This is a genomic window from Enterobacter sp. WPR_3_1 (genome assembly GCF_003635055.1).
In the GTDB taxonomy this organism is placed as follows: Bacteria; Pseudomonadota; Gammaproteobacteria; order Enterobacterales; family Enterobacteriaceae; genus Enterobacter; species Enterobacter ludwigii.
The window spans coordinates 171864-229534 of sequence record NZ_RBXU01000013.1 but is presented as its reverse complement, the minus strand read 5'-3'; the positions used below and the strand labels follow the sequence as shown (position 1 = coordinate 229534).

Annotated in this window: 55 protein-coding genes (1 of these 55 only partly in view); 34 read left to right on the top strand and 21 right to left on the bottom strand. The window is 54.6% G+C overall.

Annotation, left to right across the window (positions count from 1 at the left end; all coding sequences use genetic code 11):
• The 5 genes from BJ887_RS19200 to ppnP all read left to right on the top strand — a co-directional run.
• Positions 1-180: the final stretch of a YaiI/YqxD family protein gene (locus tag BJ887_RS19200; RefSeq protein ID WP_014168823.1), read on the top strand. The gene continues 279 nt to the left of window position 1, outside the view; the window shows 180 of its 459 coding nt (coding positions 280-459); its start codon lies off the left edge, out of view; its stop codon occupies positions 178-180.
• A gap of 144 nt (positions 181-324) precedes the next feature.
• Complete coding sequence (gene aroL / locus BJ887_RS19195; protein WP_020885238.1) at positions 325-849, top strand: shikimate kinase AroL; 525 nt, start codon at positions 325-327, stop codon at positions 847-849.
• Positions 850-893: 44 nt separating this feature from the next.
• Entirely contained in the window at positions 894-1085 is a 192-nt protein-coding gene (gene yaiA, locus BJ887_RS19190) for a protein YaiA (protein ID WP_013095817.1), read from the top strand.
• A 237-nt stretch (positions 1086-1322) separates the two neighbouring features.
• Positions 1323-2000 carry an AroM family protein gene (locus BJ887_RS19185; RefSeq protein WP_025204994.1) on the top strand — a complete coding sequence of 226 codons (678 nt, stop codon included), beginning with the start codon at positions 1323-1325 and terminating at the stop codon, positions 1998-2000.
• Positions 2001-2071: 71 nt separating this feature from the next.
• Positions 2072-2359 carry a pyrimidine/purine nucleoside phosphorylase gene (ppnP, locus tag BJ887_RS19180; protein WP_014168827.1) on the top strand — a complete coding sequence of 96 codons (288 nt, stop codon included), beginning with the start codon at positions 2072-2074 and terminating at the stop codon, positions 2357-2359.
• A gap of 45 nt (positions 2360-2404) precedes the next feature.
• Here ppnP and rdgC read toward each other — a convergent pair whose 3' ends face one another.
• Entirely contained in the window at positions 2405-3319 is a 915-nt protein-coding gene (rdgC, locus tag BJ887_RS19175; RefSeq protein WP_014882739.1) for a recombination-associated protein RdgC, read from the bottom strand.
• A gap of 123 nt (positions 3320-3442) precedes the next feature.
• On the opposite strand from rdgC, the gene mak reads away from it, so the two are divergent.
• Positions 3443-4348, top strand: coding sequence for a fructokinase (gene mak / locus BJ887_RS19170; protein WP_106503757.1), 906 nt, complete (start codon positions 3443-3445; stop codon positions 4346-4348).
• Between the two features lie 60 nt (positions 4349-4408).
• Here mak and sbcC read toward each other — a convergent pair whose 3' ends face one another.
• Together sbcC and sbcD are read right to left on the bottom strand one after the other, a co-directional pair.
• Entirely contained in the window at positions 4409-7540 is a 3132-nt protein-coding gene (sbcC, locus tag BJ887_RS19165) for an exonuclease subunit SbcC (protein ID WP_121340290.1), read from the bottom strand.
• Positions 7537-8742 (bottom strand): exonuclease subunit SbcD, encoded by a 1206-nt coding sequence (gene sbcD / locus BJ887_RS19160; protein WP_032681573.1) that lies wholly within the window; start codon positions 8740-8742, stop codon positions 7537-7539. The genes sbcC and sbcD overlap by 4 nt, the downstream gene beginning before the upstream one ends.
• A gap of 187 nt (positions 8743-8929) precedes the next feature.
• On the opposite strand from sbcD, the gene phoB reads away from it, so the two are divergent.
• From phoB to BJ887_RS19120, 8 genes are all read left to right on the top strand, one after another.
• Positions 8930-9619: a phosphate response regulator transcription factor PhoB gene (gene phoB / locus BJ887_RS19155; protein ID WP_008503265.1), complete on the top strand. Its 690-nt coding sequence runs from the start codon at positions 8930-8932 to the stop codon at positions 9617-9619.
• Positions 9620-9640: 21 nt separating this feature from the next.
• Complete coding sequence (phoR, locus tag BJ887_RS19150; RefSeq protein ID WP_014168833.1) at positions 9641-10936, top strand: phosphate regulon sensor histidine kinase PhoR; 1296 nt, start codon at positions 9641-9643, stop codon at positions 10934-10936.
• Between the two features lie 409 nt (positions 10937-11345).
• Entirely contained in the window at positions 11346-12665 is a 1320-nt protein-coding gene (gene brnQ, locus BJ887_RS19145; RefSeq protein WP_121340289.1) for a branched-chain amino acid transporter carrier protein BrnQ, read from the top strand.
• An 81-nt stretch (positions 12666-12746) separates the two neighbouring features.
• Positions 12747-14120 carry a proline-specific permease ProY gene (gene proY / locus BJ887_RS19140; protein ID WP_014168835.1) on the top strand — a complete coding sequence of 458 codons (1374 nt, stop codon included), beginning with the start codon at positions 12747-12749 and terminating at the stop codon, positions 14118-14120.
• 153 nt (positions 14121-14273) lie between these two features.
• A complete protein-coding gene (gene malZ, locus BJ887_RS19135; RefSeq protein ID WP_121340288.1) occupies positions 14274-16091 on the top strand; it encodes a maltodextrin glucosidase in 1818 nt (605 codons plus the stop codon).
• A gap of 200 nt (positions 16092-16291) precedes the next feature.
• On the top strand, positions 16292-16933 hold the full coding sequence (locus tag BJ887_RS19130) for a hydrolase (RefSeq protein WP_020885231.1): 642 nt from the start codon (positions 16292-16294) through the stop codon (positions 16931-16933).
• Between the two features lie 48 nt (positions 16934-16981).
• On the top strand, positions 16982-17527 hold the full coding sequence (locus BJ887_RS19125; RefSeq protein WP_044865371.1) for an antibiotic biosynthesis monooxygenase: 546 nt from the start codon (positions 16982-16984) through the stop codon (positions 17525-17527).
• A 21-nt stretch (positions 17528-17548) separates the two neighbouring features.
• Positions 17549-19417 carry an amidohydrolase gene (locus tag BJ887_RS19120; protein WP_104440496.1) on the top strand — a complete coding sequence of 623 codons (1869 nt, stop codon included), beginning with the start codon at positions 17549-17551 and terminating at the stop codon, positions 19415-19417.
• Positions 19418-19487: 70 nt separating this feature from the next.
• Here BJ887_RS19120 and BJ887_RS19115 read toward each other — a convergent pair whose 3' ends face one another.
• A complete protein-coding gene (locus BJ887_RS19115; protein ID WP_014168840.1) occupies positions 19488-20090 on the bottom strand; it encodes a peroxiredoxin in 603 nt (200 codons plus the stop codon).
• Positions 20091-20217: 127 nt separating this feature from the next.
• Entirely contained in the window at positions 20218-20799 is a 582-nt protein-coding gene (acpH, locus tag BJ887_RS19110) for an ACP phosphodiesterase (protein ID WP_025204983.1), read from the bottom strand.
• Between the two features lie 92 nt (positions 20800-20891).
• Between acpH and queA the strand changes: the two genes are divergently transcribed.
• From queA to BJ887_RS19075, 7 genes are all read left to right on the top strand, one after another.
• Positions 20892-21962 (top strand): tRNA preQ1(34) S-adenosylmethionine ribosyltransferase-isomerase QueA, encoded by a 1071-nt coding sequence (queA, locus tag BJ887_RS19105; protein WP_032677507.1) that lies wholly within the window; start codon positions 20892-20894, stop codon positions 21960-21962.
• A 53-nt stretch (positions 21963-22015) separates the two neighbouring features.
• The gene (gene tgt, locus BJ887_RS19100) at positions 22016-23143 is read left to right on the top strand and encodes a tRNA guanosine(34) transglycosylase Tgt (RefSeq protein WP_121340287.1); all 1128 of its coding nucleotides are present in this window, start codon (positions 22016-22018) and stop codon (positions 23141-23143) included.
• A gap of 22 nt (positions 23144-23165) precedes the next feature.
• On the top strand, positions 23166-23498 hold the full coding sequence (yajC, locus tag BJ887_RS19095; protein WP_000007630.1) for a preprotein translocase subunit YajC: 333 nt from the start codon (positions 23166-23168) through the stop codon (positions 23496-23498).
• A 27-nt stretch (positions 23499-23525) separates the two neighbouring features.
• Entirely contained in the window at positions 23526-25373 is a 1848-nt protein-coding gene (gene secD, locus BJ887_RS19090; RefSeq protein WP_014168844.1) for a protein translocase subunit SecD, read from the top strand.
• A gap of 10 nt (positions 25374-25383) precedes the next feature.
• Complete coding sequence (gene secF, locus BJ887_RS19085) at positions 25384-26355, top strand: protein translocase subunit SecF (RefSeq protein ID WP_020885225.1); 972 nt, start codon at positions 25384-25386, stop codon at positions 26353-26355.
• 141 nt (positions 26356-26496) lie between these two features.
• Positions 26497-26862, top strand: a complete 366-nt coding sequence (locus tag BJ887_RS19080; RefSeq protein WP_121340286.1) for a VOC family protein — start codon at positions 26497-26499, stop codon at positions 26860-26862.
• Between the two features lie 14 nt (positions 26863-26876).
• Positions 26877-27557, top strand: coding sequence for a YafY family protein (locus BJ887_RS19075; RefSeq protein ID WP_014168847.1), 681 nt, complete (start codon positions 26877-26879; stop codon positions 27555-27557).
• A gap of 48 nt (positions 27558-27605) precedes the next feature.
• Here BJ887_RS19075 and BJ887_RS19070 read toward each other — a convergent pair whose 3' ends face one another.
• On the bottom strand, positions 27606-28490 hold the full coding sequence (locus tag BJ887_RS19070) for a nucleoside-specific channel-forming protein Tsx (protein WP_025204975.1): 885 nt from the start codon (positions 28488-28490) through the stop codon (positions 27606-27608).
• Between the two features lie 266 nt (positions 28491-28756).
• The gene (locus tag BJ887_RS19065) at positions 28757-29296 is read right to left on the bottom strand and encodes a DUF3251 domain-containing protein (protein WP_025204974.1); all 540 of its coding nucleotides are present in this window, start codon (positions 29294-29296) and stop codon (positions 28757-28759) included.
• A 152-nt stretch (positions 29297-29448) separates the two neighbouring features.
• Here BJ887_RS19065 and nrdR point away from each other — a divergent pair, with 152 nt between their 5' ends.
• The 5 genes from nrdR to thiL all read left to right on the top strand — a co-directional run bounded on the left by nrdR (position 29449) and on the right by thiL (position 33055).
• Positions 29449-29898 carry a transcriptional regulator NrdR gene (gene nrdR / locus BJ887_RS19060; protein ID WP_008503337.1) on the top strand — a complete coding sequence of 150 codons (450 nt, stop codon included), beginning with the start codon at positions 29449-29451 and terminating at the stop codon, positions 29896-29898.
• Between the two features lie 4 nt (positions 29899-29902).
• Entirely contained in the window at positions 29903-31006 is a 1104-nt protein-coding gene (gene ribD, locus BJ887_RS19055) for a bifunctional diaminohydroxyphosphoribosylaminopyrimidine deaminase/5-amino-6-(5-phosphoribosylamino)uracil reductase RibD (RefSeq protein ID WP_063435362.1), read from the top strand.
• A gap of 87 nt (positions 31007-31093) precedes the next feature.
• Positions 31094-31564, top strand: a complete 471-nt coding sequence (ribE, locus tag BJ887_RS19050) for a 6,7-dimethyl-8-ribityllumazine synthase (protein WP_006176874.1) — start codon at positions 31094-31096, stop codon at positions 31562-31564.
• A gap of 21 nt (positions 31565-31585) precedes the next feature.
• A complete protein-coding gene (gene nusB, locus BJ887_RS19045; RefSeq protein WP_006809908.1) occupies positions 31586-32005 on the top strand; it encodes a transcription antitermination factor NusB in 420 nt (139 codons plus the stop codon).
• Positions 32006-32083: 78 nt separating this feature from the next.
• Positions 32084-33055: a thiamine-phosphate kinase gene (thiL, locus tag BJ887_RS19040; RefSeq protein ID WP_121340285.1), complete on the top strand. Its 972-nt coding sequence runs from the start codon at positions 32084-32086 to the stop codon at positions 33053-33055.
• 81 nt (positions 33056-33136) lie between these two features.
• Here thiL and BJ887_RS19035 read toward each other — a convergent pair whose 3' ends face one another.
• From BJ887_RS19035 to xseB, 4 genes are all read right to left on the bottom strand, one after another.
• Entirely contained in the window at positions 33137-34111 is a 975-nt protein-coding gene (locus tag BJ887_RS19035; protein WP_032677512.1) for an aldo/keto reductase, read from the bottom strand.
• 63 nt (positions 34112-34174) lie between these two features.
• Positions 34175-36037, bottom strand: a complete 1863-nt coding sequence (gene dxs / locus BJ887_RS19030; RefSeq protein WP_020885219.1) for a 1-deoxy-D-xylulose-5-phosphate synthase — start codon at positions 36035-36037, stop codon at positions 34175-34177.
• Between the two features lie 24 nt (positions 36038-36061).
• Positions 36062-36961, bottom strand: a complete 900-nt coding sequence (gene ispA / locus BJ887_RS19025) for a (2E,6E)-farnesyl diphosphate synthase (protein ID WP_014168855.1) — start codon at positions 36959-36961, stop codon at positions 36062-36064.
• The gene (gene xseB / locus BJ887_RS19020; protein ID WP_008503331.1) at positions 36962-37204 is read right to left on the bottom strand and encodes an exodeoxyribonuclease VII small subunit; all 243 of its coding nucleotides are present in this window, start codon (positions 37202-37204) and stop codon (positions 36962-36964) included.
• Positions 37205-37516: 312 nt separating this feature from the next.
• Between xseB and thiI the strand changes: the two genes are divergently transcribed.
• Positions 37517-38965, top strand: coding sequence for a tRNA uracil 4-sulfurtransferase ThiI (thiI, locus tag BJ887_RS19015; RefSeq protein ID WP_121340284.1), 1449 nt, complete (start codon positions 37517-37519; stop codon positions 38963-38965).
• A gap of 45 nt (positions 38966-39010) precedes the next feature.
• Here thiI and yajL read toward each other — a convergent pair whose 3' ends face one another.
• Together yajL and panE are read right to left on the bottom strand one after the other, a co-directional pair.
• Complete coding sequence (gene yajL / locus BJ887_RS19010; protein ID WP_020885217.1) at positions 39011-39604, bottom strand: protein deglycase YajL; 594 nt, start codon at positions 39602-39604, stop codon at positions 39011-39013.
• A complete protein-coding gene (gene panE / locus BJ887_RS19005; protein ID WP_014168859.1) occupies positions 39567-40478 on the bottom strand; it encodes a 2-dehydropantoate 2-reductase in 912 nt (303 codons plus the stop codon). Before panE ends, yajL begins: the two co-directional genes overlap by 38 nt.
• Before the next feature lie 203 nt (positions 40479-40681).
• On the opposite strand from panE, the gene BJ887_RS19000 reads away from it, so the two are divergent.
• On the top strand, positions 40682-41173 hold the full coding sequence (locus tag BJ887_RS19000; RefSeq protein ID WP_040016786.1) for a YajQ family cyclic di-GMP-binding protein: 492 nt from the start codon (positions 40682-40684) through the stop codon (positions 41171-41173).
• A gap of 32 nt (positions 41174-41205) precedes the next feature.
• Here BJ887_RS19000 and BJ887_RS18995 read toward each other — a convergent pair whose 3' ends face one another.
• The 8 genes from BJ887_RS18995 to BJ887_RS18960 form a co-directional block, all read right to left on the bottom strand.
• Positions 41206-42567, bottom strand: coding sequence for an MFS transporter (locus BJ887_RS18995; RefSeq protein WP_020885214.1), 1362 nt, complete (start codon positions 42565-42567; stop codon positions 41206-41208).
• Between the two features lie 149 nt (positions 42568-42716).
• Positions 42717-43604 (bottom strand): heme o synthase, encoded by an 888-nt coding sequence (gene cyoE / locus BJ887_RS18990; RefSeq protein WP_014168862.1) that lies wholly within the window; start codon positions 43602-43604, stop codon positions 42717-42719.
• Between the two features lie 11 nt (positions 43605-43615).
• A complete protein-coding gene (locus BJ887_RS18985) occupies positions 43616-43942 on the bottom strand; it encodes a cytochrome o ubiquinol oxidase subunit IV (RefSeq protein ID WP_006176899.1) in 327 nt (108 codons plus the stop codon).
• On the bottom strand, positions 43942-44556 hold the full coding sequence (locus BJ887_RS18980) for a cytochrome o ubiquinol oxidase subunit III (protein WP_014168863.1): 615 nt from the start codon (positions 44554-44556) through the stop codon (positions 43942-43944). The genes BJ887_RS18985 and BJ887_RS18980 overlap by 1 nt, the downstream gene beginning before the upstream one ends.
• Positions 44546-46537 carry a cytochrome o ubiquinol oxidase subunit I gene (cyoB, locus tag BJ887_RS18975; protein ID WP_014168864.1) on the bottom strand — a complete coding sequence of 664 codons (1992 nt, stop codon included), beginning with the start codon at positions 46535-46537 and terminating at the stop codon, positions 44546-44548. Before cyoB ends, BJ887_RS18980 begins: the two co-directional genes overlap by 11 nt.
• A gap of 16 nt (positions 46538-46553) precedes the next feature.
• Positions 46554-47501 carry a cytochrome o ubiquinol oxidase subunit II gene (cyoA, locus tag BJ887_RS18970; RefSeq protein ID WP_008503322.1) on the bottom strand — a complete coding sequence of 316 codons (948 nt, stop codon included), beginning with the start codon at positions 47499-47501 and terminating at the stop codon, positions 46554-46556.
• 479 nt (positions 47502-47980) lie between these two features.
• Entirely contained in the window at positions 47981-49456 is a 1476-nt protein-coding gene (gene ampG, locus BJ887_RS18965) for a muropeptide MFS transporter AmpG (RefSeq protein WP_025204965.1), read from the bottom strand.
• 46 nt (positions 49457-49502) lie between these two features.
• Positions 49503-50081, bottom strand: coding sequence for a lipoprotein (locus BJ887_RS18960; protein WP_014168866.1), 579 nt, complete (start codon positions 50079-50081; stop codon positions 49503-49505).
• A gap of 304 nt (positions 50082-50385) precedes the next feature.
• On the opposite strand from BJ887_RS18960, the gene bolA reads away from it, so the two are divergent.
• The 6 genes from bolA (at position 50386) to hupB (ending at position 57638) form a co-directional block, all read left to right on the top strand.
• Positions 50386-50703, top strand: coding sequence for a transcriptional regulator BolA (bolA, locus tag BJ887_RS18955; RefSeq protein WP_013095855.1), 318 nt, complete (start codon positions 50386-50388; stop codon positions 50701-50703).
• 330 nt (positions 50704-51033) lie between these two features.
• Entirely contained in the window at positions 51034-52332 is a 1299-nt protein-coding gene (gene tig / locus BJ887_RS18950) for a trigger factor (protein WP_014168868.1), read from the top strand.
• A gap of 260 nt (positions 52333-52592) precedes the next feature.
• Positions 52593-53216: an ATP-dependent Clp endopeptidase proteolytic subunit ClpP gene (gene clpP, locus BJ887_RS18945; protein WP_020885210.1), complete on the top strand. Its 624-nt coding sequence runs from the start codon at positions 52593-52595 to the stop codon at positions 53214-53216.
• 126 nt (positions 53217-53342) lie between these two features.
• Positions 53343-54617: an ATP-dependent protease ATP-binding subunit ClpX gene (gene clpX / locus BJ887_RS18940; protein ID WP_020885209.1), complete on the top strand. Its 1275-nt coding sequence runs from the start codon at positions 53343-53345 to the stop codon at positions 54615-54617.
• Between the two features lie 183 nt (positions 54618-54800).
• Positions 54801-57155 (top strand): endopeptidase La, encoded by a 2355-nt coding sequence (gene lon / locus BJ887_RS18935; protein ID WP_014168872.1) that lies wholly within the window; start codon positions 54801-54803, stop codon positions 57153-57155.
• 210 nt (positions 57156-57365) lie between these two features.
• The gene (gene hupB, locus BJ887_RS18930) at positions 57366-57638 is read left to right on the top strand and encodes a nucleoid-associated protein HU-beta (protein ID WP_002444653.1); all 273 of its coding nucleotides are present in this window, start codon (positions 57366-57368) and stop codon (positions 57636-57638) included.
• Positions 57639-57671: the final 33 nt, after the last annotated feature.

Below are 57671 nucleotides of genomic sequence, written 5' to 3'. Positions count from 1 at the left end.
GGGGAGCGTTATTCGCCGGCGACCATTCGTGAAAGACTCACCATGCGTGATTTTATGGATACGCTTCGCGCCAGCGGCGTGCAGACCGGCGGGCCAGACAGCCTGTCCCAACGCGATCGCCAGCAGTTCGCCGCAGAGCTTGATAAGTGGCTGCTCGAAGTCAAGCGTCGCACTGCGTAATGATAACCATTGTCACTTTGTGGTACAGTATGGCCTCCGCAGGGTTGTCATCCCGTACCGCTTTGCAGTAAAGTAAACGCAACATCTTCTGCAATTATTTCTTTACGCTCTTCGGCCATCCGGCATCAAGGGGAACACCTGGTTATGACCCAACCCATCTTTTTAGTTGGCCCCCGCGGCTGTGGGAAAACCACCGTTGGCCTGGAACTGGCACGCGCGTGCGATCGTCAGTTTGTTGATACCGACCACTGGCTGCAAACCGAAGCCGGGAAAAGCATCGCGGAAATCGTTGAGCAAGAGGGGTGGGAGAGCTTTCGCGCTCGTGAAACGGCCGCGCTGAAGGCGGTCACCACGCCGTCTGCTGTTATCGCAACCGGTGGCGGCATTGTTCTCGCCGAGTGTAACCGCCGTTTTATGCGCGAAAAAGGGATTGTCATCTACCTCAGCGCACCCGTTTCGGCCCTGGTAGGGCGGCTGGAAGCATTTCCGGAAGAGGGACAACGTCCTGCGCTGACCTCCCGGCCGCTCAGCGAAGAGGTGAGCGAAGTGCTGGCCGAACGCGATGCGTTATACCGCGAAGCGGCACACCACGTTGTGGATGCTTCCGCTTCACCCGAGGATGTGGTAATTCAGATTATTACCGCCCTGCGTTTGGCTTGTGCCAGCTAAGCGGCGTCTATACTTATAGCTCAGACATAAAAAAAGGATGAGCTATGCCAACCAGACCTCCCTATCCACGTGAAGCACGCATCGTTACCGTTGAAAAAGGTAATGGCGATCAAACCGTCACCTGGTATCAGCTGCGTGCCGATCACCCCAAACCAGACTCTCTGATCAGTGAACATGAAACTGAACAGGAAGCGCTGGATGCCAAACGGCGCTACGAAGATCCTGATAAGTCGTGAATGAATTCCTAAAGGGCTAAATACCGTGCCTGAATCACACTTTTTACTCATCGCAAATGTTAAGCAGGAGTTAATATTTAGTTATTACAGGTAACTCCGTAATGGGCAGGCGATCTTTACATTTCGCGATGGGGATCACCTGCTACGCTTGGTGCTGTTTTGTTGAAAAAACGAACTGTGCAGCGTAGTGAGCCTGTACCTGTGTGAAAGATTTAGCGGTAATGGAAGGCGATGAAGATGAAGGCGACGTTGGCGATCCTCACTATTGGTGTGGTCCCTGTAAGCGAAGTGTTACCGCTCTTAACCGAGCATGTATCTGAACAACAGATAACGCATCTAAGCCTGCTGGGGAAGATGAGTCGGGAAGAGGTCATGGAAGACTACGCTGTAGAGGCGGGGGAGGATCCCCTGGCGACGTTATTAAGTGACGGTAAACTGGCGCATGTTTCGCGTCAGAAAATCGAGCGCTCGCTGCAGAGCGTAATAGAAGTGCTCGATAATCAAGGCTATGACGTTATTTTACTGATGAGTACTGCACCTGTTAAGGGACTCATCGCCCGTAATGCGATTTTGCTGGAGCCGATGCGGATCATTCCGCCGCTGGTGGCCTCCATTGTTGACGGGCATCAGGTGGGGGTCATTGTTCCCATTGAAGAGCTCATGGACAACCAGACGGCAAAATGGCACGTACTCGAAAAAATGCCTTTGTATGCGCTGGCCAATCCCTTCTGGGACAGCGAGGCCGCGCTGATTGAGGCAGGACGGGAACTGCTGGAGAGAGGGGCCGATGTGTTGATTCTGGACTGCCTTGGATTCCACCAGCACCACCGTGATTTACTGCAAAAGGCGCTGGATGTTCCGGTGCTGTTGTCCAATGTTCTGATGGCCCGGCTGGCCGCAGAGCTGTTGATCTAATGATTTTGCGTGACAGGTGATGATCATGGCCCCTATAGTGAATTTTTATCTAAAAATATAAGGGCCAGTTCATGCTTCAAAGTAACGAATACTTTTCCGGTAAAGTGAAATCCATTGGTTTTACCAGCAGCAGCACTGGCCGCGCCAGTGTCGGCGTTATGGCTGAAGGGGAATACACCTTTGGTACAGCCGAAGCTGAAGAGATGACGGTGATCAGCGGTGCGCTCAACGTCTTACTGCCGGGGGAAACAGAATGGAAAGTTTACTCTGCCGGACAAGCGTTCAACGTCCCTGGCCACAGCGAATTCCATCTGCAGGTTGCTGAACCGACCTCTTATCTGTGCCGCTACCTGAAATAAAACGTTTTATTCCCTCTCCCTGCCGGGAGAGGGTCACTGCAGGCATTACCGCTGCGCTTCGCCGCCGAGGCCTTCCACCAGATTCTGAATTAACGCTGCCAGCTCTCCGGTCATCAGGATAAAGTCTGCGTCAAAGCGCTGGGCGTAATCTTCACGATCGATATCTTCGTTCTGATCGCGCAGTTCATCGCAGAATTTCAGTCGCTTCACCGAGCCGTCATCGCACATCACAAACTGAATACGCTGCTGCCAGTCGAGTGCCAGTTTGGTTACCACTTTGCCCGCTTCAATGTGTACGGCGATCTCGTCGCTCACCAGATCCTGCTTTTTCGCGCGGATCACGCCGCCATCTTCGAGCAGGGCTTTGAGCTCGGCTTCATCAAGGATCTGGAAGCCCTGGGCTGCTGTACCGCTGCGCACCCATTCGGTCAGGGTCAGTTCAATCGGCGTTTCCAGCGCCAGCGGAACGACCGGTAACGATCCGATGCTTTTGCGCAGCAGGGCCAGCGTATCTTCCGCTTTTTTGGCGCTGGCGCAGTCCACCATGATCAGCCCGTTAACGGTATCGATCCACATCATTGTCTGGCTGAAACGGCTAAAGGCGCGCGGCAGCAGAGAGTGAAGAACTTCGTCTTTCAGCGAATCTTTTTCGGTTTTTTTCAGCTTGCGGCCCTGTTCGGCTTCAAGCTTGAAAATTTTCGCTTCGAGCGCCTGCTTGACCACCGGCGTGGGCAGAATTTTTTCTTCTTTGCGGGCGCAGACGATGATTTGACCCGTGCTGCTGGCGTGGGTCAATGCATCGCTTTGTGAACCCATTGGAGGAACCCAACCGGTTTTTGCCATATCCTGGCTACCGCAAGGGGAAAAGCTATAAGCGGCTAACTGTTTTTCCATCTCTTCTGCACGCAGCGAAACGTCGCGGCTGAGACGGTAAACCATCAAATTTTTGAACCACAGCATGATAATTTCCACGGCCTTGTCGTTAAATCAGCGGGCATGATAACGAATTGTCGCATCGCTTGCATTGCTAATCGGGAAGCGGGCTTCTACTCTGTTGATAATCAAAATAATGAGGAGTGTCTTGTGCGTATTGGGATTGATTTGGGCGGCACCAAAACAGAAGTCATCGCACTGAGCGAGCTGGGGGAGCAACTGTTCCGCCACCGTCTGCCTACGCCGCGCGATGATTATCACCAGACTATCGAGACGATTGCCCGGCTGGTCGACATGGCTGAGCAGGCGACAGGGCAGACCGGCACCGTTGGGATGGGGATCCCGGGCTCAATCTCGCCCTATACCGGGGTGGTTAAAAACGCCAACTCCACCTGGCTCAACGGTCAGCCTTTTGATAAAGATTTAAGTCAGCGCCTGAACCGGGAAGTGCGTCTGGCAAATGACGCCAACTGTCTGGCCGTCTCCGAAGCCATTGACGGTGCCGCCGCAGGGGCCCAGACCGTTTTTGCGGTCATTATCGGGACCGGCTGTGGCGCAGGCGTGGCCCTGGGCGGGCGTGCCCATATTGGCGGCAACGGTACAGCGGGCGAGTGGGGACATAACCCCCTGCCGTGGATGGATGAAGATGAACTTAAATACCGCGCCGAGGTGCCGTGCTATTGCGGCAAGCAGGGCTGTATTGAGACGTTTATCTCCGGCACCGGTTTTGCCACCGATTACCACCGCCTGAGTGGCCAGCCACTCAAGGGGAACGAGATTATGCGCCGGGTCGGGGAACACGATCCGGTGGCTGAGCTGGCTCTCAGCCGCTATGAAATGCGGCTGGCGAAATCCCTGGCGCACGTGGTGAATATCCTTGACCCTGACGTGATTGTGCTCGGCGGTGGGATGAGCAACGTCGACCGTTTATATGCCACGGTGCCGAATCTGGTGAAGCAGTGGGTCTTCGGCGGCGAGTGTGAAACCCCGATCCGCAAAGCGGTGCATGGGGACTCCAGCGGCGTGCGCGGCGCCGCGTGGCTCTGGCCGCTATAGCCATTCTCCCTCTCCCTACGTGAGAGGGGCAGGATGAGGATGCCCTTATGCAGGGCACCCTCACTCCACCGCAAACACCTTATCCAGCTTGCTATACCCCAGCCCGTTAATCTTCTTCACTTTGATCTGCACCGGGATCCGCTCTTTCATCGCCTCGACGTGGCTAATCACGCCAATGGTTTTCCCGGTGGCGTTCAGCGCGTCGAGCGCATCCAGGGCGGTATCCAGCGTTTCGCTGTCGAGCGTGCCGAAGCCTTCATCCAGGAACAGCGAATCGATGCGTGTTTTGTGGCTCACCAGATCGGAAAGCGCCAGCGCCAGTGCCAGGCTAACAAGGAAGCTTTCGCCGCCGGAGAGGGTACGGGTATCGCGCACCGCGTCCGCCTGCCAGGTATCCACCACTTCGAGTTCCAGCGCATCGCTGACCTTACGCTGCAGCAAATAGCGCCCGTGCAGGCGATTTAGCTGCTGGTTGGCAAGCCAGACCAGATTATCCAGCGTGAGCCCCTGGGCAAACTTACGGAACTTGTCGCCGGTGCTGGAACCTATCAGCGAATTCAGATAGCTCCAGTCATCGGCCAGCCGCGCGGCCTCTTCAATATGCTGCATGAGCGCCAGCTGGTGCTGACGGTTATCGCTGTCCTGTTTAAGCTGCTGGCGGATCTCACCCTGATGAGTGGTGTTATCCCGAAGCTGTTGCCCGAGTTGCTGTAGCTGCAACTGCAGGGTTGGCGCGTCGAGTTCCAGCCCTTCCGGTCGCTGCGTCTGATGAGCCTGCAGCTGCTGGTTTGCCTGTGCGAACAGGGCGGTTGCCTGCTGAAGCTGGTTTTCCAGGGTCTGCTTACGGTGTTCAAGACGGCGGATAGTCTCTTCATCAAGCAGTGCAGCCAGAAAGGCCTCCCGATCGGCGAAGCAGCTTGCGGTCAGTGCGGCGGTGAAGTGCGTCGTGGCGTGCTGCAGCCGCTCGCTTTCGAGGCTTTCCTGCTGTTGCAATGTGGCAAGCTGGCTCTGAAGAGAAACGCATTCGTCGTGCGTTTCGCGCCAGTTATCAGGAATGGCCGGTTCGGTTTCTGTGTCGTTTGTGGCGGGCAGGGTGTCGAGCAGCGGCATCAGAGCCGTCATGCGCTCCTGCATGACACCATGCTGAGTCTGTTTTTCCTGCCACTGTGCGAACTCGGTTTCTCGTTCGTTCAGCCAGGCAGCCTCTGTGCCTTCTTCCGGGACGTTGAGTGACAGCGTCAGCAGGGTCGTTTCCAGCGCCTGGCGCGTGGCCGTCAGCTGCTGTTGATACTGACGCGCCTGCGCGTCCTGTTCATTCAGCTGTTGCTGGAGCGTCAGACGCTGGCTCAGCTGGTAAAGCTGACGCTCATACTGCTCTTGTTCGTTCATCCACGGGGCAATATCTTCCTGAATATTCAGAGTGATATTCAGGGACGCGCAAACGGATTGCCACTCTTTAGTGAGCGCTTGCTCCTCCTGAGAGAGCGTCTGAGCGTCGTCTGTCTCACGCTGGATCTGCCGGGTCAGGGCATTCACCTGACCGAGAACTAACAATCCTTCCTCTTTAAGCGCAGCGACCTCTTTGGCTAACTGGTCGCGACGCTGCTGGTTGGCACTCAGCTCCAGCGCCTGATAGGCAGTGACCGCCGGGTGCGAGGTTGAGCCGCACAGCGGGCAGGGCTGTCCCGCCTGCAGCTGCGCACGCTCTGCCTCCAGACTTTTAATCTTCTCTTCCTGTCTGCAGAGCGTTTCAAGATCCAGATAATGTTGGTTTTTCTCTTTGTACTGCTGGCGACGCAGCGTCAGCGTTTCATTGAGTTTTACCTGCTCTGCCTGGGCTTTCTGCAGGCTTTCACCGTTCTGGCGCAGACGTTGTTGCAGCGGCAGATAACGGGCCTGAAGCGACATCAGCCGCTGGCGGAAAGTCCGTGACTGAGCCTGTTGCTCCATCGCCACGCTGACCTCGTCAGCCGTGAGCGTCAGGGCGTTTTCCGGCATCTCTGCCAGCTTCTGGCGTAATTCAGCAATGCGCGTGGAAAGCGTGGCGATCTGATGTTTATCGCGATTCAGCTGTGCAAAATGGGCGCGCCAGCCTGCTATCTCCTGGCCCCACTGACGATAACGCTCGTGCTCTGCCAGCCACTGTGCCAGCGCCGTAAGGTCGGTCTGCAGTTGTGCATGGCTACGCTGGGCCGTATTACGGATACGCGAGCGCAGCGCGGTTTTTGCTTGTAAGCGAGCATTTACTTCAACAATGCGTTGCTTCGTTTGCCCCAGCCGGGTGGTTTGCTCTTGCTGGCTGTCCCACAGTGGTCGCAGCTGGGCGGCGGGGTGAGCAAGCTGGAGCGTTGCCAGCTCGGGCGCAGCCTCGGTCAGTGCCTGTTGCGCCTGTTGCTGCAAGGTGGCAACGCGCTGCTGCTCACGTATAAGCTCGTCATTGCGCGTAAGCCACTGAAAATCTTTCTGTTGATTCTGCTGTTGCGCCAGCAGCGTTTTTTCTTCGTCAGTAAGTGCCTGCAAACTTTGCTGTAACTGCTGCTGTTGCTCTTCACTCAACAACACGACGCCTGCAGCCTGTGCTTCATGCACCTCAAGGGCGTTACGTGCGGCTTTGTGTTTCTCAAACACCATGGCGGAAATCTGACCGTAGATCTCGGTTCCGGTCAGTTCTTCCAGCAGTTCGGCGCGGTCGGAAGGTCTGGCATTGAGGAAGGCGGCAAATTGCCCCTGAGAGAGCAGCATTGAGCGGGTAAAACGGCCATAATCCAGCCCGGTGAGGGCGGCCGTTTGTTCCAGTTTATCCGACACTTTGTCGGCCAGAATTTTACCGTCCTCACAGCGTGCCAGCTCGACGCGTGGGGCCTGAAGATTACCGTCGGGCTGATTTCGCGCGCGGTTCTGACTCCAGAAAGCGCGATAGGCAATACCTTTGACTTCAAACTCAACTTCGGCAAGGCATTCGGCCGTGTCGCGCGTCATCAAATCGTTTTGTGCCTGGGAGACTTTCTGCAGGCGTGGCGTTTCGTGATACAGCGCCAGACAAATGGCGTCGAGCAGGGTCGTTTTCCCTGCGCCGGTAGCCCCGGTAATCGCAAACAGTCCGTTGCTGGCAAACGGCTCCGCGGTAAAATCGATTTTCCACTCACCCTTCAGTGAGTTGAGGTTTTTCAGACGCAGGCTGAGGATTTTCATGCGTTTTCTTCCTCATCGTTCAGGGCATGCAGGGTGTGCGTAAACAGCTCGTTCAGCCGTGCGCGTTTCGCGTCGTCAATCTCCTCGTGGGAGAGCCGGCGTTCAAAAACCTCTTCCACCCTGAGTTCGCTGAGCGTTTCGCGCTGAGCGCCGAGCAGAATTTTCTCGCGCTGCTCGCGGCTGCGGCGCACCAGTAGCACCTCTACCGGCAGGTCTTCCGTGAGTACCTGAATTTTACGCTGTACATCATGCAGGTAGTCGCCGCTGGCGATCTCAATATCCAGCCAGACCGGCGGGTTTTGTTCCACGCCGCGCCACTGTTCAAGCTGGGCGGTGATGGCGTCCAGATCGCCTTTCAGCACCGCCAGCGGTTGGGTGACGGGCACTTCCAGCGTGTCGACGGCGCTGAGCTTGCCGTCGCTAAAGCTCACCAGATGGACACTTTTGGCTTTGCCGGTCTCATCAAAACTCAGCGAGATGGGCGAACCGCAGTAGCGAATGTGCTCGCAGCCGCCGATAACCTGCGCCCGGTGGATATGCCCGAGGGCAATATAATCCGCGGGCGGGAAGTTTTGTGCCGGGAAAGCATCCAGCGTGCCAATATAAATGTCACGCACCGCGTCGCTTTTGCTGGCCCCAACGGTGGTGAGGTGCCCGGTGGCAATCACCGGAATCGCCTGGTCGCCGCGAAGGGCACAGGCCTGGGCATGCTGCTGGTGGTAATAGTCGGTGATGGCCTGCAGCAAATGCTGCTGTTTTTCAGCGCCGGAAAGCCCCGCCTGGCTTTGGACAATATCGCGCGGGCGTAAAAATGGGATCGGACACAGTACCGCACCCGGCGTCCCGTCGCGCTTTTTCAGGATCTGCGGCGCATGTCCTGCGCTGGCCACCACGGTAGTATTGAGAAACGCCAGAATATCGCGGGATTCATTTAACGTTGCGACGGAATCATGGTTGCCGGCAACAATCACCAGATGACAGCCCGTTTGCTGCAGATTGACGACAAAACGGTTATATAACTCGCGCGCATAGCTGGGGGGCGAGCCGGTATCGAAGATGTCACCCGCCACAATAATGGCGTCCACCTCATGAGAGCGGGCCGTATCCAGCAGCCAGTTCAGGAACGCTTCGTGTTCAGCCGCCCGGCTTTTGCTGTAAAAATTTTGACCCAGATGCCAGTCAGAGGTGTGTAGTATGCGCATTGCTGATCCGTGGCGAAAAAAAGAAAGCAGGATTATAAACTGTCAGGGAACAGAAAATAACCGCTGTAATAAAACAACAGTTTGCCCTTTATAGTGGTACTGTTTTTCATAAATCTGTCATAAATCTGACGCATAATGACGCCGCATTACAAACTTGTAACTTAAATAAGATAAAACAGGGCAAAGTATGGCGAGACGTATTCTGGTCGTAGAAGATGAAGCTCCGATTCGTGAAATGGTGTGCTTCGTGCTCGAGCAAAATGGCTTCCAGCCGGTTGAGGCGGAAGATTATGACAGCGCGGTGAACCAGCTGAATGAACCCTGGCCCGATCTGATTCTGCTCGACTGGATGTTGCCTGGCGGCTCCGGGCTGCAGTTTATCAAACACCTGAAACGTGAAGCGCTAACCCGCGACATACCGGTTGTGATGCTCACGGCGCGCGGTGAAGAAGAGGATCGCGTACGCGGTCTGGAAACGGGGGCGGACGATTACATTACCAAACCGTTCTCACCGAAAGAGCTGGTTGCCCGCATTAAAGCCGTGATGCGCCGCATTTCACCGATGGCGGTGGAAGAGGTGATTGAGATGCAGGGACTGAGCCTTGACCCTACCTCACACCGCGTCATGACCGGTGAAAATCCCCTCGATATGGGGCCTACCGAATTTAAACTTCTGCATTTCTTTATGACTCACCCGGAGCGCGTATACAGCCGCGAACAGTTGCTGAATAACGTGTGGGGAACTAACGTGTATGTCGAAGACCGGACGGTTGACGTACATATCCGCCGCCTGCGAAAAGCGCTGGAACTGAGCGGCCACGATCGCATGGTGCAGACGGTCCGCGGCACGGGTTATCGTTTTTCAACCCGTTTCTGAACAATGACAGGAGTGTGACGCGTGCTGGAACGTCTGTCATGGAAAAGGCTCGTCTTTGAACTGATCTTATGCTGTATTCCGGCCTTCATTCTGGGGGCCTTTCTTGGATATTTGCCGTGGTTTCTGCTGGCGTCGGTTACCGGGCTTCTGATCTGGCATTTCTGGAACCTGCTGCGCCTCTCATGGTGGCTATGGGTTGACCGAAGTATGACGCCTCCGCCGGGAAGCGGAAGCTGGGAGCCGCTGCTGTACGGTCTGCACCAGATGCAGATGCGTAACAAAAAGCGTCGTCGGGAGCTGGGAAGCCTGATCAAACGCTTCCGTAGCGGCGCTGAGTCGCTGCCGGATGCTGTCATTCTGACGACCGAAGAAGGGACGATCTTCTGGTGTAACGGCCTCGCGCAACAGCTGCTGGGCCTGCGCTGGCCGGACGATAATGGCCAGAACATCCTCAACCTTCTGCGTTATCCCGAGTTCACGCTGTACCTGAAAAAGCGTGATTTTACCCGCCCCCACAACCTGAAGCTCAATAATGGGCGCCATCTGGAAATCCGTGTGATGCCTTACAGCGACCAGCAGTGGCTGATGGTTGCCCGTGATGTCACCCAGATGCACCAGCTGGAAGGGGCGCGACGCAACTTCTTTGCCAACGTCAGCCACGAATTACGCACTCCGCTGACGGTGCTTCAGGGGTACCTGGAGATGATGCAGGAGCAAACGCTGGAAGGCGCGCCGCGCGAGAAAGCGTTGCATACGATGCGTGAACAAACGCACCGTATGGAAGGGCTGGTGAAACAGCTGCTGACGCTCTCGAAAATTGAGGCCGCCCCCTCGCTGGCATTGAATGACACCATTGATGTGCCGATGATGCTGCGGGTGGTGGAGCGCGAAGCGCAGACGTTAAGCCATAAAATGCATCAGCTGACCTTCGAGGTCGACAACACGCTCAAGGTGCTTGGCAGCGAAGATGAGCTGCGCAGCGCCATTTCTAATCTGGTGTATAACGCGGTGAATCATACGCCAGCGGGGACGGATATCGTGGTGCGCTGGCAGCACACGCCAACGGGCGCTGAGTTCAGCGTAGAGGATAACGGGCCGGGGATCGCACCTGAACACATCCCGCGTCTGACCGAGCGCTTCTACCGGGTGGATAAAGCGCGCTCACGGCAGACCGGCGGCAGCGGTCTGGGGCTGGCTATTGTGAAACACGCGGTGAATCATCATGAAAGCCGTCTCGATATTCAAAGCACGCTGGGTAAGGGAACCCGCTTCAGTTTCGTTATCCCGGAACGATTAATTGCCAAAAAGATCGCCTGACGACAGGCGTGTCAGTTTACCTTTCCACGGGCCAGCGTTTGCTGGCCCGTTTGCTTTGCAGTCAAGCGAAACGCGGCTGAATATTATACGGCTGGCTGTTTTTTGTTCGCATGATTAGCCATGGGTTTTTCTTATAATTAGCGTATTGTGCTGGTCTGATTTTTGATGCTGGCATATTGTTCTGGTTTCACGATCCCATCTTGCCTTTAAACGTTATAAGCGTTTAAATTGCGCCCCAGATACTGTCATACCGACTGTATTTGCGTGGTAAATCGAAAAACTATTCTTCTCCACGCCAGGACGGGAGCATATCCCGCTGAAATTGAGCAAATTTTCCGCTGTATCGTCCCGTCAGAGATAGCGAAAATCTCAATGTTTTCAACACCACATCCACAGGCAGTAAGGTTTTATGACCCATCACTTAAAATCGCGTGACATCATCGCGCTGGGCTTTATGACATTTGCGCTGTTCGTTGGCGCAGGCAACATCATTTTCCCTCCAATGGTTGGCTTACAGGCGGGTGAACACGTCTGGACCGCTGCGTTTGGTTTCCTGATTACTGCTGTGGGTCTGCCGGTACTGACCGTCGTCGCGCTGGCGAAAGTCGGTGGTGGCGTTGATAGCCTCAGTACCCCGATTGGCAAAGTGGCCGGCATTCTGCTGGCGACCGTCTGCTATCTGGCCGTTGGCCCGCTGTTTGCGACCCCGCGTACCGCGACCGTATCCTTCGAAGTGGGGATTGCCCCGCTGACCGGCGATGGCGCGATGCCGCTGTTTATCTACAGCCTGATCTACTTCGCTATTGTGATTCTTGTTTCCCTTTATCCAGGCAAGCTGCTGGATACCGTGGGTAACTTCCTGGCTCCGCTGAAAATCGTGGCGCTGATTGTGCTGGCGGTTGCGGCCATCGTCTGGCCCGCAGGCCCGATTAGCGATGCGATGGACGCCTATAAAAACGCTGCGTTCTCCAATGGCTTTGTAAACGGCTACCTGACGATGGATACGCTGGGCGCAATGGTGTTTGGTATTGTTATCGTGAATGCCGCACGTTCCCGCGGCGTAACCGAAGCGCGTCTGCTGACTCGCTACACCATCTGGGCTGGCCTGATGGCCGGTGTAGGGCTGACGCTGCTGTACCTGGCGCTGTTCCGCCTGGGCTCAGATAGCGCCATACTGGTCAATCAAAATGCCAACGGCGCGGCGATCCTCCATGCTTACGTACAGCACACCTTTGGTGGTGCGGGTAGCCTGCTGCTGGCGGTACTGATTTTCCTGGCGTGCCTTGTCACCGCCGTGGGGCTGACCTGCGCCTGCGCTGAGTTCTTTGCTCAGTATCTGCCGCTCTCTTACCGTACGCTGGTCTTTATCCTGGGCATCTTCTCCATGGCGGTGTCAAACCTCGGTCTGAGCCACCTGATTCAGGTCTCTATCCCGGTGCTGACGGCCATCTATCCGCCGTGTATCGTGCTGGTGGTGCTGAGCTTCACCCGCCCGTGGTGGAACAACTCGTCGCGAATTATTGCGCCAGCCATGTTTATCAGCCTGATTTTTGGTATCCTTGACGGGATTAAAGCATCCGCCTTTGCGCAAATACTGCCAGCCTGGACACAGCGTCTGCCGCTGTCCGAGCAAGGCCTGGCCTGGTTGATGCCTACCGTTGTTGCACTGGTTCTGGCTATTATCTGGGATCGTGCTGCAGGGCGTCAGGTCGCATCGAACGCCCATTAATCAACGGCAACAAACTGTTTAACCACGGGGCTTAAGGCCCCGTGGTTTTTTGTTTTTTTCGAGTTGAATGGCAAGATTTAAATGGAAAGCACTAACAAACTCAAACGTGGACTCAGCACCCGCCACATTCGCTTTATGGCGCTGGGATCCGCTATCGGTACCGGTCTTTTTTATGGCTCGGCAGATGCCATTAAAATGGCCGGTCCCAGCGTTCTGCTGGCTTACATCATCGGTGGCGTGGCCGCGTATATCATCATGCGCGCCCTCGGGGAGATGTCGGTTCACAATCCGTCTGCCAGTTCGTTCTCGCGCTATGCGCAGGAAAACTTAGGCCCGCTGGCGGGCTTCATCACCGGCTGGACCTACTGCTTCGAAATTCTGATTGTGGCTATTGCCGACGTTACCGCCTTTGGCATCTACATGGGCGTCTGGTTCCCCGCGGTTCCGCACTGGATCTGGGTGCTGAGCGTGGTGCTGATCATCTGTGCCGTCAACCTGATGAGCGTGAAGGTGTTCGGTGAACTGGAGTTCTGGTTCTCCTTCTTCAAAGTTGCCACCATTATCATCATGATTATCGCGGGCTTCGGGATCATCATCTGGGGTATCGGCAACGGCGGTCAGCCAACGGGGATCCATAACCTCTGGAGCAACGGCGGCTTCTTCAGCAATGGCTGGCTCGGTATGGTGATGTCGCTGCAGATGGTCATGTTTGCCTACGGCGGGATCGAGATTATCGGCATTACCGCCGGGGAAGCGAAAGACCCGGAGAAATCCATTCCGCGCGCCATCAACTCAGTGCCAATGCGTATTCTGGTGTTCTATGTGGGGACGCTGTTCGTCATTATGTCCATCTACCCGTGGAACCAGGTGGGCACAAACGGCAGCCCGTTTGTGCTGACCTTCCAGCATATGGGCATCGCGTTTGCCGCCAGCATCCTGAACTTTGTGGTGCTGACCGCCTCGCTTTCGGCAATCAACAGTGACGTCTTTGGCGTGGGCCGCATGCTGCACGGAATGGCGGAGCAGGGCAGTGCGCCTAAGGTGTTTGCCAAAACCTCTCGTCGCGGCACGCCGTGGGTGACGGTAATGGTAATGACCGTAGCCCTGCTGCTGTCGGTCTACCTGAACTACATCATGCCGGAGAATGTGTTCCTGGTGATTGCGTCGCTGGCGACCTTCGCGACCGTGTGGGTGTGGATCATGATCCTGTTGTCGCAGATTGCGTTCCGTCGCCGTCTGTCACCGGAAGAGGCGAAAGCGCTGAAGTTCAAAGTGCCGGGTGGGGTGGTGACAACCGCTGTCGGTCTGGTCTTCCTGGTCTTTATCATCGCCCTGATTGGCTATCATCCGGATACCCGTATCTCCCTTTACGTGGGCTGCGCGTGGATCGTCCTGCTGCTGCTGGGCTGGATGTTCAAATGCCGCCGCGACCGTCAGCTGGCGCAGGCACAGTAAACTTCCCTCTCCCCGCAGAGGGACTGGAAGGAGGTATCCGCTCACGCTGATGCCTCCTCCCCCGTCCTCCTCCCTCAATAAACCTCGTCATGATGAGCTAACCTTAACCACCCTGTGGCAAGGTGACGTCAATTTCATCAAAGGGGATTCGTGATGTTAAACGCCTGGCACCTTCCGGTTGCCCCATTTGTTAAGCAAAACAAAGACAACCTTGTGATTACGCTCTGGCTGGCGGGGGAAAATCAGCCTGAACGCGTGACGCTACGCGCCGAAATTGATAACGAAGAGACCGCGCTGAAAATGCATAAGCAGCGCAGCCAGCCGCAGCCCGGGATTACGGCGTGGCGGGCAAACATCGATTTAACCCGTGGACAGCCGCGTCGTCGCTACAGTTTTAAACTGCTGTGGAATAACCGCCAGCTGTGGTTTACCCCGCAGGGGTTTAGCCGTTTTCCGCCGGCCCGGCTGGAGCAATTTGCCGTCGATTACCCGGACAATGGCCCGCAATGGGTTAACGATCAGGTGTTTTACCAGATTTTCCCGGACCGCTTTGCCCGCAGCGAAAAGCGCACTGCAGACCAGGATAAGGTTTACTACCACCACGCAGCAGGTCACGACATTATCCTCAAAGCATGGGATGAACCGCTGACCGCGCAGGCGGGTGGCTCGACGTTTTACGGCGGCGATCTCGACGGGATCAGCGAAAAACTCCCGTACCTGAAAAAACTGGGCGTGACGGCGCTGTACCTTAACCCGGTGTTTAAAGCGCCGAGCGTGCATAAATACGACACCGAAGATTATCGTCATGTTGATGAGCAGTTTGGCGGCGATGCCGCGCTGCTGCGCCTGCGACAGAACACTAAAAACGAAGGGATGCGCCTGATTCTGGACGGCGTGTTCAACCACAGCGGGGATTCGCACGCGTGGTTTGACCGTCATAACCAGTCGATGAGCGGGGCATGCCATAACCCGGATTCGCCGCAGCGTGACTGGTACAGCTTTAATGAAGAGGGCTACGCGCTGGACTGGCTGGGCTACCCAAGCCTGCCGAAGCTGGATTTCCAGTCGCCTTCTCTGGTCAACGAAATCTACGGCGGTGAAGACAGCGTTGTCCGCCACTGGCTTAAGGCGCCATGGAACATGGACGGCTGGCGTCTTGACGTGGTGCATATGCTGGGTGAAGCGGGCGGAGCGCGTAATAACCTTCAGCACGTTGCAGGTATCACCCGCTCAGCGAAAGCCGCGCAGCCGGAGGCCTTTGTCTTTGGCGAGCATTTTGGCGATGCACGCCAGTGGCTGCAAGCCGATGCAGAAGATTCGGCCATGAACTACCGCGGTTTTACCTTCCCGCTATGGGGATTTCTGGCGAACACCGATATCTCTTACGATCCGCAGCATATCGACGCCGAAACCTGTATGGCATGGATGGATAACTACCGCGCCAGCCTGTCGCATCAGCAGCAGTTGCGGATGTTTAACCAGCTGGACAGCCACGATACCGCACGTTTTAAATCCCTGCTTGGCAAGGATGTGGCGCGCCTGCCGCTGGCCGTTACCTGGCTCTTCACCTGGCCAGGCGTGCCGTGCATTTACTACGGTGATGAGGTGGGGCTGGAGGGGAACAACGATCCCTTCTGCCGCAAAACCTTCCCCTGGGATCCGGCGAAGCAGGACAAGGCGCTGCTCAGCCTGTACCAGCGTCTGGCTAAGCTTCGTAAACAGAACCAGGCGCTGCGTTACGGTGGCTGTCAGGTGGTGTATGCCCACGATAACGTGGTGGTGTTTGCCCGCGTCTACAACCAGCAACGCGTGCTGGTCGCCATCAACCGCGGAGAAGCCTGTGAAGTGGTGCTGGATGACTCTCCGTTTCTGCACGTGAAGGCGTGGCATCGCAAAGAGGGTAAAGGCACGATTCAGGAAGGCATTCTCTCCTTACCGGCCATTTCCGCCTCCGTCTGGTTCGGAAATTAATCGTCATCAGCAACCGGTTTATTTCCCGGTTGCTGAAAATTCCCCTAAGTTGTTCGGTTAATTTCAACAGAGGGGACAAATATCTTTACTATCCGCTCAATCAATTCTCGCTATACTCAAATTGCTTTATCAGTCAGGGCCCTTTCTCATATAGCACACCAAAACGTTGGCTTTTAACATATTGATTAAAAGGTACTTTTATGTCTATTCGTGAACTGATTGACCCGTCCAATTCCGTACTGATTTTTATCGATCACCAACCGCAAATGTCTTTTGGCGTGGCAAATATTGACCGTCAGTTATTAAAGAATAATACGGTGGCTCTGGCAAAAGCAGGCAAAATTTTTGATGTTCCGGTTATCTACACCTCTGTCGAAACAAAAAGCTTTAGCGGATACATCTGGCCAGAATTGCTGGCGGTTCACCCGGAGGTTAAACCGATTGAACGTACCTCTATGAACTCCTGGGAAGACGATGCGTTTGTTGCGGCAGTGAAAGCAACGGGCCGCAAGAAACTTATTATCTCAGCCCTGTGGACCGAAGTTTGCCTGACCTTCCCGGCGCTGATGGCTCTGGATGAAGGGTTTGAAGTTTATGTAGTGACCGATACTTCCGGCGGTACCTCCGTAGATGCCCATGAACGTGCGATTGACCGTATGGTTCAAGCGGGCGCGGTTCCTGTGACCTGGCAGCAGGTGCTGCTTGAGTATCAGCGCGACTGGTCTCGCAAAGGCACTTACGACGCGGTCATGGACCTGGTCCGTGAGCACAGCGGTGCTTATGGCATGGGCGTTGACTATGCCTACACCCTCGTTCACGGCGCGCCAGAACGCAAAGCGTAAACCTTTCAGGGCGGGGTTCTCCCGCCCATTAATGACCAGGAAACTATTATGGCGCACACATCGCATGTCACGCTGGTGATCACCCACACCTTGCTGCCGGGTCAGGCTGAGCGATACGAACAGTGGCTGGGTAAGATCATGCCCATCGCGGCGGAATTTCCGGGGCATCTTGGCGCGAACGTCATCCGCCCGACCGACGGACAACATCTGTGGACGGTGATAATCCGTTTCGACACCCTCGAACACCTCTCTGCGTGGACCCAGTCCGATACCCGTAATGTGCTGGTAAAAGAGATTGAACCGCTGCTGGCGGAAGGCGATAAAACCGAAGTGCGTACCGAGGCGGCGTTCTGGTTTACCCCACCTGAGCCTCACGTGCGTAAGCCTAAACAGTGGAAACAGTTTCTCATTACCCTGCTGGTTATCTTTCCCAGTACCAACCTGGTACCGCTGGTCACCGGTGCGTTGCTTCCTGGCCTGAAAGGTACGTTGTTGCTGCATCTGATTAACGATGCCTGTGTGGTCGCGCTGGTGGTCTGGCTGTGGATGCCCATCGTGACCCGTCTGTTTGCCGGATGGCTCAAAAAAGCCTGATTCGGCTGAAAGGAGTACGTTATGTCTCAAACTGCCACACTGATCTTAACCAAAGGTAAGATCCATACCCTCGATCGCGAAAACCCGCTCACGGAAGCGGTGGCTATTGCTAACGGCAAGATCCTGGCGACGGGCAACCACGATCGCATTATGAGCTATGCGACGCAGGGAACGCAGATTGTCGATCTGAAGGGGAGTACGGTGATCCCCGGGCTTAACGATTCGCACCTGCACCTGATCCGCGGCGGGCTGAACTACAACCTCGAGCTGCGCTGGGAAGGCGTACCGTCGCTGGCGGATGCGCTAAGGATGTTGAAAGATCAGGCCGATCGTACACCTTCACCTCAGTGGGTTCGGGTGGTGGGCGGCTGGAGCGAGTTTCAGTTCGCCGAACGCCGGATGCCGACCATCGAAGAGCTTAACGAGGCGGCACCGGATACGCCGGTGTTTGTCCTGCACCTCTACGATCGCGCCCTGCTTAACCGCGCCGCGTTGAAAGCTGTCGGCTACACCAAAGAGACGCCAAACCCGCCGGGCGGGGAGATTGTGCGTGATAACCACGGCAACCCGACCGGGCTGCTGATCGCTAAACCTAACGCGATGATCCTCTACGCCACGCTGGCAAAAGGACCGAAACTCCCCATTGAGCAGCAGGTTAACTCCACGCGCCAGTTTATGCGTGAGCTTAACCGTCTGGGGCTGACCAGCGCCATTGATGCCGGCGGCGGCTTCCAGAATTACCCGGAAGATTACGAGGTGATTGCCGAATTGCACGCCAAAGAGCAGATGACGGTGCGTATTGCCTACAACCTCTTCACCCAGCGCCCTAAACAGGAGCTGGAGGATTTTGAGCGCTGGACCGATATGCTCAAACCGGGGCAGGGCACAGACTTTTATCGTGCGAACGGGGCAGGAGAGATGCTGGTCTTCTCGGCGGCGGATTTTGAAGATTTCCTCCAGCCGCGCCCGGATCTGCCGCAAGGGATGGAAGACGAGCTGGAACGCGTGGTGCGCCACCTGGTGGAAAACCGCTGGCCGTTCCGGCTGCATGCCACCTATGACGAATCCATCAGCCGGATGCTGGATGTCTTTGAGAAGGTGAACCGTGAGATTCCGTTTAACGGCCTGCAGTGGTTCTTTGACCATGCGGAGACCATTACCGAGCGTAATATCGAGCGCGTCAAAGCGTTGGGGGGCGGTATTGCGGTGCAGCACCGTATGGCGTTCCAGGGCGAATATTTCGTCGACCGCTACGGCAAAGAGGCGGTGAAACACACGCCACCGGTGGCGAAAATGCTGGAACTGGACGTGCCGGTTGGGTTAGGAACTGACGCAACCCGTGTGGCGAGCTATAACCCGTGGACGGCGCTCTACTGGCTGGTCTCCGGGCGAACCGTCGGCGGCCTGGCGATGTATGACGACAATAACCGCCTGCCGCGTGAGGTAGCGCTGGAGCTGTGGACCGCAGGCAGCGCGTGGTTTTCCAGCGAACAGGGTAAAAAAGGCCGTCTGGTTGAAGGGCAGCTTGCGGACCTGGTGGTGCTGTCGAAAGATTACTTCAGCGTGACGGAAGAGGAGATCAAGGGCATTGAATCGGTGCTGACCGTTGTGGATGGCAAGGTCGTGTATGCCGCCGGTCATTTCAGTCCGCTGTCACCGCCGCCGATCCCGGTTGTGCCGTCGTGGTCACCGGTCGTGAAAGTCCCGGGGCATTACCGCTCTGCGCCGCCTGCAGCCAGTAAAGTGGGGGCGGTGGTACAGATGCACCAGTGCATTGGTAGCTGCGGAGTGCATGGCCATGCGCACGGTATTGCGCGGCAATCGGATATCCCGGTATCTGATGACCAGGCATTCTGGGGCGTTCTGGGGTGTTCGTGCTTCGCGTTTTAACGTGTGAAGAGTGAGATCGTACAAAACAAAAAGGCCCGCTAATGCGGGCCTTTTCCGTAAACCGTGCCGATTACAGGCTGGATACGTTCTCAGACAGGTATTTAGCAACGCCGTCCGGAGACGCGTTCATACCTTCTTTACCTTTTTCCCACTGAGCCGGGCACACTTCACCGTGCTCTTCGTGGAACTGCAGCGCGTCAACCATGCGCAGCATTTCGTCGATGTTACGACCCAGTGGCAGATCGTTAACAACCTGGTGACGAACGATGCCGTTTGCGTCGATCAGGAAAGAACCGCGCAGTGCAACACCAGCGTCCGGATGTTCGATACCGTAAGCCTGCTGGATTTCGCGTTTGATGTCCGCAACCATTGCGTATTTCACCGCACCGATGCCGCCTTTGTCGACAGGGGTGTTACGCCATGCGTTGTGTACAAATTCAGAGTCGAAGGAGACGCCTACAACTTCTACGCCACGCTTCTGGAATTCTTCGTAACGTTTGTCGAATGCGATCAGCTCAGACGGGCAAACGAAAGTGAAGTCCATTGGCCAGAAGAACAGAACGGTCGCTTTACCGTTGGTGTGCTGTTTGAAGTTGAAGTTTTCAACGATTTCACCGTTGCCCAGAACTGCTGCAGCTGTAAAATCCGGAGCCGGACGAGTTACCAGAACCATGTGATTCTCCTGTAGATACTAAGGTTATTTGGAACGCAACGCCGCCCAGTATAGAGAGTGTTCATTGATAAGACAAAGAGGCGCTAACAATCGTTCAGCAAGCTTTCACCTATCAATGGCATTTCTGTTATAGCTGTTTGTTTTTCGCCTGGGTCATCATACGCGGGTAGAACTGCCAGAACCGCGTCTCCAGCGCCTCGTAGTGGGCATCCAGGTCATGCCAGGAGTCGCGCAGCGCGTCGAGTCGCGGTCGGCGACTCGCCATCCCGTTTAACACATTCTGTATAAAGTCCATCTCGCGATAGCGCTCAAGCCAGCGTTCTGACCAGAGATAGTTATTCAGATTCACAAAGCGCGGCGGCGAATCCGGCAAAATAATGGACACCTGCTGGTGGGCATAGCGCACGAACGCGTTTAGGGGCATCTCAGGAGAGAGTGTTTCCCAGTGCCGCGAGAGGAAATGGTCCCACATCACATCGAGCGTGATCGGTGCGACGCGCCGCGTTTCAGGGCGGAACCACGCTTTGGCTTCCTGGACTTCCGGCAGGTTATCGGTCAGTACGTCGATACGGCGATGCATAAAAATCCCGTCGACAACCTCTGCGGAGTACGCGTCGGCGGGATTACCGCGCACGAAATCGGCCAGCAGATTGCCGGAAAGAGAGCTGTCAGCGAGATGAGCAAGATGCAGGTGAGCGAGAAAATTCATGCGTTTTATTTGTCCAGGGGCGGCTAGTTGTTGCAGCAAAAGGGTGTGAGCACTAGACTATGCCGCCTGTTTTTAAGTCACGAGTATACGTCATGCGCGTCGCCGATTTCTCCTTTGAACTACCTGAATCCCTGATTGCTCACTACCCAATGCCTGAGCGCAGTAGCTGTCGTTTGCTGTCACTGGATGGGCCGACGGGCGAGCTGACGCACGGTACTTTCACCGATTTGCTCGACAAGCTCAACCCTGGCGATCTGCTGGTCTTTAACAATACCCGCGTGATCCCGGCGCGTCTGTTTGGCCGTAAAGCCAGCGGCGGCAAGATTGAAGTGCTGGTCGAACGTATGCTTGATGATAAACGTATTCTGGCACATATTCGCGCCTCTAAAGCGCCGAAGCCGGGTGCAGAGCTGCTGCTTGGCGATGATGAGAGCATCCGTGCAACCATGACCGCGCGTCACGATGCGCTGTTTGAGGTGGCGTTCAATGACGAGCGCACGGTGCTCGACATCCTGAATGCGATCGGCCATATGCCGCTGCCCCCTTACATCGAGCGCCCGGACGAAGAGGCTGACCGCGAACTGTACCAGACCGTCTATAGCCAGAAACCTGGCGCGGTCGCCGCGCCGACGGCGGGCCTGCATTTTGATGAACCGCTGCTGGAAAAATTGCGCGCGAAAGGCATCGAGATGGCCTTCGTGACCCTGCATGTCGGTGCGGGTACGTTCCAGCCGGTGCGTGTGGACAGCATCGAAGACCACATCATGCACTCCGAATATGCCGAAGTGCCGCAAGAGGTGGTAGATGCCGTTCTGGCCGCCAAAGCACGCGGTAACCGCGTTGTGGCAGTGGGCACTACGTCGGTACGCTCCCTTGAGAGCGCCGCGCAGGCCGCCAAAAATGACCTGATTGAGCCTTTCTTTGGCGATACGCAGATCTTTATCTACCCGGGCTATCAGTACAACGTGATTGATGCCCTGGTAACCAACTTCCATCTGCCTGAATCAACGCTGATTATGCTGGTGTCCGCTTTTGCGGGTTATCAGCACACCATGGCGGCGTACAAGTCTGCGGTAGAACAAAAATATCGCTTTTTTAGCTACGGGGACGCGATGTTTATCACGTACAATCCGCAGGCTTTGAATGAGCGTGTCGGGGAATAAGTCCGCGGCACCGTTTTACAACGTTGGACTGTTTTTCTGACGTCGGAGAAAAAATGAAATTTGAACTCGATACCACCGATGGTCGCGCACGTCGCGGCCGCCTGGTGTTTGATCGCGGCGTGGTGGAAACCCCCGCGTTTATGCCTGTGGGCACCTACGGCACCGTAAAAGGGATGACGCCGGAAGAAGTGGAAGCCACTGGCGCACAGATTATCCTCGGCAATACCTTCCACCTGTGGCTGCGTCCTGGTCAGGAGATCATGAAGCTGCACGGCGATTTGCATGACTTCATGCAGTGGAAAGGCCCGATCCTGACCGACTCCGGTGGTTTCCAGGTCTTCAGCCTGGGCGACATCCGTAAGATCACCGAGCAGGGCGTACACTTCCGTAACCCGATCAACGGCGATCCGATTTTCCTCGATCCTGAAAAGTCTATGGAGATTCAGTACGATCTCGGCTCTGATATCGTGATGATCTTCGACGAATGTACGCCATACCCGGCCGACTGGGATTACGCGAAACGCTCCATGGAGATGTCGTTGCGCTGGGCGAAGCGTAGCCGTCACCGCTTTGACTCCCTGCAGAACAAAAATGCGCTGTTCGGTATTATCCAGGGCAGCGTTTACGAAGATTTACGCGATATCTCTGTTAAAGGTCTGGTAGAGATAGGTTTTGATGGCTACGCTGTCGGCGGTTTGGCTGTGGGTGAACCGAAGGAAGACATGCATCGCATTCTGGAACATGTCTGCCCACAAATCCCGGCAGATAAACCCCGTTACCTGATGGGTGTGGGTAAACCTGAGGACCTGGTTGAAGGTGTGCGCCGCGGCATTGATATGTTCGACTGCGTTATGCCAACCCGCAACGCGCGTAACGGTCATCTGTTTGTGACCGATGGCGTGGTGAAAATCCGTAACGCGAAGCATAAGAGTGACACCAGCCCGCTCGATTCCGAGTGCGATTGCTACACCTGTCGCAATTATTCTCGCGCGTACCTGCATCATCTTGATCGTTGCAATGAGATTTTGGGCGCGCGTCTCAATACCATTCATAATCTTCGTTATTATCAGCGCTTAATGGCTGGTTTACGCAAGGCTATTGAAGAGGGTAAATTAGAGAGCTTCGTGACCGATTTTTACCAACGTCAGGGTCGAACCGTTCCACCTTTGAACGTTGATTAATTTTAATAATGAGGGAATTTGAATGAGCTTTTTTATTTCTGATGCGGTAGCGGCAACAGGTGCTCCGGCGCAGGGCAGCCCGATGTCTCTGATTCTGATGCTGGTTGTGTTCGGTCTGATCTTCTACTTCATGATCCTGCGCCCACAGCAGAAGCGTACCAAAGAGCACAAAAAGCTGATGGACTCCATTGCCAAAGGTGATGAAGTGCTGACCAACGGTGGTCTGGTCGGTCGCGTAACCAAAGTGGCTGAAAGTGGCTACATTGCTATTGCCCTGAACGACACCACTGAAGTGGTTATCAAACGTGACTTCGTAGCTGCCGTTCTGCCGAAAGGCACCATGAAGGCGCTGTAATCCCAACTTTTCCCAAAGGGAACTGCCGTGTTAAACCGTTATCCTTTGTGGAAGTACATCATGCTGGTCGCCGTGATTCTCGTCGGCCTGCTGTACGCGCTTCCCAACCTGTATGGTGAGGATCCGGCTGTTCAAATCACTGGCGCGCGCGGTGTCGCCGCCAGTGAGCAAACGCTGATCCAGGTCCAGAAATCGTTACAAGAAGAAAAAATTACCGCTAAGTCTGTGGCTCTGGAAGAGGGCGCAATTCTTGCTCGCTTCGACACCACCGACACGCAGCTCCGCGCTCGCGAAGTGCTGATGGGCGTGCTGGGTGATAAATACGTCGTGGCGCTTAACCTTGCTCCTGCAACCCCGCGTTGGCTGGCTGCGTTGAATGCAGAGCCAATGAAACTCGGTCTTGACCTGCGTGGCGGTGTTCACTTCCTGATGGAAGTGGATATGGATACCGCGCTCGGCAAACTGCAGGAACAAAACATCGACAGCCTGCGCAGCGATCTGCGCGAAAAAGGCATCGCTTACACTACCGTTCGTAAAGAAGATAACTACGGTATGAGCATCACGTTCCGCGACAGCGCGGCGCGCGATCAGGCTGTAGATTACCTGACTCAACGTCACCGTGACCTCGTGATCACCTCTCAGGGCAGCAACCAGCTGCGCGCGGTGATGACCGATGCTCGCCTGAAAGAAGCCCGTGAATACGCCGTTCAGCAGAACATCAATATTCTGCGTAACCGTGTAAACCAGCTGGGTGTTGCTGAGCCACTGGTACAGCGTCAGGGTGCTGACCGTATCGTGGTGGAACTCCCGGGTATTCAGGACACGGCACGTGCGAAAGAGATTCTGGGGGCAACTGCCACGCTGGAATTCCGTCTGGTTAACTCCAACGTCGATCAGTCCGCTGCCGCCGCTGGCCGTATTCCGGGCGATTCGGAAGTGAAACAGACCCGCGAAGGTCAGCCAGTTGTGCTGTACAAACGCGTGATCCTGACCGGTGACCACATCACCGACTCCACATCCAGCCAGGACGAATACAACCAGCCGCAGGTTAACATCTCGCTGGATAGCGCGGGTGGTAACATCATGTCTAACTTCACCAAGGACAACATCGGTAAACCGATGGCGACCCTGTTTGTGGAGTACAAAGACAGCGGTAAGAAAGATGCAAACGGCCGCGCGGTGCTGGTGAAAGAGGAAGAGGTGATTAACATCGCCAACATCCAGTCTCGTCTGGGTAACAGCTTCCGTATCACCGGTATCAACAACCCGAACGAAGCGCGTCAGCTTTCGCTGCTGCTGCGTGCCGGTGCGCTGATTGCACCGATTCAGATTGTTGAAGAACGTACCATTGGTCCAACGCTGGGGATGCAAAACATCAAGCAGGGTCTGGAAGCGTGTCTGGCCGGTCTGGTGGTCTCCATCCTCTTCATGATCTTCTTCTATAAGAAGTTTGGTCTGATTGCGACAAGCGCACTGGTTGCGAACCTGGTGCTGATTATCGGCATCATGTCTCTGCTGCCGGGGGCGACGCTGACCATGCCGGGGATTGCTGGTATCGTCTTAACCCTTGCGGTGGCGGTCGACGCCAACGTACTGATAAACGAACGTATCAAAGAAGAGTTAAGCAACGGTCGCTCTGTTCAGCAGGCGATTGACGAAGGCTACAAAGGGGCATTCAGCTCCATCTTCGATGCGAACGTAACAACACTGATTAAGGTTCTTATCCTGTATGCAGTGGGGACTGGCGCTATCAAAGGCTTTGCGATCACCACCGGTATCGGTGTTGCAACGTCAATGTTTACCGCTATTGTCGGCACCCGTGCCATCGTGAACCTGCTGTATGGCGGCAAGCGCGTCAAAAAGCTGTCTATCTGAGGAGTGCGTTGTGGCACAGGAATATACTGTTGAACAATTGAACCACGGCCGTAAAGTCTGGGACTTTATGCGCTGGGACTACTGGGCTTTCGGCATTTCAGGTTTACTGCTGATCCTCTCCCTTATCGTGATGGGCGTGAAAGGCTTTAACTGGGGTCTTGATTTCACCGGTGGTACGGTAATTGAGATCTCCCTGGAAAAACCGGTCGATATGGACCAGATGCGCCAGTCTCTGCAGAAAGCGGGCTTTGAAGAGCCGTTGCTGCAGAACTTCGGCAGCAGCCGTGACATCATGGTGCGTATGCCGCCGGTGCACGATGCGAACGGCAGCCAGGAGCTGGGCAGCAAGGTTGTTAACGTGGTTAACGAAACAACCAACCAGCATGCGACGGTTAAGCGTATCGAGTTCGTCGGGCCAAGCGTAGGTGCTGACCTGGCGCAAACCGGTGCGATGGCGCTGCTGGTGGCTCTGATCTCCATTCTGGTGTACGTCGGTTTCCGCTTTGAGTGGCGACTGGCGGCGGGTGTGGTTATCGCCCTGGCGCACGACGTGGTGATCACCATGGGCATACTGTCTCTGTTCCACATTGAGATTGACCTGACAATCGTGGCATCCCTGATGTCCGTTATCGGTTACTCACTGAACGACAGTATCGTGGTATCTGACCGTATTCGTGAAAACTTCCGTAAGATCCGTCGCGGTACGCCGTACGAAATCTTTAACGTGTCGTTGACCCAGACGCTGCACCGTACGTTGATCACATCCGGAACCACCTTGATGGTGATCCTGATGCTGTTCCTCTTCGGTGGCCCGGTACTGGAAGGCTTCTCACTGACCATGCTGATCGGTGTCTCTATCGGTACGGCTTCGTCTATCTACGTCGCCTCCGCACTGGCTCTGAAACTTGGCATGAAGCGCGAGCACCTGCTCCAGCAGAAAGTCGAGAAAGAAGGGGCGGATCAGCCGTCTATTCTGCCGTAAGACGACGTGTCGTTCGTTCCCGAAATCCCGGTCTGTTGACCGGGATTTTTTTATCTGCTCCTGCCAAACACTCCTGACAGTATGCTGTCAGGAGCCCAGTCGTAGACTCTTTTCGAACCCAAACAACAGGCAGGAGGATGTATGAAAAGTGTGATTAACTGGTTTGAAATTCCGGTCGCCGATATGGATCGCGCTATCAAATTTTATGAGCCCGTGATGCAGGTACAGCTGAGACGAGAGAAAATGGATGTGGCTGAGTTAGCCGTTTTCCCGCATGACGATCCGGCCACCGGCGGCGCGCTGGCAAAATTTGAGGGCATTACACCGTCCGTACAGGGCGCTATTATTTACCTGCATACTGACAACCTGGCGGCAACGCTCGATCGCATCGCGTCTGCGGGTGGCGAGTGCGTGTTTGGCCCGCTGGAATTGCCGCGTGGCATTGGCACCATAGCCTTTTTTACCGACAGCGAAGGTAATCGCGTCGGCCTCCATCAACCTGCCTGAGAGCTGAATACGATATGACCCGACGCGCTGACCGTTTGTTTCAGATTGTGCAGATCCTGAGAGGCAGGCGTCTGACAACGGCAGCGCATCTGGCGGACAGGTTGAGCGTATCGGAACGGACCGTATACCGTGATATCCGCGACCTGTCGCTTTCCGGCGTGCCGGTGGAAGGGGAGGCGGGAAGCGGCTATCGGCTGATGTCGGGTTTTGACTTACCTCCGCTGATGCTGACGAACAAAGAATCTGAAGCGCTGATGGTCGCCATCCGTCTTCTGAAAACCTGGGGGGGCGACTCGCTCTCGCGTGAGCTTGAGTCGGCGCAAGAGAAGGTACTGGCGATCCTGCCCGAGGAGAGCCGACGTAAGGCGGAGCAGACGCGAATATATGCGCCGGATATTGCGCTTCAGCCGCATTCGCGCAGCGACTTTGATGTTATTCATCAGGCTATTTCTGCCCAGTGCGTACTGGCGCTGCATTATCGTGATGAAGCCGGGCATCTGACATGGCGCGACATTCAGCCGCTGGGGCTGTTCTTCTGGGGAGAGCATTGGCTGCTGGCCGCGTGGTGTGAACGGCGTGATGACTACCGCTGCTTCCGGCTCGACAGGTGTCTGAATATTACGCTCACACAGAGGCGTTTTAGCGAAAGCGCGGAGCGATCGCTGGCGGATTTTCTGCGTAAGGTGAAGCAATAAAAAAGCCAGCATATCAGCTGGCTTTGTCCGTTTTTGCCTTCTTTCACATCAGAAGTTGTAACCGACAACCAGGTAACCACCCCAACCGGTAGAACGTACGCTGAAGTCGCCATTGCCGAAGTTCAGGCTTGCGTCATCGTTCCACTGACCGCCGTTGTGCCAGTAACGCGCAACAACGGAGTAATGCCAGTGATCGTAGTTCAGCGCCAGGATGTGGCTGGAGGCGATGGAGTCGTTGGTACGCGCTTTCTTACCGTTCAGATCACGGAAGTCGTTGTCGCCCAGGTCTGAACCCCAGTCAAAGTTGGTGAAACCGATATAGCTCAGGTTACCGCCCCACAGCTGGGTAATTGGCACAAAGTATTTCACTTTGAAACGGTAGCCATCCCACTCGTTTTCGTTCGCGGCACCGTAGTTCTGCCACTGGTATTTCGCATAGACGTTCAGGGACAGGCTCATTGGCAGACCGGTATCGATGTCGGTACCCAGACCCATATACCAGGTGCTCTGACGACCGGACGCGTTACGGCCCATGTCGTAGATGTAGTTGTTCGCGAAGTACCACTCTTTGAATGGACCAAACGCCAGGCTGGTGCCCGTCAGCTTATCAATGGAGAAGCGGGGTTCGATCTCCATGAACAGGGGTGAACCGTGGTTCCAGATACCTTTCGCATCGGTGTTACCGCCGAAGAAGACCGGTGCATCCATATAGCCGTAGAAATCGAACCAGTCTTTCTTGGCGAAGGCTTCGTACTCCAGGTAGGTATCGTTGCGGATCTGTGGTCCGAAACGGGTGTGATAGCTGCCGACCACGTTAACGCTCTGGTGCCACCAGTCGGAGAGGTATTGTGGTTTATCGTTTTCCGCTGCGTTAACAGTGAAAGTGGAGGAGAGTGCCAGCACGGCGCCAGCCGCGAGTAATGTTTTTTTCATAATCATGCCACTGATTGAAATTCCCTTCCGGGAGTGAAAAATGCGCGAATTGCGTTTCTAAATATTTCGTGTTTCTGCGGAGCCTATTATAGGAATCCTTGCTCACAAAAATATGTGTTGTTTCACATATCTCTCACACGCGTAATCGATTGCGTTCACGTTTGCGTACTTTAAACGGCGGGGATTGTAGCGGCAATGATTTCTGTTGCCAATCTTTGCGGATTGTAAATGTTAGCGGAGTGACATTGCACTCCGCTGAAAGGGGATTACTGCGCGGCGGGCTGGATATCGTGAATGCGGATGAAACCTAACTGATCCGGCGTAAGTCCGTTCAGCTGGATCGGAATGTCAACATCGCTCGGGGCCAGCACGCTGGCGGGTGCGGTGAACAGCTGGCTCTTCACGTTCACTTCCTGATAGTTCTCGGTGGTGCCCTGAATCTGCCCCCACTCGACGGTGCCGCTAAAGGCTGGCAGAGGATCGTTGGATTCCCCCTGAATGCGTAATGTTGCGCGAGTACCATCCGCATTGGCTGCCACGTTAACCAGCGACATTTTCAGCGTGCCAATCTGGCTGTTAAGGCGCGCCGGGGTGTTAGACCCGGGCAGCAGATAAACCCCGCTGCTGGATTTAGCATTCAGCGCGTTTTGCTGGGTGATCTTCACGGTTTCTTTGTTCAGTTTGTCCATCGCGGTATTGAGCGTATTCACGCTTTGTTTCATTTGACGGACTTCGGTTTGCTGTGCACAGGCGCTAAGGGTAAACAGACTCCCCACCAGCAATATTTTCAGGTAACGTCTTGTCATTGCGTTTATTTCCTTGAAATAACGGATCTCCGTAATGGTAGCCAGCATCGCATCAACAGGCATAGATCCTTTGTCTCAAAAAGCTCTTCCTTTGTTGTCAGGCCAGATCAGGGTAAAATGAAAATCAGTTAACCACATAACAGGGATACCGTATGCATTGCCCATTCTGCTCCGCTGTGGATACCAAAGTTATCGACTCTCGCCTTGTGGGCGAAGGGTCTTCCGTACGCCGCCGCCGGCAATGTCTGGTGTGCAACGAGCGTTTCACGACCTTTGAGGTTGCAGAGCTGGTAATGCCGCGCGTGGTAAAAAGTAACGACGTGCGTGAGCCGTTTAACGAAGAGAAACTGCGCAGCGGGATGCTCAAGGCGCTGGAAAAACGGCCTGTCAGTGCAGATGACGTCGAAATGGCGTTAAACCACATAAAATCTTACCTTCGTGGTTTGGGTGAGCGCGAGGTGCCAAGCAAGATGATTGGCAACCTGGTGATGGAGCAACTGAAAAAGCTCGATAAGGTCGCCTATATCCGCTTCGCCTCTGTGTACCGCAGTTTCGAAGATATTAAAGAGTTTGGCGAAGAGATCGCCCGCTTACAGGATTAAGCTCATGCAGGATGAGATTTACATGGCGCGAGCCATGAAGCTGGCGCAGCGCGGTCGTTTTACCACCCATCCCAACCCTAACGTCGGGTGCGTCATTGTCAACGATGGCGAGATCGTGGGCGAAGGGTTTCACTACCGTGCCGGTGAGCCCCATGCCGAAGTTCATGCCCTGCGCATGGCCGGCGAAAAGGCGCGCGGTGCAACGGCCTACGTGACGCTGGAACCCTGCAGCCACCACGGCCGTACCCCGCCGTGCTGCGAAGCACTGATTGCGGCGGGTGTCGCGCGCGTTGTCGCGGCGATGCAGGATCCCAATCCGCAGGTTGCCGGACGCGGCCTGTATCGACTGCAGCAGGAAGGGATTGACGTCAGTCACGGCCTGATGATGCAGGATGCTGAGGCGATCAACAAAGGCTTCCTGAAGCGCATGCGCACCGGGTTCCCGTACATTCAGCTTAAGCTTGGGGCTTCACTGGATGGTCGTACGGCGATGGCGAACGGCGAGAGCCAGTGGATCACCTCTGCGCAGGCAAGGCGCGATGTGCAACGTCTGCGCGCGCAAAGCCATGCTATCCTCACCAGCAGTGAAACGGTTCTGGCTGATAATCCTGCCATGACCGTGCGCTGGGATGAACTGAATGCCGATACCCAGGCGTGCTACCCGCAGGAAAACCTGCGTCAGCCGCTGCGTATTGTCATCGATAGCCAGAATCGCATCACGCCTGCGCACCGCATCGTGCAACAGCCGGGCGAAACCTGGATTGCACGCACGCAGGACGATGCGCGTGAATGGCCGCAAGGCGTACGCAGCATCATGGTGCCAGAGCATAACGGGCACCTCGACTTAGTGGTGCTGATGATGCTGCTTGGTAAGCAACAGGTGAACAGTATCTGGGTAGAAGCGGGGCCGACGCTGGCCGGCGCGCTGCTGCAGGCCGGGCTGGTGGATGAGTTGATTGTCTACGTAGCACCTAAACTATTGGGTACCGATGCGCGTGGTCTGTTTGTGCTGCCGGGTCTTGAAAAACTTGGCGATGCACCACAACTCAAATTTAGCGAGATTCGTCCGGTGGGCCCGGATGTCTGCCTCCATTTAACGCCAGCGTAATTGCTCCTGAAATAGGGAAGCAGTGCGCAAAGTATTATGATAAAATCCGCCCCCCTGCGGGGCCAAATGAACCCGTAAAGGAAGAGTATGAACATTATTGAAGCTGCTGTAGCTACCCCGGACGCTCGCGTCGCCATCACCATTGCGCGTTTCAACAACTTCATCAACGACAGCCTGCTGGAAGGTGCCATTGACGCCCTGAAACGTATCGGCCAGGTTAAAGATGACAACATTACCGTTGTTTGGGTTCCAGGTGCTTATGAACTGCCACTGGCAGCGGGCGCGCTGGCGAAAACCGGTAAATACGACGCGGTGATTGCGCTGGGTACCGTTATTCGTGGCGGCACTGCACACTTCGAATACGTTGCAGGCGGTGCAAGCAATGGTCTGGCACACGTTGCGCAGGATGCAGAAATTCCTGTCGCGTTTGGCGTGCTGACTACCGAAAGTATTGAACAAGCCATTGAGCGCGCTGGTACCAAAGCCGGTAACAAAGGTGCAGAAGCTGCACTGACCGCGCTTGAAATGATCAATGTGTTGAAAGCCATTAAGGCCTGATTTTTTTGTAAGGGGAATTCCGTGAAACCTGCTGCTCGTCGCCGCGCCCGTGAATGTGCCGTCCAGGCACTTTACTCCTGGCAGTTGTCCCAGAACGACATCGCTGATGTTGAATACCAGTTCCTGTCAGAACAGGACGTGAAAGACGTTGACGTTCTGTACTTCCGTGAACTGCTGTCGGGAGTGGCGACTAATAGCGCGTATCTCGATGGTCTGATGAAGCCATATCTGTCCCGTCTGCTCGAAGAGCTGGGTCAGGTTGAGAAAGCAGTGTTGCGTATCGCGCTGTTTGAGTTGTCTAAACGTGATGATGTGCCGTACAAAGTGGCCATCAACGAAGCGATCGAACTGGCGAAAACCTTCGGCGCTGAAGACAGCCATAAATTTGTAAACGGCGTGCTGGATAAAGCCGCACCTGCGATCCGTCCCCACAAAAAGTGATCCGCAAACCGGAGTTTTGCATTGCCTGCCGGGCAGTGCGGCTCCGGTTTTTTTATTTAATTTGCTGAGGCATAACGTATGGCATGCGGCGAATTCTCCCTGATTGCCCGTTATTTCGACCGTGTCAGAACCTTTCGTCTTGATGTTGAAACCGGCATTGGCGATGACTGCGCACTTCTCAATATTCCCGAAAAACAGACGCTGGCAATCAGCACCGACACCTTAGTGTGCGGACGTCATTTTTTACCTGATATCGATCCCGCCGATCTGGCGTATAAAGCGCTGGCGGTCAACGTAAGCGATTTAGCGGCCATGGGCGCCGATCCCGCGTGGCTGACGCTGGCGTTGACGCTGCCCGAGGTGGATGAAGACTGGCTTGAAGCCTTTAGCGATGCGCTGTTTGATCAGCTCAACTACTACGATATGCAGCTGATTGGCGGTGACACCACTGCCGGGCCGCTGTCGATGACGCTTGCGATCCACGGCTATGTCCCGCTGGGCCGGGCGCTTAAACGCTCGGGCGCAAAGCCGGGTGACTGGATCTACGTGACCGGCACGCCGGGCGACAGCGCCGCAGGGCTGGCGATCCTCCAGGACCGCTTACGCGTCAAGGATACCGACGATGCGGCATATCTGGTGAAACGCCATCTGCGCCCAACGCCGCGTATTTTGCACGGCCAGGCGCTGCGCGAGCGGGCAAGCTCGGCTATCGATCTCTCTGACGGGCTTATCTCCGATCTCGGCCATATTCTGAAGGCCAGCGGTGTGGGCGCGCGCGTAGATCTGGATCTGTTCCCGCTGTCAGAGCCATTGCTTCGCCATGTGGAACCTGAGCAGGCTCTGCGCTGGGCGCTCTCCGGCGGCGAAGATTATGAGCTGTGCTTTACCGTACCGGAACTGAACCGGGGAACGCTGGACGTGGCGCTAGCTCACCTTGGGGCGAAGTTTACCTGTATCGGACAGATTATGCCGGAAAGTGAAGGGCTGAAATTTGTGCGTGATGGCGCGCCGGTTACGCTTGACTGGAAGGGTTACGACCACTTTGCGTGATTCGTCTGCCGGGTAGCGCTGCGCTTACCCGGCCGAGGGGTTTTGTTCCCTCTCCTTTTGGGAGACGGGCAGGGCGAGGGCTTACTTAAACCCGACCACCGGATGCTGCTGGTACGGCGTTTCCAGTTCGGCGACTTGCTCAGGCGTCAGCGTTAAATCAACGGCACTCAACAACTCATCCAGCTGTTCTTCCCGCGATGTACCGATAATCGGTGCCGCGACTCCGCGTTTGCTCAGCAGCCACGCCAGCGCTACCTGCGCACGCGTGGCACCGGTATCATCGGCAATCCCCGCTAAACGCTCGGCGATCAACGCATCGCTGGCTTCCGTACCTTCGTATAAGGTTTTACCGAACGCATCCGACACCGAGCGGGCGGTGGTCTCTCCCCATGGTCGGGTGAGGCGTCCGCGCGCCAGGGGACTCCATGGGATCACCGCTACGCCTTCCTGATAGCAGAGCGGCAGCATCTCGCGCTCTTCTTCGCGATAGATAAGGTTGTAGTGATCCTGCATGGTGACAAACCGTGCCCAGCCGTGCTGCGCCTGAAGATCAAGCGCTGAGGCAAACTGCGAAGCGTGCATAGATGATGCGCCGATGTAACGCGCCTTCCCGGCCTTAACCACATCGTTAAGGGCTTCCAGCGTCTCTTCAATCGGCGTGTTGTAATCCCAGCGGTGGATCTGCAGCAGGTCGACATAATCCATATTCAGGCGCCGGAGGCTGTCATCAATGGATCGCAGGATTTGCGCACGGGAAAGACCTTCAGGCAAATCACCCACCTGGTGATATACCTTGGTGGCGACGACCACATCGTCACGGCGGGCAAAATCGCGCAGGGCGCGGCCGACAATCTCTTCGCTGCTGCCGTCGGAGTAACTGTTGGCAGTATCAAAAAAGTTAATCCCGCCGTCGAGTGCGCGTTTGATGATAAGGCGGCTGCTCTCTTCCGGCAGCGTCCAGGCGTGATTTCCCCGGTCTGGCTCGCCAAAGGTCATGCATCCCAGGCAAAGTCGGGAAACCTGAAGGTCTGTTGTTCCTAATGTCGTGTATTGCATGGTTCCGCTCCTGCTTTTTTAAACAATACGTTTAAGCATAGCAGGAGCGGAAAAGGGGAGGGATCAGGCAAGCCAGGAACGGATTTTCGACTCAATGCCGGCCGCATCCAGGCCAATCGCCGCACGGGCTTCGTCCTGGGTGCCTTGTGGAATGAAATGATCCGGCAGACCAAGGTTCAGTACCGGCACGGCTTTACGGTTAGCCATCAGCACTTCGTTTACGCCGCTGCCCGCACCGCCCATGATGGCGTTTTCTTCCAGCGTGACCAGCACGTCATGAGATTCCGCCATGCTCAGGATCAGGGCCTCGTCGAGCGGCTTCACAAAGCGCATATCCACGAGGGTCGCATTCAGCGTTTCAGCCACTTTCGCGGCCTCCGGCATCAGCGTACCAAAGTTCAGAATCGCCACTTTCTCACCGCGACGCTTCACCAGACCTTTACCTATCGGCAGTTTTTCCAGCGGCTGCAGTTCAACGCCGACGGCATTGCCGCGCGGGTAGCGCACCGCACTAGGGCCATCCTGATAGTGGTAGCCGGTAAACAGCATCTGACGACATTCGTTCTCATCGCTTGGCGTCATGATGACCATATCCGGGACGCAGCGCAGGAACGACAGGTCAAATGCCCCCTGGTGCGTCTGGCCGTCAGCACCCACAATGCCTGCGCGGTCGATAGCAAACAGGACCGGCAGTTTCTGGATGGCAACGTCATGGATCACCTGGTCGTAGGCGCGTTGCAGGAAGGTGGAATAAATGGCGACAACCGGGTTATAACCGCCAATCGCCAGGCCTGCCGCAAAGGTCACCGCGTGCTGCTCGGCAATGGCAACGTCAAAATACTGGTCCGGGTATTTTTTGGAGAACTCCACCATGCCAGAACCTTCACGCATGGCCGGGGTGATCGCCATAAGCTTATTGTCTTTAGCGGCGGTTTCACACAGCCAGTCGCCAAAGATTTTTGAATAGCTCGGCATGCCGCCGCTGCTTTTGGGCAGGCAACCGCTGCTCGGGTCGAATTTCGGTACCGCGTGGAAGGTGATGGGATCTTTTTCCGCCGGTTCGTATCCACGGCCTTTTTTGGTCATGATATGCAGGAACTGCGGGCCTTTCAGGTCACGCATGTTTTTCAGCGTGGTGACAAGCCCCAGAACGTCATGCCCGTCCACCGGACCAATATAGTTAAAGCCCAGCTCTTCAAACAGCGTACCCGGCACGACCATGCCTTTGATGTGTTCTTCGGTGCGTTTAAGCAGTTCTTTGATTGGCGGTACGCCGGAGAAGACTTTTTTGCCGCCTTCGCGCAGCGAGGAGTAAAGCTTGCCGGAGAGCAGCTGCGCCAGATGGTTGTTCAGCGCGCCCACGTTTTCGGAAATCGACATTTCGTTATCATTAAGGATAACCAGCATGTCTGGCTTGATATCGCCCGCGTGGTTCATGGCCTCAAAGGCCATTCCGGCAGTGATCGCCCCGTCGCCAATGACGCAGACGGTACGACGCTGTTTATTCTCTTTTTCGGCTGCCACCGCAATACCGATACCCGCAGAGATTGAGGTGGAGGAGTGCCCAACGCTTAATACGTCGTACTCGCTCTCGCCACGCCATGGGAACGGATGCAGGCCGCCTTTCTGACGAATAGTGCCAATTTTATCGCGACGTCCGGTCAGAATTTTATGCGGATAGGCCTGGTGGCCGACATCCCAGATGAGCTGATCGAACGGCGTGTTATAGACATAATGCAGCGCCACGGTCAGCTCTACCGTGCCAAGCCCGGAGGCGAAATGGCCGCTGGAGCGGCTTACGCTGTCGAGCAGGTAGCGACGCAGCTCATCGCACAGCTTCGGCAGGCTCTCTTTCGGCAACAGGCGTAACTCCTGGGTGGAGTCAACTAACGCCAGTGTCGGGTATTTGGCAATATCAAAACTCATCAAAGGCTCATCGAGATAGTGTGTTTATTTATCACGCTGGATTATATAGTCCGCTAGCGCTTCCAGTGCCGAAGTATCCAGTGATTGCGCGGCCAGTTGATTCAGCGACTGGCGGGCATCCTCTATCAGATCCCGGGCTTTACGTTGGGCTTGCTCAAGACCCAGCAGGGCGGGGTAGGTACTTTTGCCAAGCTGCTGATCCGCACCCTGACGTTTACCCAATGTTGCAGTATCGCCCACCACATCCAGAATGTCATCCTGAACCTGGAATGCCAGACCGATACTTTCTGCGTATCTGTCCAGTATCGGCAGGGCTTTGCGCCCCTGTTCACCCGCGCTCAGGGCGCCCAGACGAACGGCTGCACGAATCAATGCGCCCGTTTTATGGCGATGAATACGCTCCAGCTGTTCCAGATTAACCTGACGTCCTTCCGCTTCCAGATCCAGTGCCTGACCGCCACACATACCGGCGACGCCGCTGGCCATTGCCAGTTCAGAGATCATCGACAGACGGTCACGGTCGGCCACTTCGGCCATCGGCGCATCGCTCAGAATCGAGAACGCCAGGGTTTGCAGGGCATCCCCCGCCAGAATGGCATTCGCTTCGCCAAACTTGATGTGGCAGGTAGGCTGGCCACGACGCAGATCGTCGTCGTCCATGGCCGGCAAATCATCATGGATCAGCGAGTAGGCATGGATGCACTCAACGGCGGCTGCCGGGGCATCCAGCGTGTTAGCGCTGATGCCAAACATATTGCCCGTGGCGTAGACCAGAAACGGACGCAGGCGCTTTCCACCCAAGAGTGCGCCATAGTGCATGGCTTCAACCAGTGGAGTGTTCTGAAAAGGCTGTGGCTCAATAAAACGGCGCAGCGCATCGTTGGCACGCGCGACGCATGCCTGAAGCTCGTTGGCGAAATCCATTTACTCGGCGTCCGGTGTGAATGGCGTAGTTTTAGCGTCTTCGCTGTCGGACAGCAGGATCTGCACGCGCTGCTCGGCCTGCTGCAGTTTGACCTGCCCCTGGCGCGCCAGCTGTACGCCGCGCTCGAATTCATTGAGCGCCTCTTCCAGCGGTAAATCGCCGCTCTCAAGGCGGGTGACAATCTGCTCCAGCTCACTCAGCGCAGTTTCAAAACTGGCCGGTGCGTCGTTCTTCTTCGGCATAGTGAATTGACTCTTATATTCTCAGCCCCGACATGGTAACGGACTCGGGGCAATTATCAAATAACGCGCAATGTGCACAGGAGCGGCGTGAAGATGATATACTTGCGCGCCTGGATGCAGCCACGGGTGTGGGCTGCTATACACGTCATCCTTCAGGTTGTCTCTGTTTGGGCTACGTTTGCGCCTTTCCGTTACTTACTCGCGTAAGCTTGCGGGGGGCTGTGACTCGCCGCGTTGATGCCACCTGAATGATTTTGTGTATATTTCATTTTCCATTACAAGCCTTAAGCTTGCCTAAGAAACATTGCCGCCATGAAGTTTATCATTAAATTGTTCCCTGAAATCACCATCAAAAGCCAATCTGTGCGTTTGCGCTTTATTAAAATTCTCACCGGGAACATTCGTAACGTATTAAAACACTACGACGAAGCGCTCGCCGTGGTGCGTCACTGGGACCACGTTGAGGTTCGCGCGAAAGATGAAAACAAACGTCAGGATATTCGCGACGCGCTGACCCGTATTCCGGGCATTCACCATATTCTGGAAGTGGAAGACGTTCCTTACACCTCCCTGCATGACATTTTTGAAAAAGCGCTGGTGCAGTACCGCGATCAGATTGAAGGCAAAACCTTCTGCGTGCGCGTGAAGCGTCGTGGTAAGCATGAGTTTAGCTCCATTGAAGTGGAGCGCTATGTGGGTGGCGGCCTCAATCAGCACGTTGAGAGCGCCCGCGTGCGCCTGACTAACCCGGACGTGACCGTTAATCTGGAGATCGAAAACGATCGCCTGCTGCTGGTGAAAGGCCGTTATGAAGGTATCGGCGGTTTCCCAATCGGCACGCAGGAAGATGTCCTGTCGCTGATCTCCGGCGGTTTCGACTCCGGTGTTTCCAGCTATATGCTGATGCGCCGCGGCTGTCGCGTACACTACTGCTTCTTTAACCTGGGCGGTGCGGCGCATGAAATCGGCGTGCGTCAGGTTGCGCACTATCTGTGGAACCGCTTCGGCAGCTCCCACCGCGTGCGTTTTGTGGCGATCAACTTTGAGCCAGTGGTCGGCGAAATCCTTGAAAAAGTGGACGACGGTCAGATGGGCGTGGTGCTGAAGCGCATGATGGTGCGTGCAGCGTCCAAAGTGGCGGAGCGCTACGGCGTGCAGGCGCTGGTCACCGGTGAAGCGCTGGGCCAGGTCTCCAGCCAGACTCTGACCAACCTGCGTCTTATCGACAACGTATCGGATACCCTGATCCTGCGTCCGCTGATCTCCTACGATAAAGAGCACATCATCGATCTGGCGCGCAAAATCGGTACCGAAGATTTTGCCCGCACCATGCCGGAATACTGCGGTGTGATCTCAAAAAGCCCTACCGTCAAAGCGGTGAAGGCGAAAATCGAAGCCGAAGAAGAGAACTTCGATTTCGGCATTCTGGAGAAGGTGGTGGCGGAAGCGACCAACATCGATATCCGCGAGATTGCCCAGCAGACCGAGCAGGAAGTGGTTGAAGTTGAAACCGTCAGCGGTTTCGGTGCCAACGACGCGATTCTGGATATCCGTTCCATTGATGAACAGGATGACAAACCGCTGCAGGTTGAAGGCGTGGACGTGGTTTCCCTGCCGTTCTACAAGCTGAGCACCAAATTCGGCGATCTCGACCAGAGCAAAACGTATCTGCTGTGGTGCGAGCGCGGGGTGATGAGCCGTCTGCAGGCACTGTATCTGCGCGAGCAGGGCTTTGCAAATGTGAAGGTCTATCGCCCTTAACCGTTTGCCGGGTAGCGGCTTCGCTTACCCGGCTTTCTTTACACGCTACGCTTCGTAAAAATTATAAATCCCCGCCGCCATCACTAACGACGACGCCACCTCGTAGGCTTTCTCACGCCCGACCAGCAGGTCGATAATCTTCAGTCCAAAATCGATCGCGGTACCCGGCCCCTGGCTGGTGAGCAGATTGACGCGCGGATCCCAGACCACACGTTTATCCACCCATTGCTCTTCAGGAATGGTCTCTTTCAGTCCCGGGAAACCGGTCATATTACCGATTGGGAAAATGTTATGCGGCACCAGAACCGTGCCGGCTGCGGCACAAATTGCCGCAACGATGCGCCCCGACAGATGGAATTGCCTGACGGTTTCGACCAGGAGCGGGCTGTCGCGAAAATACTCCGCGCCCTTCAGGCCGCCCGGCAGTACGATGATGTCGTAATCCCCGTCGGCCACCTGCACAAGCGGTGCATCGGCGAGGATTTTTACGCCCCGTGAACAGGTGATGGTCAGATTACCGTCGCTGGCGACGCTGGCGGTGGTCACGTTAATGCCGCCGCGCACCATCAAATCAATGGTGGTGACGGCTTCTGTCTCTTCGCTACCAGGGGCGAGGCAGATCAGTGCTGACGCGCTCATATTCACTCTCCTTACGTTTAACCAGGTCATACAGACGGGCATTTTCCGGCACGGCAATGCCGTGGGCGCGGGCGCGTTTAAGCAAATAGCCCGTGATGTAATCAATCTCTGTGTGGCGTAATGCCCGAATGTCCTGCAACATCGAGGAGATGTTTTCTGCAGTACTTTCAATTACCTGCTCAACATAATAGCGTAAATCCTCCGCCGAGGTATGCAGGCCTTCACGTTCGATAACCGAGGCGACCTCCGCGCACAGGGTGGCAATTTCCTGCGGATGATTTTTCAGTTCCCCGTTCGGGCAGTTCCACAGCGCCGTCAGCGGATTGATCACGCAGTTAACCGCCAGCTTGCGCCACAGCTGCGGGCGGATAGTGTCATGCCAGGCCACGTCCGGCAGCACCTTCTGCAGAACATCCGCCAGATAGCTGTAGTCACCATCCTGCGTACGGGCGGGGCCCATGTGCGTTACGCCGCTGGCGACATGCACGATAATGTTGCCATCGCGGCGTGCAGCGTGCGTGGTGGTCGCCATCAACAAGGGATGCGGGATGCTTTTCAGCTCATCAATGGTTCCCATGCCGTTATGCAGCAGCAGGATAGGGGAGTCTGGGGGAAGTTGCGCGGCCAGCGTCTTTACCGCATCTGATACCTGCCATGCTTTGAGCGTGACCAGCAGCAGATCGCTTTGCGCCAGAAAATCCGGATCGTTCGCGGTGAGTGATTCGTTGAATATACTTCCGTCTTCGTCAATCAGGTTCACACTGCAATAGGGCTGGGGCACGCGCAGCCAGCCCTGTACCTCATGTCCGTGCTTGCAAAGCGCGGTCAGCCATAGCTGTCCAAGGGCTCCGCATCCGAGCACTGTAATTTTCATTGTTCCTCCTCACCTGCAACTGCGCCAGGTGTTACGGCCTAAGTATAGCGCCGTCAGCTAAGCTTCTGTTGAGTAAACCCTGTGACATCTGTGCGGTGTTTCCTCACGTGAGCGGCCAGGGATAGCTGCAACTCGAATTATTTGGGGTATCTGCCTTGTAGCGGGTATTATGCAACGCAACAAAAATGAAGGGAGAAGAAAAGATGCCATCTTTCGATATTGTTTCCGAAGTTGATATCCAGGAAGTCCGCAACGGCGTTGAAAACGCAAGCCGTGAAGTTGAGTCACGTTTCGACTTTCGTGGCGTTGAGGCAACTTTCGAGCTGAACGATGCGAATAAGACCATTAAGGTCCTGAGCGAATCTGATTTCCAGGTTAACCAGCTGCTGGATATTCTGCGCGCCAAGCTGCTTAAACGCGGTATTGAAGGCACCTCACTGGATGTACCAGACGAGTTTGTGCATAGCGGTAAAAACTGGTTTGTCGAAGCCAAACTGAAGCAGGGTATTGAGAGCACGGTTCAGAAGAAGATCGTTAAGCTCATCAAGGACAGCAAGCTGAAGGTTCAGGCGCAAATCCAGGGTGAAGAAATTCGTGTGACCGGTAAATCCCGCGATGACCTGCAGGCCGTTATGGCGCTGGTACGTGGCGGCGATCTGGGGCAGCCGTTCCAGTTCAAGAACTTCCGCGATTAAGACAAAAATGCCCGGTTTTACCGGGCATTTTTTCAGGCTTTGAGAGCCTGCTCGATTTCGAAGCGGTTAGTCACTTTACTGTCTATTTTGACGTAAGCGCTGCGCTCTTGTGGGGCAATAAGCACTTCACTTACCCCCTCTGTTGCCTCAAGACGTTGTTTTAGCGCGTCGGTAATCTCTACATCCTCAGGAATTTCGACCCGCAGACTGCTGACGTAGCGCGGCTCTTTCATGCTGCTGGCGACCAGCAGCCAGACCATCGCCAGCAGTGCGCCTGCGAGGAACACGGTTTGCGAATCAAACAGGCCGTCCACCCAGCCGCCGAGCGAGCCCCCGATAGCCACGCCGATAAACTGGCTGGTGGAGTAGATCCCCATTGCTGTGCCTTTATAGCCGGCCGGGGACTCCTTGCTAATTAGCGATGGCAGCAGGGCTTCCATCAGGTTAAAGGCCAGGAAGAAGAGCTGCACGCCGGCCACCAGTTCCCAGAAGTGCGGGCCGGATCCCCAGAGCACAATCTCGGCAATCAGCAGCACCGCCACGCAGCCAATGAAGACGCGCTTCATCTTGCGTTTCACTTCGGCGTAGATGATGAACGGCACGACCGAGACGAACGAAATCAGCATGGTCACCAGATAGATTTTCCAGTGCTCCGCGGCAGGGAAGCCCGCGGCGGCAAGCTGACCGGGTAGGGCGACAAAGGTCGACATCAGCAGGATGTGCAGACACATAATGCCGAAGTTAAGTTTAAGCAGGCGCGGTTCCATCAGCACTTTGCTGAAGCAGCCTTTCACCATCCCGGATTCACGGTTAAGGACGTGGTTTTTGCTGTCCGGCACCACCCAAAGGGTCAGCGCAATACCGACGGTCGCCAGCACGGCAATCATCCAGAACAGGGCATGCAGACCGAGTTTATGGGTGATGATAGGCCCGAGCACCATCGCAATCGCGAAAGTGACGCCAAAGCTCACGCCGATAAACGCCATCGCTTTGGTGCGATTCTGCTCACGGGTTAAGTCTGACAGCAGCGCCATCACGGCGGCGGCAATCGCACCAGAGCCCTGCAGGGCGCGACCAAGAATAATTCCCCAGATGGAGTGGGAGAGGGCGGCTATCACGCTGCCGAGCACAAAAATAAGCAGGCCGCCGACAATCAGCGGTTTGCGGCCAACCCGATCCGAGAGCAGGCCAAACGGGATCTGAAATACCGCCTGAGCCAGACCGTAGATGCCAATCGCCAGGCCAATCAGCGCTTCGCTGGCACCCTGTAGCGCCATGCCGTACGTGGTCAGAACAGGCAGGACCATAAACATGCCAAGCATCCGTAGCGAGAAAACAGTCCCTAAACCCCAGGTCGCGCGCAATTCGCCTGGCGTCATTTTATAATCGTTCATTACCACCTCAATTCAAAAGCAGGCCATAGTGTAGTGCGGGGAAGGGGCGGGGTAAATAAAGGGTTATTTAACAAATATTACATGCGTTATTAATGGATTCGATGAATAAAAAAGGGTGCCGAAGCACCCTTTTATTCACCTGGTGTGACTTACCAGACGTAAGTCAGCAGGTTGTGTGAATCAGGCACCATGAAATCCACGGACATCATCACCGACAGCGAAGTGATAGCGACAATGGAGAACACGAACAGCTTACGTGCCCAGACCTTGTCATCTTCCACTTTGTAGCCGCGCAGGGCCATGCCGAGCCACCAGACGCTCACCGCAGCCGCTACCGCCAGGTATTTGTACCCGGCGTAACCGCCCAGAGAGAGCATCAGCGTTGCCACGGCAAAGGCGATGATGTACAGCGTGATGTGGTTTTTAGCCACGGAAATGCCCTTCACGACCGGCAGAACCGGAATGTTCGCTGCCTGATAATCCTTAAAGCGGAAAATCGCGATGGCATAGGAGTGCGGCATCTGCCACAGGCTAAAGATAGCCAGCAGGATCAGCGCACCGCTGTCGAACTCGTTCGTGACGGCGCAGTAGCCAATCACCGGCGGCGCAGCGCCGGAGAGAGAACCAATCAGCGTTCCGTAGACGGAGTGGCGTTTCATATACAGACTGTAAACGCCCACATAGACGACGAACCCCATCACCCCCAGCCAACAGGCCAGAGGATTAGCGCCAAACCACAGCAGCATAAAGCCAGCAATACCCAGCAAGGTGGCGTACACCAGCGAGACGGAAGGGGCGATCAGGCCTTTAACCAGCACCCGATTTTTAGTCCTTTCCATCTTCTTGTCGATATCCATGTCGATGTAGTTGTTAAATACACAACCGGATGCAACAACCAGCGACACACCGACCAGCGTAGCGATAAAGAGGGTGTAATCGATGCTGCCTTTAGAGGCCAGCAGGAACCCCCCAATTACGGAGATCAGGTTGCCAAAGATGATGCCTGGTTTCGTGACTTGCAGGTATTGCTTAAACATACTCGCCGCTCTTAGTGAACCATCATGTTGTAGTTAAGGTTCCACATAATCCAGATGGAACCGACTACCAGGATAGCGATGATAATCACGGTAAAGATGAAAGCCGTCATGTTCCAGCCTTCATCGGACTTGGTGTTCATGTGCAGGAAGCAAACCAGATGCACCAGAATCTGAATCACCGCGGTTACCAGGATTGCACCCAGAATAACCGGCTTAGACGCAGAACCGCTCATCACCATCCAGAACGGGATCACCGTCAGAATGATCGACAGGATGAAACCTGTCATATAGGTTTTTACGCTACCGTGGGAAGCGCCATGATCGTTTGAATGACTCATTACATCGCCCCCATCAGATATACAACAGAGAACACACAGATCCACACAACGTCCAGGAAGTGCCAGAACAGGCTCAGGCACAGGATACGCGTGCGGTTAGTGCTGGTCAGGCCACGACGGGAGATCTGGAACATCAGTACTGCCATCCAGATCAGACCAGACGTTACGTGCAGACCGTGGGTCCCGACCAGTGCGAAGAACGCAGACAGGAAGCCACTACGATCCGGCCCGAAGCCTTCCATAATCAGGTGATGGAATTCATAGATTTCCATCCCGATAAAGCCAGCACCAAACAGCCAGGTCAACGCCAGCCAGGAGACAACCTGGCTCTTGTTGTTTTTGTACATGGCGATAGCCGCCATGCCGTAGGTGATGGAGCTGAACAGCAGCAGCGCGGTTTCTACCAGAACGAACGGCAGTTCAAAGATGTCCTTGCCGGCCGGGCCGCCCGCAGTGCCGTTCACCAGAACGGCATACGTTGCGAACAGACAGCAGAACAGAATGCAGTCGCTCATCAGGTAGATCCAGAAACCGAAGACTTTCGTCGGTCCTGTATCGTGGTGCGCATGTTCATGCGCGTGGGCAGTAGAGTGCGCCAAAGTATCAGTTGCCATTTTTCAGCCCCGCTTTAGAAATCTCATCGAAATGCTGGTTTTCCAGTTTTTCGACTTCACGGACTGGTACGTAGTAGTCTACGTCCTCGTCAAAGCTCTTCACAATCCAGCTGATTACGATGCCGGCGAAGCCAACAATCGCCATCCACCAGATGTGCCAGATCATTGCGAAGCCAAATACCGTTGCGAAGGCGGCAATAACAATGCCCGCACCGCTGTTTTTCGGCATGTGGATCTCTTCGTAATGAGCAGGTTGCTTGTACGCTTCACCTTTTTCTTTCATTTCCCAGAATGCGTCGCGTTCATGGACCTGCGGCACAATAGCGAAGTTATAGAACGGTGGTGGAGAAGAGGTTGCCCACTCCAGCGTACGGCCACCCCATGGGTCACCGGTCAGGTCACGGTTCTGATCGCGGTCGCGAATAGAAACGTAGAACTGAATCAGCTGAGACGCGATACCACAAGCAATCAGCACGGCACCGCCCGCTGCAACCATCAGCATTGGGTGGAACTGTGGATCAATCTGCTGGCTCAGACGACGGGTCATACCCATGAAGCCCAGCACGTACAGCGGCATAAATGCAACGAAGAAGCCGATGATCCAGAACCAGAATGCGCGTTTACCCCATTTTTCGTTCAGGGTGAAACCGAACGCTTTTGGCCACCAGTAGGTTACGCCAGCGAAGCAGCCGAAGACCACACCACCGATGATAACGTTATGGAAGTGCGCAATCAGGAACAGACTGTTGTGCAGAACGAAGTCAGCACCCGGTACCGCCAGCAGTACACCGGTCATCCCACCCACGGAGAAGGTGACGATGAAGCCGATAGTCCACAGCATTGCTGAGTGGAACACGATACGGCCCTGGTACATGGTGAACAGCCAGTTGAAGATCTTAACCCCGGTAGGGATTGCGATAATCATGGTCGTAATACCGAAGAAGGCGTTTACGTTCGCGCCAGCACCCATGGTGAAGAAGTGGTGCAGCCAAACGATGAACGACAGAACGGTAATACACACGGTTGCCCACACCAGTGAGGTGTAACCAAACAGACGTTTACGCGAGAAGGTTGCTGCGATTTCGGAGAACACACCGAAGACCGGCAGAACCAGGATGTACACTTCCGGGTGACCCCAGGCCCAAATCAGGTTGATGTACATCATCATGTTGCCACCCATATCGTTGGTAAAGAAATGGGTGCCCAGGTAGCGGTCCAGGGTCAGCAGCGCGATGGTGACGGTCAGAATTGGGAATGATGCAATAATCAGGATGTTGGCGCACAGAGATGCCCAGGTAAATACCGGCATCTTGAACATGGTCATGCCAGGGGCACGCATCTTGATAATGGTCACGAAGAAGTTGATACCGGTCAGGGTTGTACCGACACCGGAGAGCTGAAGTGCCCAAATCCAGTAATCGACGCCAACGCCCGGACTGTACTCAATTCCCGAAAGCGGCGGGTAAGCCAGCCAGCCGGTCTGAGCAAATTCGCCCACACCCAGTGACAGGTTAACCAGGATAACGCCGACAACCGTGAACCAGAAGCTCAGGTTATTCAGGAACGGGAACGCTACGTCGCGCGCGCCGATTTGCAGCGGAACGACAACGTTCATCAGACCGATAACCAGCGGCATCGCCACGAAGAAGATCATGATAACGCCGTGGGCGGTAAAGATCTGGTCGTAGTGATGCGGCGGCAGGAAGCCGGCTTCACCCGCAGACGCGAGTGCCTGCTGGCTACGCATCATGATCGCATCCGCAAAGCCACGAATTAACATGACGATACCGACGATGCAGTACATGATACCCAGTTTTTTGTGGTCAACCGAAGTCAGCCACTCGTTCCACAGGTAGCTCCACTTACCGAAGTAAGTGATCAAGGCCAGTAAGGCTGCGCCACCGATGATAATTGCAGCAACCGTAACCACGATAATGGGTTCATGGTAGGGCACTGCATCCAGTGTCAATTTTCCGAACATTTTCTTCCTCGGCCCCTTAGTGAGCGGTTTCCGCGTGGCTCATGTCCATGCCTTCCATACCTTCGTGTGCGCTATGCTCACCTTCAGGCTGGGTCATGTCCATGCTCTTGCCGTGATCCATAAATTTGCCAATAACGTCTTTGAACAAATCGGGTTTCACGTTAGAGAAGTACTCCACCTTGTTATATTCGCTAGGTGCTGCCACTTTTTCGAACGCCGCCATGTCAGACATGGTGTTTGGAGACTGCTTCGCTTTTTCAACCCACTGGTCGAAAGCGGCACGGTCTGGCGTCGCGATAGCTTTGAACTTCATACCTGAGAAGCCCGGGCCGCTATAGCTGGCGGAGATACCATCGTAGGTGCCTGCTTCATTCGCGATCAGGTGCAGGTTAGTCTGCATACCGGCCATCGCGTAAATCTGGCTACCCAGACGTGGGATGAAGAAGGAGTTCATTACGGAGTTGGAGGTCACTTTGAACTGAACCGGAGTGTTCGCCGGGAAGGCGATTTCATTCACGGTGGCAATGCCCTGTTCCGGATAGATGAAGAACCATTTCCAGTCCATGGAGACCACTTCAATGGTAATCGGTTTTTCATCGTGAACCAGCGGCTTGCTTGGCTCAAGTGCGTGAGTGGTTTTCCATGTCAGTACGGCAAGGAACAGGATGATCAGGATAGGTACCGTCCAGACCACAGCTTCCACTTTATTGGAGTGTGACCAGTTAGGGCTATACTTCGCATCTTTATTGCTCGCACGATACTTCCAGGCGAAACCAACAGCCATCAAAATGGCTGGAATAACCACAATCAACATCAGGCCAAAAGCCGTCAATATCAGTGAACGTTGTTCCAGTCCAATCTGTCCTTTGGGGTCAAGTAGTGCAGAATCGCAGCCACTGAGTAATACAGTGCCTGCGAATAATGACAACCATCCCAAACTTTTATTGTATTTCCTGAGTCTCATTTAACGACCTCAATTCCACGGGAGTCTGGTGGCGTTTAAAGTGTGGGGGCATTTTACGGGAAGGTTACATTACTGTAAACATCATTAGACCTGTGTCAGGAAGGTGTTACCGGGTTCTGCCGCACATGTCACAAGTGTTGCAAATTATGTCGCTTTTTAAGACGTAAGCCGCATGGCATGGGCTTTATAACGAAAGGACCCCCAAGCATACCCTAAAAGGGGCAATTGGTATAACCATTGTGAAAAATAAACAAAAAATTAACAATTAATTATCAATAAAAAGACAACTAAAAAACGAAAAATCAAACTCTCTGATGCTGAATCGTTTAATGAAAAATAGCGTTCTGCAATTGACTCCAATAATTTCCGAATCCTATCCCGCACAAAACAACAAATATTTTTTTTAGCGGCTGGCGGCTATTTCACCGTTATAATTTCGGTTCGTGATTACAACGGGAAATAACCTTTCGGATTTTACTTCAGGTTAACTGCGTTTTACGCAGCGCCATGAAATCGAGCAGCCCGCCAGTCAGGATCCCGGCAACCGCCAGCAGCGCGCCGGCATCCAGCAGAAGCGCTTCGAGAGGCAGTACCAGAGAGGTGGTGGCATTAATAATGAGCACCACGAGCCACAGCACCAGGGCAAAGCAACCCGCCATTAACAGTCGTAACGCAAAACGGTAAGCGCGATGATATTCCGTGCGTGGCATAAAGTGTTCTGTTCGCTGGGTATATTCCAGCGTCTGGCGACAGACCAGTAGCAATAAGAGTCCAGGCACTGCCGCTACCACTGAGAAGAGGTAGAACGTTGGCCAGCCATGGGCTTCAACAAACCAGCCGGCAATCGGCCCGACATACACGCGACCAACGGCGGAAAGCGCCGAGAGCAGAGCGAACTGCGTCGCGGAAAACGATTTGTTGCACAGGGTCATCAGCAGGGCAACAAACGCCGCTGTCCCCATACCGCCGCACAGGTTTTCAAAAAACACCGCGGCGCCCATACTGATCATATGCTTATCCGTCACCGACAGCAGCCAGTAACCGGCGTTCGATGCCCCCTGCAGGATGCCGAAGATCAGCAGTGCGCGAAAGAGCGTCAGACGCTGCATTAATACGCCGCCGTACAGGGCCCCGACAATAGTTGCAAACAACCCGAGCGTTTTGTTCACCACGCCGACTTCGCCGGCATCAAACCCGACCCCGCGAATTAAGAAGGTGGTGGTCAGGCTCATCGCGAAGGCATCGCCGAGCTTATAAAGGACGATTAACAGCAGGATAAGCCAGGCGTTGTTGCGGCCAAAGAAGTCGCGAAGAGGTTCGGCAACGGCCTGCTCCAGAGAACGTGGAACCGGGATCACATCGCTCGGTTCGGGGGCGAGCAGGGTGGCAATAATACAGGGGATCAACAGGGCGGCCATCAGCCAGTACATGCCCTGCCAGCCGAGATAACGGTCGGCCACCCACAGCGCCAGACCACCGGATACCAGCATCCCCAGACGATAGCCCAGCACGCTAATGGCTGCGCCGGCTCCCCGCTCTTCTGCAGGCAACACGTCCGTCTTCCAGGCATCAAAAACGATATCCTGCGAGGCAGAACAGAAGGCGATTACCACCGCAAGGGCGGCCATCCAGCGAAGCTGCGTCGTGGGTTCAAGAAAGCCCATCGCCGCGATTGCGATCAGCAACAGGACCTGGGTCATCACTAACCAGCCGCGACGACGGCCCAGGAACGGCGGGGTATAACGGTCCATCACCGGCGACCACAGGAACTTAAAGACGTAAGCCTGGCCGACGAGGGAGAAGAAACCAATGGTTTTGAGATCGATATTCTCGACGGTCATCCAGGCCTGCAGCGTGCCGGAGGTGAGGGCGAGAGGTAAACCGGAGGCGAAACCAAGGATCAGCAGGATGGCTGATTTAGGTTGCTGGAAAATGCGTAAGTAATGACTCGACATGTTCATATAAAGCTGACCCGGTGAAACACCGGGTCAGGAAGCGGGATTAACGCGCGTTTTGCTTGATGAAGTCGTGGATGCTGGTGTCCTGCGCCATATCGGAAATGGTGTCAGTCAGCACGCTGTTAACCGCGTTAGCAATATTTTTGTTGGACGCCTGGAACGCGCCTTCAACAGAGTAGCTCGCACGGTAGTTTTTGGTCATCTTGTTGCCGTTCTTCGCGGTCGCGATGATGGCGATATCCGCTTTGGTGGAGATGTTGTAGCGAACGTTACCCTGGGACACGTCAGCGTACAGGTTGTTCACGATGATCTGCAGATCAACCGCACCGCTTGGGCCAATCATATAGCCGCGGGAAGTCATCTGTTTCTCGAGCACTTCCTGCAGCAGGAAGCGCAGGTCGCGTGAGGCGGTCAACGTCACCTGCTGGTTGTCGCGGGTCACTTTAGCCAGGGCTTGATCCTGACGCTGATCGGCACCGTTAATGCTCACGGTTACGCCCATCAGGCTAGGATCCTGCTGAGGCAGGGTAATCTTAGGGGAGACATCAATGGTTGTAGGCGGGGTAGCGCAGCCTGCCAGCATAAAAAGTGCTACCAACGGAAAGAAGAGTTTTTTTAACATTTTCAGGTTCTCAACGAATCGTAAGCATTACAGAGAAAAATTGCCGCCATCATAACATCGCTAACGGCCAGGGGAAGTGGTCAACGCATGTAAATTCATCGCCTTGTCCGAAAACTGACCAGCCCCGCCTTTTTCTCCACGCGCGAAGGTCAAAAGGTATGAGTCTCACAGTGAACTTCATTCGTCTGAATGAGAAAATAAGACGAAAGCTAAATATTTGTTGTCTTGTTGTAATGGAAACGGTAAAAGCGGCTAATATTTAAAGGGATGGGTGACATCCTGGCGTTGTCGGAGGAGTGATTTCATGATGATACGTGAACAGATAGAAGATAAATTAAGGGCAGCGTTCAACCCTGTGTTCCTCGAAGTCGTCGACGAAAGCTATCGTCATAACGTGCCGGCAGGTTCTGAAAGCCACTTTAAAGTGGTTCTGGTCAGCGATCGCTTCACGGGAGAACGTTTCCTGAACCGACATCGCTTGATCTACAGCACCTTGACGGAAGAACTCTCCACAACCGTACATGCGCTGGCATTGCACACCTATACCATTAAGGAATGGGAAGGCTTGCAGGATACGGTATTTGCATCGCCGCCGTGTCGCGGCGCAGGCACCATCGCCTGATAAATCGGATTTGCAACGGCTGGAGCTTTTCCAGTATGTTGCATACAGATTTCCTCAAAACGGCCTCCGGGCCGTTTTGTTTTGTCTGAGTTTTGAGCGGATGGTGCGTTTTTAAGGCTAAAAATAGCCTTAAAGTGTGAAAAAAGCCGCAGCAACATGCCCCAACCGTTCTCGACTCACCTAAGTGATGCCGCTATAATGCCGCGTCTTAATGAATGTCTTCGGGATGATTCTGGCGACAGGGAATGTGAATCTGCACTAAGAGAGCATCCCGGTATAACAGACAGATTCAGAGTTGACCGAGCACTGTGATTTTTTTGAGGTAACAAGATGCAAGTTTCAGTTGAAACCACTCAAGGCCTTGGCCGCCGTGTAACGATTACTATCGCTGCTGACAGCATCGAAACTGCTGTGAAAAGCGAGCTGGTCAACGTAGCAAAAAAAGTACGTATTGACGGCTTCCGTAAGGGCAAAGTACCGATGAATGTTGTTGCTCAGCGTTATGGCGCTTCCGTGCGTCAGGATGTGCTGGGTGAACTGATGAGCCGCAACTTTATTGATGCGATCATCAAAGAAAAAATTAATCCGGCCGGTGCGCCGAATTACGTTCCAGGCGAATACAAACAGGGCGAAGACTTCACCTACTCCGTAGAGTTCGAAGTGTACCCGGAAGTTGAGCTGAAAGGTCTGGAATCTATCGAAGTTGAAAAACCTGTTGTTTCCGTGACTGACGAAGACGTTGACGGCATGCTGGACACTCTGCGTAAGCAGCAGGCGAACTGGAAAGAGAAAGAAGGTGCTGTTGACGCGGAAGACCGTGTGACCATCGACTTCACCGGTTCTGTAGACGGCGAAGAGTTCGAAGGCGGTAAAGCGTCTGACTTCGTACTGGCAATGGGCCAGGGTCGTATGATCCCAGGCTTCGAAGACGGTATCAAAGGTCACAAAGCGGGCGAAGAGTTCACCATCGACGTGACCTTCCCGGAAGAGTACCACGCTGAAAACCTGAAAGGTAAAGCAGCGAAGTTCGTTATCAACCTGAAGAAAGTTGAAGAGCGCGAACTGCCTGAACTGACTGAAGAATTCATCAAGCGTTTCGGCGTGGAAGATGGTTCTGTAGCCGGTCTGCGTACCGAAGTGCGTAAAAACATGGAACGTGAGCTGAACGGCGCTGTACGTAACCGTGTGAAATCTCAGGCGATTGACGGTCTGGTAAAAGCGAACGAAATCGACGTTCCGGCTGCCCTGATTGACAGCGAAATCGACGTTCTGCGCCGTCAGGCTGCACAGCGTTTCGGTGGCAACCAGCAGCAAGCGATGGAACTGCCACGCGAGCTGTTCGAAGAGCAAGCTAAACGCCGCGTTGTTGTTGGCCTGCTGCTGGGCGAAGTGATTCGTACCCACGAGCTGAAAGCTGACGAAGAGCGTGTGAAAGGCCTGATCGAAGAGATGGCTTCTGCATACGAAGATCCATCAGAAGTGATCGAGTTCTACGGTAAGAACAAAGAGCTGATGGACAACATGCGCAATGTTGCCCTGGAAGAGCAGGCTGTTGAAGCGGTACTGGCGAAAGCGAAAGTGACCGAAAAAGCGACCTCTTTCAACGAACTGATGAACCAGCAGGCGTAATTTCGCCCCCAGGGTTTAAAGTTTGAACAAAAAACCCGTTGCCTTCCGGCGACGGGTTTTTTTTATCACGGCTTTACCCCAGGAAGAGTGCTAAAACGCCCTTTCAGTGTTAGCGTAACAACAAAAGGTTGTTATGCTTGAAATAGGGCAGTATGAACCCCATAAGTGTGTAATCACGATGATTGAGACTGGCTGATAATCCGTCCGTAAGGTTACAATCAGTACAGCAGGTGTTTTCAATTTTGATCCAGGAGACGGAAATGTCATACAGTGGCGAACGAGATAACTTTGCACCCCATATGGCTCTGGTGCCAATGGTTATTGAACAGACCTCACGTGGTGAGCGTTCTTTTGATATCTATTCCCGTCTGCTCAAGGAGCGCGTTATCTTTTTGACCGGCCAGGTGGAAGACCACATGGCTAACCTGATCGTGGCGCAGATGCTGTTTCTGGAAGCGGAAAACCCGGAAAAAGACATTTACCTGTACATTAACTCCCCGGGCGGCGTGATCACGGCAGGTATGTCCATTTATGACACCATGCAATTCATCAAGCCAGATGTCAGCACTATCTGTATGGGTCAGGCTGCATCTATGGGTGCGTTCCTGTTAACCGCAGGGGCTAAAGGTAAGCGTTTCTGCCTGCCAAATTCCCGCGTGATGATTCACCAGCCGCTGGGGGGTTATCAGGGGCAGGCGACGGATATTGAAATCCACGCCCGCGAAATTCTGAAAGTAAAAGCGCGCATGAATGAACTTATGGCGCAGCATACGGGTCAATCTCTTGAGCAGATCGAGCGCGATACCGAGCGCGATCGTTTCCTCTCTGCCTCTGAGGCTGTTGAGTACGGCTTAGTCGACTCCGTTTTGACCCATCGTAATTGATGCCCGTGACGCGAGTGTGCCGCTATACTCAGGTAGGGCGGCATGTTGCTAAAAGCAGCTTGCGTCTGAAAATGGCATTTGCGTCGTCATGTGCGGCACAAAGAACTTAAAAAGAGGTTTGGACTCATGACAGATAAACGCAAAGATGGTTCGGGCAAACTGCTGTACTGCTCTTTTTGCGGCAAAAGCCAGCATGAAGTGCGTAAACTGATTGCCGGGCCGTCCGTGTATATCTGCGACGAATGTGTTGACTTATGTAACGACATTATTCGCGAAGAGATTAAAGAAGTAGCACCTCACCGCGAGCGCAGCGCGCTGCCAACGCCGCATGAAATTCGTCATCATCTTGACGACTATGTCATCGGTCAGGAGCAGGCGAAAAAAGTGCTCGCCGTGGCGGTATACAACCACTATAAACGCCTGCGTAACGGTGATACCAGCAATGGCGTAGAACTGGGTAAAAGTAATATTCTGCTGATCGGCCCAACCGGCTCCGGTAAAACGCTGCTGGCTGAAACGCTGGCGCGTCTGCTGGATGTTCCGTTCACAATGGCCGATGCCACCACCCTGACCGAAGCCGGTTATGTGGGTGAGGACGTAGAAAACATCATCCAGAAACTGCTGCAGAAATGCGATTACGATGTACAGAAAGCGCAGCGCGGGATTGTTTACATCGATGAGATCGACAAGATCTCCCGTAAATCTGACAACCCGTCCATTACCCGTGACGTATCGGGTGAGGGCGTGCAGCAGGCGTTGCTGAAGCTGATCGAAGGTACGGTTGCAGCCGTTCCACCGCAGGGTGGCCGTAAACATCCTCAGCAGGAGTTCCTGCAGGTTGATACGTCCAAGATCCTGTTCATCTGTGGTGGTGCGTTTGCCGGTCTGGATAAAGTGATCTCTCACCGTGTTGAAACCGGCTCCGGCATTGGTTTTGGCGCGACGGTGAAAGCCTCGTCCGAAAAGCCGAACGAAGGCGAGCTGCTGTCACAGGTTGAGCCAGAAGACTTGATCAAGTTTGGTCTGATTCCTGAGTTCATTGGCCGTCTGCCTGTTGTGGCAACGCTGAACGAACTGAGTGAAGACGCGCTGATTCAGATCCTGAAAGAGCCGAAAAATGCGCTGACCAAGCAGTATCAGGCGCTGTTCAATCTGGAAGGCGTTGAGCTGGAATTCCGTGACGAAGCGCTGGACGCGATTGCCAAGAAAGCGATGATCCGTAAAACCGGTGCGCGTGGCCTGCGTTCTATCGTGGAAGCGGCGCTGCTTGACACCATGTACGATCTGCCGTCGATGGAAGATGTTGAGAAAGTGGTGATTGATGAGTCGGTCATTAGCGGCCAGACCAAGCCATTGCTGATTTATGGCAAGCCGGAAGCGCAACAGGCATCTGGCGAATAATTCACCAAATCATACAAGCAGTTAATCAAAAAGGGGGGATTTTATCTCCCCTTTTATTTTTCCGTATACGCGGCGTTGAATGTGTGGGAAACATCCCCATATACTGGATACATGTTAATGGTTATGTGAAGCACAGTGACATGACCAGTTTACCTGGCGGACACTAAACTAAGAGAGAGCTCTATGAATCCTGAGCGTTCTGAACGCATTGAAATCCCCGTATTGCCGTTGCGCGATGTGGTGGTTTATCCGCACATGGTCATACCCTTATTTGTAGGGCGGGAAAAATCTATCCGTTGCCTCGAAGCCGCCATGGATCATGATAAAAAAATCATGCTGGTGGCGCAGAAAGAAGCATCAACGGATGAGCCGGGTGTAAACGATCTTTTCACCGTCGGGACCGTGGCCTCTATTTTGCAGATGCTGAAGCTGCCTGACGGCACCGTTAAGGTGCTGGTAGAAGGCTTGCAGCGTGCGCGTATTACCACCCTGTCTGACGATGGCGAGCATTTCTCTGCCAAGGCAGAGTACCTTGAATCACCTCAGCTGGATGAGCGCGAGCAGGAAGTGCTGGTGCGCACCGCGATTAGCCAGTTCGAAGGCTATATCAAGCTGAACAAGAAAATCCCACCAGAAGTGCTGACGTCGCTGAACAGCATCGACGATCCTGCGCGTCTGGCGGACACCATCGCTGCACACATGCCGCTGAAGCTGGCTGACAAACAGTCCGTGCTGGAGATGTCCGACGTTAACGAACGTCTGGAATATCTGATGGCGATGATGGAGTCTGAGATCGATCTGCTGCAGGTTGAGAAGCGTATTCGTAACCGCGTTAAAAAGCAGATGGAGAAATCTCAGCGTGAGTACTATCTGAATGAGCAAATGAAAGCCATTCAGAAAGAGCTCGGCGAGATGGATGACGCGCCGGACGAAAACGAAGCGCTGAAGCGTAAGATCGACGCGGCGAAAATGCCGAAAGAGGCCAAAGAGAAAGCCGAAGCAGAACTGCAGAAGCTGAAAATGATGTCTCCAATGTCGGCTGAAGCGACCGTCGTGCGCGGCTATATCGAATGGATGGTTCAGGTTCCCTGGAATGCCCGCAGCAAGGTCAAAAAAGACCTGCGTCAGGCGCAGGAGATCCTGGATACCGACCACTACGGCCTTGAGCGCGTGAAAGACCGCATTCTTGAGTACCTCGCAGTCCAGAGCCGTGTGAACAAAATCAAAGGCCCGATTCTGTGCCTGGTGGGACCACCGGGGGTAGGGAAAACCTCTCTGGGTCAGTCCATCGCCAAAGCGACCGGACGTAAGTATATCCGTATGGCGCTGGGTGGCGTACGCGATGAAGCGGAGATCCGCGGTCACCGTCGTACCTACATCGGTTCTATGCCGGGTAAACTGATCCAGAAGATGGCGAAAGTGGGCGTTAAAAACCCGCTGTTCCTGCTCGATGAGATCGACAAAATGTCTTCGGACATGCGTGGCGATCCGGCGTCTGCTTTGCTGGAAGTTCTTGATCCAGAACAGAACGTGGCGTTCAGCGATCACTACCTCGAAGTGGATTACGACCTGAGCGATGTCATGTTTGTCGCGACCTCGAACTCCATGAACATTCCGGCGCCGCTGCTGGACCGTATGGAAGTGATTCGTCTCTCCGGTTATACCGAAGACGAAAAACTGAACATTGCGAAACGGCACCTGCTGCCGAAGCAGATTGAGCGTAACGCGCTGAAAGCCAACGAGCTGACCGTTGAGGACAGCGCGATTATTGGCATCATCCGCTACTACACCCGTGAAGCGGGCGTGCGTAGCCTTGAGCGCGAAATCTCTAAACTGTGCCGTAAGGCGGTTAAACAGCTGCTGCTGGATAAGAGCCTGAAACACATCGTGATCAATGGCGACAACCTGCATGCCTATCTGGGCGTTCAGCGCTTTGACTATGGTCGCGCGGACAATGAAAACCGCGTGGGCCAGGTCACCGGTCTGGCATGGACGGAAGTGGGTGGCGATCTGCTGACCATTGAAACCGCCTGTGTCCCGGGTAAAGGCAAGCTGACCTACACCGGCTCTTTGGGTGAAGTGATGCAGGAGTCGATTCAGGCCGCGCTGACCGTGGTACGCGCGCGTGCGGAGAAATTGGGCATCAACCCTGATTTCTACGAGAAACGCGATATCCACGTGCACGTGCCTGAAGGGGCAACGCCGAAAGATGGCCCAAGCGCAGGTATTGCCATGTGTACCGCACTGGTTTCCTGCCTTACCGGCAACCCGGTGCGTGCCGATGTGGCAATGACCGGTGAGATCACGTTGCGTGGCCAGGTGCTGCCAATCGGTGGGTTAAAAGAAAAACTGCTGGCGGCACACCGTGGTGGGATCAAAACCGTATTGATCCCTTACGAAAATAAACGCGATCTGGAAGAGATTCCGGACAACGTGATTGCCGATCTGCAGATTCATCCTGTGAAGCGAATTGAGGAAGTTCTGACTCTCGCCCTGCAGAATGAACCTTCCGGAATGCAGGTTGTAACCGCAAAATAGTGACCTCGCGCAAAGAGCGTCAATAAAAGTAAGGCTGGTAAGTCATTTCGCACTTGCCAGCCTTTTTTTGTATAGCTAATTTAGATTGCTGATTAGGCCAGCCATCAACAACGGGTGTTGTAAGGTCATGGCAGGCCTGATATAACTGCTGCGCGGTCGCGTTGTGAAGGATTCAGGCGCGATATAAATTATAAAGAGAGGAAGAGAACAGTGAATAAATCTCAACTGATTGACAAAATTGCTGCTGGTGCTGATATTTCTAAAGCTGCAGCTGGACGTGCGTTAGATGCATTAATTGCTTCTGTTACTGAATCTCTGCAGGCTGGGGACGACGTTGCACTGGTAGGCTTCGGTACTTTTGCTGTTAAAGAGCGTGCTGCCCGTACTGGCCGCAACCCTCAGACCGGTAAAGAGATCACCATTGCTGCCGCTAAAGTGCCGGGTTTCCGTGCAGGTAAAGCGCTGAAAGACGCAGTAAACTGATTGCTTTCCCATCTCAGGGAAGCCGAATAGTAC

What these genes read in the sequence shown, in the direction of transcription:
- aroL (WP_020885238.1), top strand. Translation starts at nt 325, where the DNA reads ATGACCCAACCCATCTTTTTAGTTGGCCCCCGCGGCTGTGGGAAAACC.
- yaiA (WP_013095817.1), top strand. Translation starts at nt 894, where the DNA reads ATGCCAACCAGACCTCCCTATCCACGTGAAGCACGCATCGTTACCGTT.
- BJ887_RS19185 (WP_025204994.1), top strand. Translation starts at nt 1,323, where the DNA reads ATGAAGGCGACGTTGGCGATCCTCACTATTGGTGTGGTCCCTGTAAGC.
- ppnP (WP_014168827.1), top strand. Translation starts at nt 2,072, where the DNA reads ATGCTTCAAAGTAACGAATACTTTTCCGGTAAAGTGAAATCCATTGGT.
- rdgC (WP_014882739.1), bottom strand. Translation starts at nt 3,319, where the DNA reads ATGCTGTGGTTCAAAAATTTGATGGTTTACCGTCTCAGCCGCGACGTT.
- sbcC (WP_121340290.1), bottom strand. Translation starts at nt 7,540, where the DNA reads ATGAAAATCCTCAGCCTGCGTCTGAAAAACCTCAACTCACTGAAGGGT.
- sbcD (WP_032681573.1), bottom strand. Translation starts at nt 8,742, where the DNA reads ATGCGCATACTACACACCTCTGACTGGCATCTGGGTCAAAATTTTTAC.
- phoB (WP_008503265.1), top strand. Translation starts at nt 8,930, where the DNA reads ATGGCGAGACGTATTCTGGTCGTAGAAGATGAAGCTCCGATTCGTGAA.
- brnQ (WP_121340289.1), top strand. Translation starts at nt 11,346, where the DNA reads ATGACCCATCACTTAAAATCGCGTGACATCATCGCGCTGGGCTTTATG.
- proY (WP_014168835.1), top strand. Translation starts at nt 12,747, where the DNA reads ATGGAAAGCACTAACAAACTCAAACGTGGACTCAGCACCCGCCACATT.
- malZ (WP_121340288.1), top strand. Translation starts at nt 14,274, where the DNA reads ATGTTAAACGCCTGGCACCTTCCGGTTGCCCCATTTGTTAAGCAAAAC.
- BJ887_RS19130 (WP_020885231.1), top strand. Translation starts at nt 16,292, where the DNA reads ATGTCTATTCGTGAACTGATTGACCCGTCCAATTCCGTACTGATTTTT.
- BJ887_RS19125 (WP_044865371.1), top strand. Translation starts at nt 16,982, where the DNA reads ATGGCGCACACATCGCATGTCACGCTGGTGATCACCCACACCTTGCTG.
- BJ887_RS19120 (WP_104440496.1), top strand. Translation starts at nt 17,549, where the DNA reads ATGTCTCAAACTGCCACACTGATCTTAACCAAAGGTAAGATCCATACC.
- BJ887_RS19115 (WP_014168840.1), bottom strand. Translation starts at nt 20,090, where the DNA reads ATGGTTCTGGTAACTCGTCCGGCTCCGGATTTTACAGCTGCAGCAGTT.
- acpH (WP_025204983.1), bottom strand. Translation starts at nt 20,799, where the DNA reads ATGAATTTTCTCGCTCACCTGCATCTTGCTCATCTCGCTGACAGCTCT.
- queA (WP_032677507.1), top strand. Translation starts at nt 20,892, where the DNA reads ATGCGCGTCGCCGATTTCTCCTTTGAACTACCTGAATCCCTGATTGCT.
- tgt (WP_121340287.1), top strand. Translation starts at nt 22,016, where the DNA reads ATGAAATTTGAACTCGATACCACCGATGGTCGCGCACGTCGCGGCCGC.
- yajC (WP_000007630.1), top strand. Translation starts at nt 23,166, where the DNA reads ATGAGCTTTTTTATTTCTGATGCGGTAGCGGCAACAGGTGCTCCGGCG.
- BJ887_RS19080 (WP_121340286.1), top strand. Translation starts at nt 26,497, where the DNA reads ATGAAAAGTGTGATTAACTGGTTTGAAATTCCGGTCGCCGATATGGAT.
- BJ887_RS19075 (WP_014168847.1), top strand. Translation starts at nt 26,877, where the DNA reads ATGACCCGACGCGCTGACCGTTTGTTTCAGATTGTGCAGATCCTGAGA.
- BJ887_RS19070 (WP_025204975.1), bottom strand. Translation starts at nt 28,490, where the DNA reads ATGAAAAAAACATTACTCGCGGCTGGCGCCGTGCTGGCACTCTCCTCC.
- BJ887_RS19065 (WP_025204974.1), bottom strand. Translation starts at nt 29,296, where the DNA reads ATGACAAGACGTTACCTGAAAATATTGCTGGTGGGGAGTCTGTTTACC.
- nrdR (WP_008503337.1), top strand. Translation starts at nt 29,449, where the DNA reads ATGCATTGCCCATTCTGCTCCGCTGTGGATACCAAAGTTATCGACTCT.
- ribD (WP_063435362.1), top strand. Translation starts at nt 29,903, where the DNA reads ATGCAGGATGAGATTTACATGGCGCGAGCCATGAAGCTGGCGCAGCGC.
- ribE (WP_006176874.1), top strand. Translation starts at nt 31,094, where the DNA reads ATGAACATTATTGAAGCTGCTGTAGCTACCCCGGACGCTCGCGTCGCC.
- thiL (WP_121340285.1), top strand. Translation starts at nt 32,084, where the DNA reads ATGGCATGCGGCGAATTCTCCCTGATTGCCCGTTATTTCGACCGTGTC.
- BJ887_RS19035 (WP_032677512.1), bottom strand. Translation starts at nt 34,111, where the DNA reads ATGCAATACACGACATTAGGAACAACAGACCTTCAGGTTTCCCGACTT.
- dxs (WP_020885219.1), bottom strand. Translation starts at nt 36,037, where the DNA reads ATGAGTTTTGATATTGCCAAATACCCGACACTGGCGTTAGTTGACTCC.
- ispA (WP_014168855.1), bottom strand. Translation starts at nt 36,961, where the DNA reads ATGGATTTCGCCAACGAGCTTCAGGCATGCGTCGCGCGTGCCAACGAT.
- xseB (WP_008503331.1), bottom strand. Translation starts at nt 37,204, where the DNA reads ATGCCGAAGAAGAACGACGCACCGGCCAGTTTTGAAACTGCGCTGAGT.
- thiI (WP_121340284.1), top strand. Translation starts at nt 37,517, where the DNA reads ATGAAGTTTATCATTAAATTGTTCCCTGAAATCACCATCAAAAGCCAA.
- yajL (WP_020885217.1), bottom strand. Translation starts at nt 39,604, where the DNA reads ATGAGCGCGTCAGCACTGATCTGCCTCGCCCCTGGTAGCGAAGAGACA.
- panE (WP_014168859.1), bottom strand. Translation starts at nt 40,478, where the DNA reads ATGAAAATTACAGTGCTCGGATGCGGAGCCCTTGGACAGCTATGGCTG.
- BJ887_RS19000 (WP_040016786.1), top strand. Translation starts at nt 40,682, where the DNA reads ATGCCATCTTTCGATATTGTTTCCGAAGTTGATATCCAGGAAGTCCGC.
- BJ887_RS18995 (WP_020885214.1), bottom strand. Translation starts at nt 42,567, where the DNA reads ATGAACGATTATAAAATGACGCCAGGCGAATTGCGCGCGACCTGGGGT.
- cyoE (WP_014168862.1), bottom strand. Translation starts at nt 43,604, where the DNA reads ATGTTTAAGCAATACCTGCAAGTCACGAAACCAGGCATCATCTTTGGC.
- BJ887_RS18985 (WP_006176899.1), bottom strand. Translation starts at nt 43,942, where the DNA reads ATGAGTCATTCAAACGATCATGGCGCTTCCCACGGTAGCGTAAAAACC.
- BJ887_RS18980 (WP_014168863.1), bottom strand. Translation starts at nt 44,556, where the DNA reads ATGGCAACTGATACTTTGGCGCACTCTACTGCCCACGCGCATGAACAT.
- cyoB (WP_014168864.1), bottom strand. Translation starts at nt 46,537, where the DNA reads ATGTTCGGAAAATTGACACTGGATGCAGTGCCCTACCATGAACCCATT.
- cyoA (WP_008503322.1), bottom strand. Translation starts at nt 47,501, where the DNA reads ATGAGACTCAGGAAATACAATAAAAGTTTGGGATGGTTGTCATTATTC.
- ampG (WP_025204965.1), bottom strand. Translation starts at nt 49,456, where the DNA reads ATGTCGAGTCATTACTTACGCATTTTCCAGCAACCTAAATCAGCCATC.
- BJ887_RS18960 (WP_014168866.1), bottom strand. Translation starts at nt 50,081, where the DNA reads ATGTTAAAAAAACTCTTCTTTCCGTTGGTAGCACTTTTTATGCTGGCA.
- bolA (WP_013095855.1), top strand. Translation starts at nt 50,386, where the DNA reads ATGATGATACGTGAACAGATAGAAGATAAATTAAGGGCAGCGTTCAAC.
- tig (WP_014168868.1), top strand. Translation starts at nt 51,034, where the DNA reads ATGCAAGTTTCAGTTGAAACCACTCAAGGCCTTGGCCGCCGTGTAACG.
- clpP (WP_020885210.1), top strand. Translation starts at nt 52,593, where the DNA reads ATGTCATACAGTGGCGAACGAGATAACTTTGCACCCCATATGGCTCTG.
- clpX (WP_020885209.1), top strand. Translation starts at nt 53,343, where the DNA reads ATGACAGATAAACGCAAAGATGGTTCGGGCAAACTGCTGTACTGCTCT.
- lon (WP_014168872.1), top strand. Translation starts at nt 54,801, where the DNA reads ATGAATCCTGAGCGTTCTGAACGCATTGAAATCCCCGTATTGCCGTTG.